This is a genomic window from Lichenihabitans sp. Uapishka_5, from assembly GCF_033947565.1.
GTDB lineage: Bacteria > Pseudomonadota > Alphaproteobacteria > Rhizobiales > Beijerinckiaceae > Lichenihabitans.
Map to the genome: position 1 here is coordinate 1 of NZ_JARPVX010000022.1, position 51,029 is coordinate 51,029.

Below are 51,029 nucleotides of genomic sequence, written 5' to 3' on the forward strand. Positions count from 1 at the left end.
CGGCGGGGCTGCGCCGGTCGGCTGACCGGCTTGACCCCAAGGGTTATGACCGGCCGCGGGGGCCGGCGCCCACGGCGAGCCGGCAGCCTGACCGGCCTGCTGCTGGCCGCCGAGCGTCCGGGCGGCCAGCATCTCGAAAGCCGAGTCCCGGTCGATCGGCGTATCGTATTTGGCCCCGAGCAGGCTCGCCTGCTGCACCGCCTGCCGTTCCTCGGCCGTGATCGGCCCGACACGGGACGACGGCACGGCGACCAGCGTCTTTGTCACCGGAGCCGGGGTGCCGTCGACCTGGAGGGTAGACACGAGCGCTTCGCCGACACCGAGCTGCGTGATGGCCTCGGCGGCATCGAAGGCCGGGTTGCGCCGGAACGTATCGGCCGCGGCCTTGACGGCCCGCTGGTCGCGCGGCGTGAAGGCTCGCAGGGCATGCTGCACCCGGTTGCCGAGTTGCCCCAGCACCGCATCGGGCACGTCGAGCGGGTTCTGGGTGATGAAATAGATGCCGACCCCCTTCGAGCGGATCAGCCGCACCACCTGCTCGATGGCCTGCATCAGGCTCGCCGGGGCGTTGTCGAACAACAGGTGGGCCTCGTCGAAGAAGAACACGAGCTTCGGCTTGGCGAGGTCGCCGACCTCGGGCAGGTCCTCGAACAGCTCGGACAACAGCCACAACAGGAAGGTGGCGTAGAGCAGCGGTCGCCGCATCAGGGCATCGGCGGCCAGGATGTTGACGGTGCCGCGCCCGTCGCGGTCGGTGCGCATGAAGTCCGCGATGGCGAGCGCCGGCTCGCCGAGAAACTGGTCGGCGCCCTGCTGCTCCAAGACGAGGAGTTGGCGCTGGATGGCGCCGACGCTGGTGGAAGCGATATTGCCATAGCGGGTGCGTAGCTCACCCGCATGGTCGGCCACGAACCCCAGCATGGCCCGCAGGTCCTTCAGATCCAGCAAAGGCAGCTTCTGTTCGTCGGCCACCCGGAACGCCACCGCCAGCACGCCCTGCTGGGTTTCGTTGAGCGACAACATACGGCCGACGAGCAACGGCCCCATCTCGGCGATCGTGGCCCGTAGCGGGTGGCCCTGCTGGCCGAACACGTCCCAGAACACCACCGGAAAGCGATCGGCTTCGAACGGCACGCCGATCGCCTCGCAGCGCTTCTGCAAGGCCGGCTTTGGCTCACCGGCTGCGGCGAGGCCCGCCAGGTCACCCTTGACGTCCGACAAGAATACCGGAACGCCGGCATTCGAGAAGCCTTCGGCGAGCTTTTGCAGTGTCACGGTCTTGCCGGTGCCGGTTGCGCCAGCAATGAGACCATGCCGGTTGGCGAGGTCGAGGCGCAGATGCTCGTAGCGCTCCGACTTGCCGATCAGGATGGTGCCGGGTTCGTTCCAAGGCTCGGCTTGCATGGGGTTCTCCGTGCGGCATGCGCGAACCCGGTATAGGGCGTCGAGGGTTTTGCGGCCACAAAGGCGCGAGCGGCCTCTTGGCAGCGCGGTCGCTTTGTCCAACTTTCCCCGAACAGCAGAAGGAGAACCAGCATGGACGATCTCGTCGAACGCGTCAGCACGGCCGCCAACATCGAGCCGGAGGCGGCCCGCAAGGCCGTCGGCCTGATCCTGCATTTCCTGATGCAGGAAGGCCCCGAGCCGCATGTCAATGCCGTGATCGACGCCATTCCGGGTGCGCGCGCGGCCTTGTCGGGTGCCGCCGTCGAGGAAGACGGCAGCACGGTGTTGAGCGGGTTGACGGGCGGTGGCGGCGGCCTGATGGGCCTCGCCGGGCAATTGAGCGGCCTCGGCCTCGGCATGGACGAGATGCAGACGGTCGGCCGCACCGTTCTGGGTTATGCGCGCGAACGGGCCGGCGAAGATGCGGTCGGCGAGATCGCCGGCGCCATCCCGGGTCTCCACCAGCTGATGTGACCCGCCCTCAATGGATGACGGCCGCCCCCGCTTCGGGGAGCGGCGACGCCGTCACGGCCGTGGTGGTGGCCAGCACCGGCGCGGCCGGCTGCGACACCGCCGTGTGGCCATCCGCGTCGATCACCGCGACGGTGTCCTGGTCTTCCTTGCGGGTCGCCCCAAGCTGGGCGCCGATGCTCTGCACGATGTCGGGCGCGTTGGCGTAATTGGCATGACCGATGAAGTCGGTGCTGTCGCGGCTGGTGTCGTAGACCTTGACGCCGAGCTGTTCGATGGCGGCCTTGTCGTCAGGCTTGGTCGGATCGAGGGCGCCGACGCGCTGGCGGTCGTTGGCGAGCGCGCTCGACAGCGACAGGGCGCGATCGTTGTGGGCCGCGAAGACCGAGATGTGGGCTTGCTCGCCGAGCCGCGCCACCTGCTGGCGGAACACGTTGAGGTCGATGTCGGGCGAAGCCAGCATCACCTCGCCCAGGTGTCCGTCGAGGTCGGGATGGCCCGCAATGGCGTTCTGGCGCAGCGCCTCCATGGCGAGCCAGGCCCCCATGGAATGAGCCAAGATATGAACCTTGCCGACGCCCGGCACGCTGGCCAGCGTATACATCAGCTTTTCCAGCGCATCGCGCGAGGCCGCGGCCGTCTCGCGATCCGACCCATAGGCGAAGAGCGAGTTCTTCGAAGCCCAGGTGAACAACACCGGCACGCCGCCGAAGCGGCCGTCATAGGCCACCTGGGTGAGGCGGAAGCGGGCTTCGTCATAGCCGTTGTTGAACCCGTGCACGAACAACAGGATGTCCCGGTTCGAGCCGATGCGGCCCGACACGTGCGAGGCGACCTCTTCCTTGAAGCCATCGTCGTCGAGGCTCCGACGGCTTGTCGCCACGAAGTCGCGCGCGCGGTTGGCGGAACCGAAGCTCGGACGCTCGACGATGCCGGGCTCGTGGCCGGGCGGCACGCTGACGGTGGCGAGCGAGAAATGCGCCTGTCCATCGGGGCTGGCCTCGTCGGACGCGTTCAGCGGCCCCTTGCGGGTCGAGGCGACGAAGATCTGAATGGGGTGCGGCGCGCCTTGCGGCGAGCCTGTCACAAAGGCGCCGACGCCCGACATGCCGTCGGCCACCGCCGACACCCCGGTTGATACGCAGCCCGAAACGCCGAAGGCCAGGACGCCCACGGCCGCGACACGGCTCAGCCAAGCCTGTGAATTGTTCAAACCCGCTTCCCCGCCCCGCAACGCCACCCGGGCGGCATGGAGTGTGACAAAGATGGTCTTAGTGGGACCGGCGACGCCGCCGGCCGACGCCGGGCGATGGCGCGACTTTCAGGCCACGCCCGCAAGGGCGGCCCCGATCGCCTCGGTGGGCCGCAGACGGCCGACCTCGATGCCGTTCCAGTTGCGCATCACGGGATCGTGGCGGGTCGCCAGGGCGGCGCGGTCGTCGGGCGTCCAGGCTATGGCGGCCTCGAGCAGATGCAGCAGAATCGCCTCGGAGGCCCGGGTGGCACCATCGTCGCATTTGAGCGCCAGGCCCCAGCCCCGTTCCGGCAAGGCCGCGCAGAACACGCCCTCGGCGCCCGTCTTGGTGAAGACCCGTTCGCCGAAATGCGCCATGAGGTCGGTATCGAGCCGCCCGGTGCCGGCCACCAGAAGCGGATAGGCCGCCACGGCGGATCGCAGTCGCGCCGCGGCGGCGGCCCGCTCGCGGGGCCAGGCCTCGCCGGAGCCGAAGCGCGCAAAGGCGCGCGCCAGGTGGCGGAGCGGCACCGCATAGGTCGGGATCGAACAGCCATCCGTGCCGGAGGTCGCCTCGTCGAGATCATGGCCGTAGGCGGCGACAAGCGCATCCTTCACGGTGCGCTGCACCCGGTGCTCCCGGCCCACATAGCCCCGGGGCTCGGCCTTGAGCCCGCAGGCGAGACACAGGAAGCCGGCATGCTTGCCGGAGCAATTGTTATGCAGCGCCGATGGCGCGCGGTCATCACGGATCAAGGCCGCCGCGGCCGTGCGGGCCGTTGGCCAATGGGCACCACATTCGAGCGCCGCTTCGTCGAGCCCGAGCTTCCGCAGGGTGCCGAGGGCCGTCTCGGTATGGATGGCCTCGCCTGAATGCGACGCGCAGGCGAGCGCCAGTTCCGCAGGCGCGAGTCCGTAGCGGTCGGCCCAGCCGTTTTCCACCAGTGGCAGCGCCTGTAGCGCCTTGACGGCCGAGCGCGGGAATACCGGCGCGTCGATGTCGCCCGCCGAGGCCACCACACGGCCGGCGCCATCGACAAGCGCGAAGGTGCCGCGGTGCCGGCTTTCGACGGTGGTGCCACGAGTGACTTCGATCAACACGGGATTGGTCATGGTGGCGCCTTCGAGGGAGAGTTTGCGCCGTGCATAACAAAAATCCGGCAGGCTCGCGCCTGCCGGATGAGTTACGCCCCGAACACCTGGACCAGCCAGGCGCCTCGCGGTGGATCAGTTCGAGCCGAACTTGTAGTTCAGGCCCGCGCGGACAATGTTGCCTTCGGTGTTCAGGCGCGACACGTAGATGCCGCGGCCGCCACCACCGGCCACCGCCGTCAGGTTGATGTCGCGGTTGCCGAGATCATAACGCAGGTATTCGACCTTGAGGGTCACGGCGCTTGACTTGAAGAAGTTCAGGAACGACGAGGTCGGCAAGGCATATTCAACGCCGCCGCCATAAGCGTAGCCGGTCTCGATGCGGTCGCGATTGCCGAAGTAACGGGCGGAGCCATTAGCATTGGAATAGGTCACGGCATCATGGACGCCGCCATAGGCAAAACCGCCCGTGCCGTAGATCATGAATTGGTTGAAGGCTAAGCCAACGCGGCCGCGCACCGTGCCCAGGAAGTCGAGGTTCGAACGATAGGTGTTGGGAATGAGCGCGCCGGCCGTGTTGACGCCGTCGACCGTGCGGGTGTGGGTGAGATCCGTATAGGCCGCATCGGCCTCGACACCGATCACGAGCGCCGCGCCACCGAGGCCGAAGCCACCGAAGCCGCCCATGCCACCGATCTGGTAGTTATAGCCGATCTGGCCGCCGCCCGTGAAACCGTCGCTGTTGCTGCTCACGAGCGCCGGGCGGGTGGTGCCGACGCCGGAGTTGGCGGCCGCGATGTTGCCGTTCAGGCCGCGGAAGCGATCCTTATTGTCGAAGGCATAGCCGGCGTTGATGCCGAAGTAAGCGCCCGACCAGGTGAACACCGGAACCGGCGGGGGCGCATAAACGGGCGGGGCTGCACGGCTGGGAAGATCGGCCGCCAAGGCGACGCCCGACATCGTTACAAGCATCGCGGCTGCGGTCAAAATCTTCTTCACGGATGCACCTAGGTGGGTTGGAAACACTCCAAGCACCGTAAAGCCGAGCCGCGATTTGAGCTATGACTTTGCCGCAACAGTCGATTTGGAACGCGTGTCACACCCACGACGCAAAAGGGCGCAGAAGCGATGCCGCTCCTGCGCCCTCATGAGAAAAAGCCGGGGCACAAGGCCCCGGCCGGTGTTGGTTCTCAGAACGAGCCGAACTTGTAGTTCAGGCCGGCGCGGACGATGTCGCCCTCGTTCTTGAAGCGGACGTTGTAGCCGCCGGTCGTGGCGTTGGCACCCGTGGCCGGAACCGACACATTGGTCTTGCCGAGGTCGTAGTGAAGGTATTCGGCCTTCAGGGTCACGGCGCTCGACTTGAAGAAGTTGAGGAACGACGAGGTCGGAAGGGCGTATTCCACACCACCGCCGTAGGCATAACCCGTTGCCATATCGTCGTTGTGACCCGAATAGGTCAAAGCGCCGTTGGTGCTGTAGAAGTTAGCGCGGTTGTTGACGCCGCCGTAAGCAAAGCCGCCGGTGCCGTAGATCAGGAACTGATTGAAGGCGTAGCCGACGCGACCGCGGACTGTGCCGAGGTAGTCGAGGCCGCTGCGGTAGTTGCTGTTGAACCCGTTCAGCGACACCGAGGTGCCACGGCTCAGATCCGTGTAGGCTGCGTCAGCTTCGACGCCGACCACGATGCCGCTGCCCGGGCCGCCGAAGCCGCCACCGAAGCCCGGCAGCTGCAGGTTGTAGCCGATCTGACCACCACCGGTGAACCCATCAGCCGTGGTCTTGAAGGCGCCGGGGCGAACGCCCGTGGCAACGCCGGTCGCGGTGCCGGAAACGCCGACGGTGTTGATGCGGGTATCAGCATCAAAAGCGTAGCCGGCGTTGATGCCGAAGTAAGCGCCGGTCCAGGTGAACACCGGCAGCGGCGGGGGAGCGTAAACCGGAGGAGCCATACGGCTCGGCAGGTCAGCCGCGAAGGCAGTGCCGCTCATCGTTGCAAGCAAAAGGCCTGCCGTCACAATCTTTTTCAACGCATGTCACCCTGATTTGGCGTCCGACTTCGACAAACCTACAGGGAGTTGCCGGCCCTGGCTATGACATCACCGCCACAGATGGCCAGCTGAAAAGGGCGAGATCGCCAGCATGCACCAGACTTCTGCAACATTTTCGCCGCAATTGACGCGATTGCACTTCACAAACACGTGAATATCGCCGGCAACTCAGGGCCGCTTAGGAACTTTTTAGGGTATCTGACTTCCTTAAGAGTTTCCTAACGCCGTTTTGTCCGGCCCTTATACGTAGCGTCCGGGTCGTAGATCCACGTAGTCTTCATTCCGCCGATGGAGTTGGCCGCCCTTGTTTCACGTCCTCATCCCCGCCCCGGTGCTGCCGGTCGTGCGCGAAGGTCTCGCGAAAGCCTGCCGGGTGTCCACGCTGGACGAGATCGAGGCGTCGGACGCGCGCTCGGACGTGCGGGGCATCGCGGGCGGGGGTCACCTCGTGGTGGACGGCGCCTTCATGGCCCGTTTCCCGAAGCTCGAGATCGTGGCCAACTTCGGCGTCGGCTATAACAACGTCGATACCGAATGGGCGCGCCAGCACGGCATCATCGTCACCAACACGCCCGACGTGCTGAACGAGGAAGTCGCCGATACGGCGCTCGGGCTGATCATCGCCACGGCGCGCCAGCTGCCCGCCGCCGAACGCCACCTGCGTGCCGGCCGCTGGAACGAGGGCGCCTTTCCGCTCACGGCCACGCTGCGCGGCCGCACGGTCGGCATCCTCGGGCTCGGCCGGATCGGCAAGGCCATCGCGACGCGGGCCGAAGCCTTTGGCATGGCCGTGGTGTATCATGGCCGCCGGCCGCAGCCCGGCGTGCCCTACGGCTACTTCCCCACCGTCAAGGCGCTCGCAGCGGCGTCCGACATCCTGGTGGTGATCGCGCCCGGCGGTCCGGAAACGCGACACCTCGTCGATGCGGACGTGCTGCAGGCCCTCGGCCCGCAAGGCATTCTGATCAACGTCGCGCGCGGCACGCTGGTTGACGAAGCGGCCTTGATCGATGCGCTCGCAAAGGGCCACATCCTGTCGGCCGGGCTCGACGTGTTCGAACACGAGCCCGCCGTGCCGCAGGCGCTGCTGGACATGGACCATGTGGTGCTGCTGCCCCACGTCGGCTCGGCCTCGACCCACACCCGCAACGCCATGGGCCAGCTGGTGGTCGACAACATCCTGTCATGGGCGGCCGGGCGTGGTCCGTTGACGCCAGTGGCCGAAACGCCCTGGACCCAAGGTGGAGCCAACGCATGACGGGCGCCCGTCTGACGGCCTCGGCCCTGGTGACAGGCCTTGCGGCGCTCATGGGCGCGTCGCCCGCCAAAGCGGCGCCCGATCCCGTCGGGGTCTGGACCTTGTCGATGCCCGGAACGCCGCGCCAGTGTCGCCTGCAGTTCCGCGCCGATGCGACCGCAACCGGCCAAGCGGTGGCGGTGCCGCCCGGTTGCCGCCACGCTTTCCCGTTGCTGGCGCATGTCCGCAGCTGGTCGGTGCCGGACGGTGTGCATCTGGCCTTGAGCGACGAGAACGGTGCCAATGTGCTGATGTTCGACGAGGCGGCGGACGGAACCCTGCAGGCTCCGGGGCCGGAAGGCGACTCCACCTACCAGCTGGCCGCGCTGGGGCCGCACCGCAAAGCGGCCGTGGCCGCCCCTGCCCCATCCGACGTGCAGGCCGCGCCGGTTTCGGCGATCGCAGCGCCCCGACCCGTCGCGGTCACGGCTGCCGCGGTTGCCGGCCATTACGCGGTGATGCGGGGCAGCCGCGACACCGGCTGCATGGTCACCCTGGACGATCCCGCTCGCGGACCTTCGGGCGTTACCAAGGCGCGGCTGGCACCGGCCTGCCGGGACCAGGGCATCATCATCTTCGATCCCGTGGGCTGGTCCCTGAAGGCCGATCACCTGATGCTGATGGCCCGCAAGGGACATACGGCCAGCTTCTCGGAAGGCGAAGGCGGCGCCTGGGTGAAGGATGCCACGGCCGGGCAGCCGCTCGGGCTGAAGCGCCTTTAGAGTTTGTCTGGTTCTGACTGAACCAGACAAACTCTAGCATTCCTTCTCGGTCGGCTGCCCAATCGGGCCAAATGGTTTCCATTTGGCCCTGACAGCCTTTAGGCGACGCCCCCCTGAAGGGGGCGCCTCAGGGTCTCAGGCCACGCAGGCCTGGAACTCGGCACGGATGCGCTCTTCCGGCAGGTTGCGGCCGATGAAGACGAGCCGGCTGTGGCGTGCTTCGCCATCGGTCCAGGGCTTCTGCACGTCGCCGTCGAGCATCATGTGGACGCCCTGGAAGACGAAGCGCTTCGGCTCGCCCTTGAAGGCCAGAATGCCCTTCGAGCGCAGGATGTTGCCACCCTCGGTCTGAACCAGGTTGTTGATCCAGGGCATGAACTTCTCGGCCACCACCTCGCCGGGATAGTCGATCGCCACCGACTGCATGTCTTCGTCGTGGTAGTGCTTCGCGCCGCCATGGCCATGGGCTTGCTGGTGTGCATGCCCGTGATCGTGCCCGTGGTGATGATCATGGTGGTCGTGGTGGTCGTGGTCGTGGTGGTCTTCCGTTTCCAGGAAGGCCGGTTCGATCTCGAGAATGCGGTCGAGGTCGAAAGCGCCGCGGTCGAGCACGTCCTCGAGCTTCACGGCGCAACGCTCGGTGCGGTGCAGCTTGGCATAAGGGTTGATGGCGCGGATGCGGGCCTCGACCTCGCGCAGTTCCTCAGGGGATACGAGGTCGGTCTTGTTCAGCACGATCACATCCGCAAAGGCGATCTGGCTCTTGGCTTCGGGCGCATCCTTCAACCGGTCGCTCAACCAGCGCGCATCCGCCACCGTCACCACGGCGTCGAGCCGCGCGTGTTCCTGCACCTCCTGGTCGACGAAGAAGGTTTGCGCCACCGGGGCCGGGTCGGCGAGGCCGGTGGTTTCGACGATGATGGCGTCGAACTTGCCCTTGCGCTTCATCAGGCCTTCGAGGATGCGGATGAGATCGCCCCGCACCGTGCAGCAGATGCAGCCGTTGTTCATCTCGAACACTTCCTCGTCGGCGCCGACCACGAGGTCATTGTCGATGCCGACGGCCCCGAACTCGTTGACGATGACGGCATATTTCTTGCCGTGCTGTTCCGTGAGGATGCGGTTCAGCAGCGTCGTCTTGCCGGCGCCGAGATAGCCGGTGAGCACCGTGACGGGAATCTTGGACATGGGTTGCGTCTCCACGAAGGCCGCCCGGGGCGGCGTGGTCGCCCGCTTATAGGGGGTGCGGCCGCCGGATCAAAGGCGCACCCCCTCATCGCACATGCCGCGACCCGCTCCAGAAGCGGTGGCGACCCCCGGCTCGCTTGGCAGCGTGCTCTCCCTGGGGCGGCGGGCGTGGCTCGTCCCGCTACAAGCTGCCGAGCTGCTTCTTCAATTCCGCCCTGAAGCCGTCGGCCAGTTCCGGTCGCGCCAGCGCGAAGGCCACATTGGCGGCCAGGAAACCGAGCTTCGAGCCGGTGTCGTAGGTCCGGCCGTCGAACCGCACGCCGTGGAAAGCCTGTTGCTTGGCCAGCTTGATCATCGCGTCGGTAAGCTGGATCTCGCCGCCCGCCCCCTTCTCGCCGTGCTCCAGGATCGGGAAGATCGAGGCGTCGAGGATGTAGCGGCCCGAGATGATCGAGGTGGACGGCGCTGTGCCCTTGGCGGGCTTCTCGACCATGCCGGTGATCTCGAAGGTGTGGCCCTCGTCAGCCCCGATCGACACGATGCCGTATTGGTGGGTTTCCTCCATCGGCACCTCCTCGACCGCGATGACGTTGCCGCCATGGGCCTCATAGGTCTCGATGCACTGGGCGAGGCAGCGGCTTCCGCGCCCCCCGGCCTGGGTCACCATGTCGGGCAGCAACACTGCAAAGGGCTCGTCGCCGACGAGCTCGCGGGCGCACCAGACCGCATGGCCGAGACCGAGCGGCGCCTGCTGGCGGGTGAAGCTCGTGGCGCCGGCCTTCGGCAGGTCGGCCATCAGGGCCTCGTATTCCTTCAGCTTGCCGCGGCCCTGCAACGTCGCCTCGAGCTCGTAGGCCATGTCGAAATGATCTTCGATCACGGCCTTGTTGCGCCCGGTCACGAAGATGAAGTGCTCGATGCCGGCCTCCCGCGCCTCGTCCACCACGTGCTGCAGCACGGGGCGGTCGACCACCGTCATCATCTCCTTGGGAACGGATTTGGTGGCCGGCAGGAACCGGGTCCCCAATCCGGCCACGGGAAAGATGGCCTTGCGGATGCGCTTCATAAGTCTTCCTTCAAAAAGGCGTCACCTTCTGGACATCCCGCACCTTGAGCGGAGCAGTCCGGCAGGGACGTGGGTACACCATCGCCCACTGACCACAAAACCTTGAAATCAGTGTATCCTGTGCAACAACACTTTGCGCGATCCGGCCTCGTGGCCGCGGCGTCGACGGCAAGGCCGCGCCACAACGGCGAGTAGGAACGGGATCTCCATGGCAGTTCTGGTGACCGGCGGTGCAGGCTACATCGGCAGCCACATGGTCCTCGCCCTGCAGGACGCCGGGGACCAAGCCGTGGTGCTGGACAATCTCAGCACCGGGTTCCGCAGCGCCGTCGGGGCTGCCGCCACGTTCATCGAGGGCGACTTCGGCGATCAGGCGTTGGTGGAGCGGATCATCGCCACGCACGGCATCACGGCGATCGCCCATTTCGCCGCCAAGATCGTGGTGCCGGAGTCGGTCGCCGATCCCCTCGGCTATTACCTCAACAACACCGCCAAGGCCCGCAACCTCATCGCAGCGGCCGTCGCGACGGGCGTCCGGCACTTCATCTTCTCCTCGACGGCCGCCGTGTACGGCGACGCGAGCGGCGGGGCCGTCGGAGAGGACGCGCCGCTCGCGCCGATGTCGCCCTATGGCCGCTCCAAGCTGATGGTGGAATGGATGCTGGCCGACACGGCGGCGGCGCATGACTTGCGTTATGTTGTGCTGCGCTACTTCAACGTCGCCGGAGCGGACCCGGCCGGTCGCGCCGGGCAATCGACGCGCGACGCCACCCACCTGATCAAGGTCGCGGTGCAGGCGGCGCTCGGCCGCCGCCCCGGCATGAGCATCTTCGGCATGGATTACGATACGCCGGACGGCACCTGCCTGCGCGACTACATCCAGGTCTCGGATCTGGCGCAGGCGCACCGCGATGCGCTCGCCTATCTCCGGGCCGGGCATGACAGCCACACCTTCAATTGCGGTTATGGCCAGGGCTATTCGGTTCGTCAGGTGGTGGATGTCGTCAAGGCCGCGTCGGGCGTGGATTTTCCGGTCACGATGGTGCCACGCCGCGCCGGCGACCCCCCCGCCATCGTGGCCGACAACAGCCGCATCAAGGCCGTGCTCGGGTGGCGACCGCGATACGACGACCTGTCGGCCATCGTCACCCAGGCACTCGACTGGGAGCGCCGCCTGCACAACCAGCGACCCTGACGGCTTGGCCTCGGTTGCGCTTTAGTCTCTCCTGCCCCATCTGTGCGGGACATTGGAATAAGGATCGGGAACATGTCGCTGGATAGCGGGTCTGCCATTGGTTTCGGTGCGGCGGGCTCGACGGCCGCGAAGGATGTGACGACCGCGAGCTTTCGCCAGGACGTCGTGACCGAGTCCATGACGCAGCCGGTTCTGGTGGACTTCTGGGCGCCCTGGTGTGGCCCCTGCAAGCAGCTCGGCCCGGTGATCGAAAAGGTGGTGGCGGCCACCGAGGGCAAGGTCAAGCTCGTCAAGATGAACATCGACGAGCACCCGCAGATCGCCGGCCAGCTCGGCATCCAGTCGATCCCGGCCGTCATCGCGTTCCAAAAGGGTCAGCCGGTCGACGGCTTCGTGGGCGCCCTGCCGGAAACGCAGATCAAAGGATTTATCGAACGGCTCGTCGGTCCGCTCGGCGATCCGCTTCAGGCGCTGATGGACGAGGCCGAGGCCGCCGAGTCCGAGGGCGACGCCGAGACCGCCATGGCGATCTATGCCGAGGTGCTGGCCAGCGACGAAACCCATGCGGGCGCACTCGCGGCCCTTGCCAAGCTGCAACTGGCGGCTGGCGAGATCGAACAGGCCAAGGCCGTGCTCAGCATGGCGACCGGTGCCGCGGCAACCGATCCGGCCATCGTGGCGATGCGGGCCGCCGTGGATCTCGCCGAGCAGAGCGCCTCCCTGGGCGACCTGCCGGATCTGCAGCGCAAGGTCGACGCGGCTCCGGACGATCATCAGGCGCGTTTCGATCTCGCCGTGGCGCTGAACGGCAAGGATAAGCGCGTCGAAGCCGTGGATGCGCTGATCGCCATCCTGCAACGCGAGCAGGGCTGGAACGACGACGCGGCCCGCAAGCAGCTGCTGCAGTTCTTTGAGGCCTGGGGGCCGATGGACAAGGCTTCGGTGGCCGGCCGCCGCAAGCTGTCGGGGCTCCTCTTCAGGTAAGCGCCATGAGCATCAACATGTCCTACGATGGTCCCGAGGACCTGCCCACCACGATCCCCGTGTTCCCCCTCGACGGCGCGCTGCTGCTGCCACGGGGCGAGATGCCGTTGAACGTCTTCGAGCCGCGCTACGTTCAGATGATCGACGACGCCCTTCGCGGCGACCGCCTGATCGGCATGGTACAGCCGGAAGGTGCCGCGGGGGGCGATGCGTCACGCCCGGGCCTTTATGGGTGCGGCTGCGTGGGTCGTTTGACGGCATTCGGCGAATCAGGCGACGGCCGCTATCTCGTCACCCTGACCGGCGTGGCGCGCTATCGCATCGCCGAGGAACTCGAGGTCGATACGCCGTATCGGCAGTGCCGCGTGGATTTCGAGCCTTTCCGCAGCGATTTCGAGCCCGGCGAGGGCGAAGACGATGTTGACCGGGACAGCGTGGTTCGCACGCTCCGCAATTTCGCGAAGGCGCATGAATTGACGGTGGATTGGCGCGGCATCGACGGCGCGTCCAACGAGGCGCTCGTCAATGCCCTGTCGATGATGAGTCCGTTCGGGGCCCGCGAAAAGCAGGCGCTGCTCGAGGCGGCCGACCTGAAATCCCGCGCCGAGGTGCTGATCGCCATCGCCGAGATCGAGCTCGCCCGACGCGAAGGCGACAGCGCGGGCCTGCAATGAGGATTTTCGAGCGATGAGTGATCCGGTTCCAGTTGCTGGGAGCCCCCCGACGGCGGCGCTCAAGGTCGATCCTCGACTGTTGGAGATCCTAGTCTGCCCGGTCACAAAGACGACGCTGCGCTATGACGCAGCCCAGCAGGAGCTGATCTCGGAGCAGGCGCGCCTTGCCTATCCGATCCGCGATGGAATCCCGATCATGCTGCCGGAAGAAGCGCGTCAGCTGTCCGATTGAGGGCTGCAACAGCGATGTTGTCGATCAGCCGGGTGGATCCTAACCAGGCCGCCACCAGCAGGCGGGCCGGCTCAACAGGGGCCGATCTCACGGGTGCCAGGGTCTCGGCCCCGCGTAGCTCGACGTAGTCCACAGGTCCGAATCCCCCCGCCAGCAAGGCGGCGCGGCAGTCTTCCAAGACGGTCGCGATCGGCACCCCCGAGGCGATCCGCTCGGCCGCAACCAACATGGCCGCATAGATCTGCGGCGCCAGCCGCCGCTCGGTCGGACTGAGCCGGACATTGCGCGACGACATGGCGAGGCCGTCGGCCTCCCGCACCGTGGGACATCCCAGGATGGCGACGTCGAGGTCGAGGTCGCGCACGAGGCGACGCACCACCTGGAGCTGCTGGAAATCCTTCTCGCCGAAAAACGCCAGATCGGCATCCGTCTGCAACAGCAGCTTCGTAACCACGGTAGCGACACCATCGAAATGACCCGGCCGCGCCGCCCCGTCGAGCCCTTGGCTCGGCCCGGCCACGGACACGGTTGTGACAAACCCCGGCGGGTAGATGGAGTCGGCATCCGGGACGTAGAGAACATCCGCGCCGGTATCGGCGAGCTTGACCGCATCCTCCCGCTCGGTGCGGGGATATTGGGCAAGATCGCTGGCGCTGTTGAACTGTTTCGGATTGACGAACAAGGTGACGATCACGCGGGTCGCCCGCCGCTGCGCCGTATGCACGAGGCTGAGGTGCCCTTCATGCAGGGCCCCCATGGTGGGCACGACGCCGATCGTTGCGCCCTCGCGACGCCATTGCGCCGTGAGGCCGCGTAGGTCCGCCAAACTTCGGACGATGCGGACGCTCATGCGCGCCTAGGCCTTGGTGCGTGGCGCATCGCCGAAGACATGCTCTTCACCGGGAAAACGCCGCGCCCGCACGTCATCCCGATAGGCCGCTATAGCGGCATCGGCCATTCGACCTAGTTCGGCATAGCGCTTGGCGAAGCGTGGTTTGAAATCGGTGAACAGGCCAAGCACGTCGTCGACCACCAGGATCTGCCCGTCGCAGGCCGGCGAGGCGCCGATGCCGATGGTGGGAATCTTCAAATCGGCCGTGATGTCGCGCGCCAGAGGGTCCGTCACCTTCTCCAGCACCACCGCGAACGCCCCTGCCTCGGCAACCGCGACCGCATCCTGGCGCACCAGGGTCGCCTGGTCGCCGCGGCCCTGCACCTTGTAGCCGCCGAACTGGTTCACGGCCTGAGGCGTCAAGCCGATATGGGCCATCACGGGCACGCCACGCAGGTTCAGGAAGCGGATCGTATCCGCCATCGCAACGCCGCCTTCGAGCTTCACGGCCCCGGCCTCCGTCTCGCCAAGAAGCCGGGCCGCGCTGCGGAACGCCTGGGCCGGGCTTTCCTCATAGGAGCCGAAGGGCAGATCCACCACCATCAGGGCGCGCGACAAACCGCGTCGGACAGCCTGACCATGCAGCACCATCATGTCGAGCGACACCGGCACGGTAGACGGCAGACCATGCAACACCATGCCGACACTGTCGCCGACCAGCACGACGTCGCAATAGGGGTCGACCAGCTTGGCCACCGGCGTCGTATAGGCGGTGAGGCACACGAGTGGCTCACCGCCCTTCCGGGCGCGGATGTCAGGTGGCGTGAGAACAGCAGCGTTCATGCTGATCCGGGGCGGGCGAGCCGCCCGCCTTCAATCGCCGGAGCCGGGATTCGGCGAGAAGTAAGCCTCGAGCTTGCCCGGCTTGCCATCAAACTCCTTGCTGTCCGCCGGCGCTTCCTTCTTGACCGAAATATTCGGCCAGCTCTTGGCATATTTGGCGTTCAACTCGAGCCAGGGCTCGAGGCCCGACTCGGTATCGGGCTTGATGGCTTCGGCGGGGCATTCGGGTTCGCACACACCGCAGTCGATACATTCGTCAGGATGGATGACGAGCATGTTCTCGCCTTCGTAGAAGCAGTCGACCGGACAAACTTCGACGCAGTCCATGTACTTGCACTTGATGCAGTTCTCGACGACGACGTAAGGCATTGTACTTCCCTCGGCGTGACCCCACGCCTGACGCGAGCGTGCTGCCTAGCTAAAATGCTCCCGGCTCGCAAGCGCAGGGGCGACACGGCTTTAGAAAACCTACAAACTGTCCTCGGTCACCCCAGGAGACCCGACATCCTCGTAGAGCAGCCTGGCCTCCTCGAAAGGCCCCCGACGCGCTCCGAGGCCCATCACCTTCAGCACCCGCACCTGACGATCAAGCGCGATCGTCAACACGTCGCCGCCCCGAACCCCCTTGGCCGGGTTCTCGACCCGCACCGTATTGACCCGCACGTGACCGTCTTCCACCAGCTTGGCGGCGCCGGTGCGCGACTTCATGACCCGGGCGAACCAGAGCCACTTGTCGAGCCGCTGACGCGGGTCGGGCAGCACGGGTTCGGCGGGGCTCGCCATGCGTCCTAGCCCCGCCCTGCGCGCGATGGCCTGCGAACCGAGCGCGGCGGCGGGTTCCCAGAGTGCGTCCCCAACCGCCGCATCGATCCTTAGTCCTTCTTGGTCTTCGACTCGAGGTCCGCCTTCAGGGCGGCCAGCTTGGCGAAGGGCGAATTCGGATCGGCTTGACGCTCCCGCGCCGGCCGTGGCTCCGCGGAACTCCAGGACGCCGGCTTGCCGCCGGCATTCGGACGCCCTTCGGGCCGACCGCCGCGCTCGCGCCGCGGATCATGCCGCCCCTTGCCGGCCTGTTGGTCGCCCTCAGGGCGCGGTCCGGGCCCGTTGCCGAACCGCTTCTCGGAGGTCGGGCCGCGCCCGCCGCCCGGCGCTGGGTCGGGCCGGCGCGGACGACCACCGTCCTGCGGACGCTCGCCGACCGGGGCCGCGACAGCTAGTGCGCCGTCCGGAGCCTCGGCAGGCCGCTGGCCGGGACCACGATTGCCGCGATGCTCGCCGCCCCGTCGCGCCTGTTGGGGCCGACCGTTGCCGCGATCCTGCCGTCGCTGCCCACCATGGTTGGCCCGATGCGGACGCCAAACCTCGATCAACACCGGCTCGCTCGGCTCGGCCTCGACCGCATCCGCCACCGGCAATGCCGCTTCGGTCTCCAACGTCGCAGCAGTCTCGGCGACCGCTTCGACATCCGCGGCCTGGTCGGGTTCAGCGGCTGCGTGGCTCGCCCCGCCAAGGTCAGGCTCCGCTTGCGCGGTCGCGTTCACCTCGGCCTGAGCGGGCTCCGCTTCGACAGCTGGTTCCGGCGTGTCTACGACATCGTGGCCCGGCGGCTCATCCACAGCCGCATCGGAATGGGCCTGCATCGGCACAGGCGCCCCATCCGGCCCATCCGGCTCGCTGATCGGATCAGGCTCATCTTCCGGCGAAGCCGGAGGCTCGTCCTCGTCCGGATGCGGAGGCTCCTCGCGCGGTGCGTCCGGAACGGTCGCGGGCGGCTCCTCGTTCGGCACCGCGGGCACCGGCTCGGCCGGGTCGCGACCCGCGTCCGTGGTTTCGACCGCCTCGGCCTCGTTGCTCGGCTCGGTTTCGACAGCCGGCTTCGGCCGCAGCGGCGCGGTCGGGGCCGCCTCGATGAGCGGCACCGTGATGGCCGGGCCGGCGCGTTTGTCCGACACATAGCCGAGCGAGCGCAGGATCGAGGCGAAGTCCTCGCCCGAGCAGCCCGCCAGCGAGGTCATCGCCACCGTGGTGATAAAGCCATCCTGGTCGGCGGTGCCGGACGGCGGTGCCCCCGCGGTGATGCCGGGACGATAGGCGATGGCGGGACGGATAAGGTCTGCCAACCGCTCTAGGATGTCGACCCGGACCGCGCGGGCGCCGCACACCCGGAAGCCGGCTGCGCGGTAAAGCCCTTTCGGCACGGCCGAGTCGGCCGGGAAAGACGTCCGGCCCGAAGCCGCCATATAGGGCACCTCGTCGAGCCCCTTGGCGGTTTCGACGCCACCATGCTGCAAGGCCCAAAGCTGCGACGCCAGCGCCCGGGGCGCCGGCTTCAGCAACAGCGGCATGTAGATGTGATAGGCGCCGAACCGGATCCCAAGCTTGCGCAGGATGCCGCGAGCCGCCTGATCGAGGGTTTTGACCTCTTCGGCCACGCGGGCGCGCTCGAGCACGCCGAGCGACTCGGCCAATTGGAACGCAAGGCCGCGGGCCGCGCCTTCCAGGCCCTCGCCGGTCTCGAGGTCGATCAGGACGCCGAGCAGCTTCTTGATGTGCTGGGTGAGCCAAAGATCGAGACGCCGCTGCACCTGCTCAAGCGCCGGGCCCGTCAGGTGCTCGTCGGCCAGGAGCCGAGCCCGGGGTGCCAGCAGCTTGTCGCCGGCCGTCAGCTTGGCCACCGGGTCGCCGAGCCAGCGGAACGTGCCGTCGTTGGCAAGCGCGATCGACTCGTCGACGGACTCGCCGAAGCGGCCGGCCCGTGCCTCGATCTCGCTCGCCAAGGCCTTGGCGGCGGCGGCATTCAGCGTTCTGGCTGCTTCACCCGAAGCCTGGGGATCAGCCGTGAAGCGGAACCCCTGCAGCGAGCCGACGTGTTGGCCTTCGACGCGCACGTCGCCGGAGGCCGTGATTTCCGCTTCCATAATCGCGTTCTCTCTAAGCCGGCGCATCAGCACACTCGTGCGCCGGTCTATGAATCGCAGGGTGAGACGCTCGTGGAGGGCGTCCGACAGCTTGTCCTCTACCTGACGCGTGACGCCCTGCCAATGCTCGGGATCGCGCAACCAGTCGGGCCGGTTGGCGATGAAGGCGAGCGTGCGGGTCTGGGCCACGCGGTGCGACAGCGTGTCGATGTCGCCGTCGGTTCGGTCAAGGTGGTCCAGGTGGGTGGCGAACCAGGAGTCCGGGATGCGCCCAGCCCGCACCACGAAGCCATAAAGCGAGTGGACGAGTTCCGCATGGGCAGCCGGCGACACCTTACGGTAGTCCGGCACCTGGCAGACCTCCCACAGCCGCGCCACGTCGGCGCGCGTCTTCGATTGGCGTTGCACGTCGACGTCGCGCGCCAGCACGTCCAGCACCATCACGTCCTCGGCCAACGGCGCCCGGGTCAGACCTGCCTCTTCGGGAATGCGTTCCAGCGAAGCCTGCAGGCCTCGGATCGACGAGAAGTCGAGGTCGCTGTTGCGCCATTGCAGGATGCCGACGGGATCGAAACGGTGTTCCTCGATGGCCTCGACCAGTTCCTCGTCCATCGGCGGGCAGCGGCCCGTGGTGCCGAACGTGCCGTCACGCAGATGGCGTCCGGCACGGCCGGCGATCTGGCCGAACTCGGCCGGGTTGAGGCGGCGGAACTGCCAGCCGTCGAATTTGCGGTCGCCCGCAAAGGCGATGTGCTCGAGATCGAGGTTGAGCCCCATGCCGATGGCGTCGGTGGCGATCAGGTAGTCGACGTCGCCGTTCTGGTAGAGCTCCACCTGTGCGTTGCGGGTGCGGGGCGACAAGGCTCCCATCACCACGGCGGCACCCCCGCGCTGGCGCCGGATCAGTTCCGCGATCGCGTAAACTTCCTCGGCCGAGAAGGCCACGATGGCCGAGCGACGCGGCATCCGGCTGAGCTTCCGCTCGCCCGCGAAGGTCAGCTTCGACAAGCGCGGCCGCTCAATGATCGTGGCCTGGGGCAGCAGGCGGCGGATGGACTTTTCCATCGTGCCGGCGCCGATCAGCAAGGTTTCCTCGCGGCCCCGGCGGTGCAGCAGCCTGTCAGTGAAGGTATGGCCGCGATCGAGATTGGCGGCGATCTGGATCTCGTCGATGGCCACGAAAGCCACGTCGAGATCGCGCGGCATGGCCTCGACCGTGGCGACCCAGAAGCGAGGGTGCGGCGGCTTGATTTTTTCCTCGCCGGTGATCAGCGCCACCTGGTTGACGCCGACCTTCTCGATCAACCGGTTATAAACTTCGCGCGCCAGCAGGCGCAGCGGCAGGCCGATGATGCCGGACGAATGCGCCACCATGCGCTCGATGGCGAAATGGGTCTTGCCGGTGTTGGTGGGCCCGAGCACGGCCGTGACGTTGGCTGAGCGGGCGCGCGCCCTGTCGCGCTGAACGCGATCGGGTGGCTGCGGGAGCGTATCGAAATCGAGCATGCCGGGCGGAAGACCGTCGCGGACAGAGGTCGGGACAGCGGTCGCACGACCACCATCCCGTTATGTGAGCACGGGGCGGCGGGTTTCAACCCGGGCCCACCGGTTCCGATTGGTCGAGCGCGCCTGCCGCGCCGTTCTACCGCAGCACGCGATAAAGCTTGGCCTTCGGCCCGGCGGCCACGAATGCGAGGCCGGGATCAGCAAAGGACGCGGCCGAGAAGGTCCAGACGTAATCGAACCTGGACCGCGGCAGCGCCTCGAGGAAGGCGTCAGCGGTTCGCCCGATCGGGCAGCTCTCGGATCGTTCGTAACTGGAATTGACCTCGTTGAAGCCGAAGTCCTTGTTGTAGACGGGTCGCATGAGGGTGGTGCCGGGCTGGTTCCACACCGTGTTAACGAAGACATGCCGGTCCATGATGGCGAGGCTGGGGAGTTCGTCATAACCGCCGAGCGGCCAGGGATCGCACAGGCTGCCTGTTCCGAACACGGCGATCCGGCTTCCTTCAGGCACGGTGCGCAGCACGGCGAGATCCGCCAGCGCTTCGCGTCCGCGCTCATGCCATCCGACGGCGCAAAGCACGAGGCGGGACAGAAAGAGCGCGAGGCCGCAGGCGAAGCAGATCGCCTGGACCTGGCTTCGGCGGGGCGCGAAGCTGAGGAAGAACACCATGAAGGCGACCGGCAACAACCGTTCATCCGCATAGGACGACCCAGCCATATTGCGCGGCAGGATCAGGAACAGCGCTCCCAGGGCGCTTGCGCCGGCGAGCAGGCGGGGCTCGATGCCGTCACGCTCAGTCATCACCAAGAAAGTGGCAAGACCGACCAGGAGCGCGAGGGACGCGAGGTCGAACGGCTGCCATTCGGATGCAAGCACGAACGCGAGCCAGCGCTCCTTGAACGGCCAATCGAAGAACCGCCCCATGCCGCTGGCGATGCCGGCTGGACCGGTATGCAGCACGATGGGGATGACCGGCACGGCCAAAGGCAGGCAGGCAAGGCCGGAGCGCCAAAGCGTCGGGAACGGCGCGTGCGAACGGCGCCACCCTGTCACGACTTCGGCGGCGCCGACCAGCACCACCAGCACACCCCAACCGGCCAGATGGGCGAGCCACACCACGCAGGCGGAGGGGGCGAACACAACCCAGCGACGGGCCGCGGACAGGTCCGGCAAGGCGATCCACCCCGCCGTGACGATGCACGCGAGGGCGACGGCCAAGTGGTAGTTCGTGAAGCCGAACAGGAACGAGTAGGTGTAGACGAAGGGCAGCGCGAGAAAGAAGGTGGGCACGATGCGCCCCCAGGCGGCCCTGCTGAGCGCCGCAAGCGCGCCAATCATCAGGGGCGGCAGTAGGGCCGTCGCGATGATCGGCCCGTGCCATGTGCCGAACACACGAATGAATGGGTAGACGAGCAGATCCATGCCGAGATTGGCCACGAGGGTCCAATGGACCTCGTAATAACCCGCAAGGCGAGACGCCGTCGCACCGTCCGCATAGAGCGCCGCATAGCGCGCCATGTGGTTGAACAGGTCGGGCATCATCGGCAGCGGCGTGAAAAGGAACGGCAGCACCGAAATAAGCGCGCAGAACCCCGCCACTGCGCCGAGGCGTTTCGGCGTCAGGGTCGAGCCGCTTCCCTCCCCGCCCATGACCCGCCCTACCGCTTCACCCATGCGAGCTTAGAGGCGCAACGCGCTTTCAGGCGATCGCGCCATGGCAGTGCTTGTACTTCTTGCCGGACCCACACGGGCAGAGCTCGTTGCGGCTGACACGACCCCAGCTGGCCGGATCGTCGGGGTCGCGGGCCAGCGTCTCGCCCTGCTGGTCCACCATCGTGCCACCACCGAAGCCCGGCACCGGCGCGCCAGCATTGCGGCCGCCGAGCCGCAACCCCGCTTCGGCCACAGCGGCATCGTCGTCGCCGGTCAGGGGATCCATGTGCGAGGCGAACATCGGCGGCAGCTGCTGGGACGGCGGGTCGTAGGCCACCTCGACCCGCATGGCCTGTGCGGTCGCGCTTTCGCGCAGGCGGCCGATCAACCCGTTGAACAGGTCGAAAGCCTCCGACTTATATTCATTGAGCGGGTCGCGCTGGGCGACGCCACGCCAGCCGATCACCTGCCGCAGGTGGTCCAGCACCACGATGTGCTCGCGCCACAGATGGTCGAGCACCTGCAGAACGATCTGCTTCTCGACATAGCGCATCAGGTCGGGGCCGTTGCTCTCGACCCGGGCCGCATAGGCGGCATCGGCCGCGGTCGTCAGGCGCTCGCGCAGCTCCTCGTCGCCGATGCCCTCTTCCTTGGCCCAGTCTTCGACCGGAGCCTCGAGGTTGAGGGTTTCCTGCATGGCGGCCTTCAGGCCCGCCACGTCCCAGCTTTCCGGGTAGGAATCGGGCGGAATGAACTTGGTCACCAGGTCGTCGACGGTACCGGACCGCATTTCGCCGATGATCTCTTCGAGCGACTCCTGGGCCATCATGTCCCGGCGCTGCTCGAACACGACCTTGCGCTGGTCGTTCATCACGTCGTCGTACTTCAGCACGTTCTTGCGCATGTCGAAGTTGCGCGCTTCGACCTTCTGCTGCGCCTTCAACAAGGCCTTGTTGATCCAGGGATGGATGATGGCCTCGTCTTCCTTGAGGCCGAGCCGCGTCAGCACGGCGTCCATGCGCTCCGAGCCGAAGATGCGCATCAGGTCGTCCTGCAACGACAGGAAGAACTTCGAGCGGCCGGGGTCGCCCTGGCGCCCGGCGCGGCCGCGCAGCTGGTTGTCGATGCGCCGGCTTTCGTGCCGCTCCGTGCCGACGATGTAGAGGCCGCCCGCCGCGAGCGCCTTGGTCTTGAAATCCGCCACCTCGGCCCGGATGGCGGCTTCCTTCGCGTCGCGCTCGGGGCCCGGCTCCATGGCGCCGAGCTCCTGGGCCACCCGCATGTCGGCGCTGCCGCCAAGCTGGATGTCCGTGCCACGGCCCGCCATATTGGTGGCGATCGTGATGGCGCCCGGCACGCCGGCCTCGGCCACGATGCCGGCCTCCTGTTCGTGGAAACGGGCGTTCAGGATGGCGAAGAGCTTCGACGGCACGCCGGTGCGGGCCGCCGCGTAAAGCTTGTCGAGCGCATTCGGCTCCGTGAAGTCGATACGGGTGTAGCCCTGGCTCGCCAACAGGTCGCCGAGTTGCTCGGACTTCTCGATCGAGGTGGTGCCGACCAGCATCGGCTGCATCTTGGCGCTGGCGGCCGTGATCTCGCGGCCGATCGCCATCAGCTTCTCGCGCGCCGTGCGATAAACCTCGTCGTCCTCGTCGAGCCGCTGCACATTGCGGTTGGTCGGGATCTCGACCACGTCGAGCTTGTAGATTTCGGCGAATTCGTTTGCCTCGGTGGCGGCTGTGCCGGTCATGCCGGCGAGCTTCTTGTAAAGGCGGAAGTAGTTCTGGAAGGTGATGGAGGCGAGCGTCACGTTCTCGGGCTGGACGGTGACGTGCTCCTTGGCTTCGAGCGCTTGGTGCAGCCCTTCCGAATAGCGCCGGCCCGGCATCATGCGGCCCGAGAACTCGTCGATGATGACGACCTCGTCGTTGCGGACGATGTAGTCCTTGTCGCGGCTGAACAGCTTGTGAGCCTTCAGGCCCTGCTGGACGTGGTGCACCAGCGTGGCGTTGCTGGATTCGTAAAGCGATCCCTCGGTCAGGATGCCGGCCTCACGCAGCAAGGCCTCGATGTGCTCGTTGCCGGCCTCGGTCAGGTTGGCGGTGCGCTGCTTTTCATCGACCTCGTAATCCTCGGCCACGAGGCCCGGCAGGATGGCGTCGATCGAATTGTAAAGGTCCGACTTGTCATCCGACGGCCCCGAGATGATGAGCGGCGTGCGGGCCTCGTCCACCAGGATCGAGTCCACCTCGTCGACGATCGCGAAGGCGTGGCCGCGCTGGGCCATGCTGGCGAGGTCGTACTTCATGTTGTCGCGAAGGTAGTCGAAGCCGTATTCGTTGTTGGTGCCGTAGGTGATGTCGGCCGCATAGGCCTGCCGGCGCTGGTCGTCGTCGAGCCCGTGCACGATGATGCCGGTCGTCAAGCCGAGGAAGCCGTAGACACGGGCCATCCACTCGGCGTCGCGGCGCGCCAGATAATCGTTCACGGTCACGACATGCACGCCGTTGCCCGCGAGCGCGTTGAGATAGACCGCCAGGGTCGCCACCAGCGTCTTGCCTTCGCCGGTGCGCATTTCCGCGATGCCGTCTTCGTTCAGCACCATGCCGCCGATCAGCTGCACATCGAAATGGCGCTGCCCGAGCACGCGCTTGGCAGCCTCGCGCACCGTCGCAAAGGCCGGCACCAGCAGATCGTTGACGGCCTTGCCGTCCTTCAGCTCGGCCCGGAACGCCTGCGTGCGGGCCGCCAGGGCCTCGTCGCTCAGCGCCGCCATCTCGGGCTCGAGCGCATTGATGGCCGCGACCTTGGGCGCGTACGTCTTCAGGCGCCGGTCGTTGGCGCTGCCAAAAATCTTCTTGGCGATCGAGCCGAGCATCCGCAACAAACCCCTTTGTTCGCGCGGCTGAGATGCCTGCCGCGAACCGCAAACCAAACAGGCGCCTCGGCGAACCGCCCGGCCAGCTTCTACGCGCAAAGGGACGAAAACACGGCCACGCTGGGTCGCGTCGGCCCGGACATCATCCCCAGGTCGTGACCCAGGAAACCGAGCCGGTCCCGCGCGAGAAACCGGTGGCAAAGAACCAGGAAGACAGATAAGAGGCACCCCAATTCTTGTCAATGCGAGGCATGGCAAGGCAAGTTCCGGTCCGGGCGCCACAAAAAAGGCGGCAACGGGCTGCGTGTCGCACCTCGACCTCAGACCCTTTTCGATTGGATTCGCGCATGACCTCCAATGCTCAAGCGGCCTTCCGGCTCCTGGCCGCCACGGCGCTGGTCGGGCTTGCGAGCCCGCAACCCGCCTGGGCCGCCAAGGTGCTGGCGACCGTCAATGGCCAGACCATCAGCGACGACGACGTGAAGACGGCGCTCGACGACCTCGGCCCCAACCTTCCGGCGCAGTTGAAGGGCCCGCAGCGCGACGCTTATGCGCTCGATTACCTGATCGACCTCCGGCTGGTGGCCGCCCAGGCGTCAAAGGACAAGCTCGCCGAGACGCCCGAATTCGCCCAGAAGATGGCCTATTACCACGACAAGATCCTGATGGAGACGATGCTCGGCAACGTCGCCAAGACGGCCGCCACCGATCAGGCCGAACACAAGGTCTATGACGACGCTGCGAAAGCCAAGAAGCCCGAAGAGGAGATCCACGCGCGCCACATCCTGGTGCCGACCGAGGCCGAAGCCAAGGCCGCGTTCGACCGGGTCAACAAGGGCGAGGATTTCGCCAAGGTGGCCGACGAAGTGTCGAAGGACCCGGGCTCCCAGGGCGGCGACCTCGGCTGGTTCACCCGGGACAAGATGGTTCCGGAATTCGCCGAGGCGGCCTTCAAGCTCGAGCCCGGGCAGGTGTCGCAGCCGGTGAAGAGCGAGTTCGGCTGGCACGTCATCAAGCTCGAAGGCAAGCGCGAGAAGAGCTTCCCGGCCTTCGACCAGGTGAAGGATCAGGTGTCCCGCTACGTGGTCCAGAAGGCGCAGTCGGATCTGGTCATGGACCTGCGCAAGGACGCCAAGATCGAGCGCACCGCCGCAGCCCCGCCGCCGGTCCCGGCCGATGGCGTCGATGCGGGCGCACCCGCCGATGCGGCCCCGGCCGCCGCCCCGGCCACGCCGGCTCCGGCTCCGGCCGACGCCCCGAAGCCCTGACAACGGTCGGCGGTCTCCGCTTCAAGCAAGCCACATCGTCATTCCGGGGCGGCGCAGCCGAGCCCGGAACCGGTGTGCTCCAGGCCGGGGTATCGAGGCTCCCGGTTCCGGATCTCCGTTCTGCTCCGTCCGGAATGACGGAAGCGACCCTCGCTAGGTGACCCCGATGGCGCCCGCCGTTCCCGTTTCGCCCCTCGCCCCGACCGCGATGCCGGCCATGCCGCCCGTGGCGGGCGTCCGTTTCGCGAGCGGCGCCGCAGGTATCAAGTATAAGGGGCGCACCGACGTCACCCTGGTGTTGTTCGACGAAGGCACAGCGGTGGCAGGCGTCTTCACCACCTCGAAATGCCCCTCGGCGCCGGTCGACTGGTGCCGCGCCAATCTGGCCGCCGGTCGTGCCCGGGCCCTGGTGGTCAATTCCGGCAATGCCAATGCCTTCACGGGCCGCAAGGGCATCGAGGCCACGGCGTTGACCGCGCAGCTCGCCAGCCAAGCCACCGGGGCGACGCAAGCCGAGATCTTTCTCGCCTCGACGGGCGTCATCGGCGAACCCCTGCCGGCCGAACGCTTCGGCGGCGTGCTGGGCGACCTCGCGCGTTCGGCCGAGGCCGATGGCGTCGCGGAGGCGGCCCGCGCCATCATGACGACCGACACCTATCCGAAGGTCGCCACCGCCACGACCGACCTCGGCGGCACACCCGTGACCCTGAACGGCATCGCCAAGGGCGCCGGCATGATCGCGCCCGACATGGCCACCATGTTGAGCTTCGTCTTCACCGACGCCCCGATCGCGGCGCCCGTGCTGCAGGCGCTGTTGTCGCGGAGCGTCAAAACCTCGTTCAATGCCATCACGGTCGACAGCGACACCTCCACCTCCGATACGCTGATGATCTTCGCCACCGGCGCCGCTGCGGCGAGGGGAGCGCCGACCATCGACAGCGTGGAGGATCCGCGCCTCACCGGCTTCGCGCAGGCGCTCGACGACCTGCTGCTCGACCTCGCCCATCAGGTGGTGAAGGATGGCGAAGGCGCCCGCAAGTTCATCGCCGTGACGGTGAACGGGGCCGAAACAAACGCCGCCGCCAAGCGTATCGCGCTGTCGATCGCCAATTCGCCGCTGGTGAAGACGGCGGTCGGCGGCGAGGACGCCAATTGGGGCCGCATCGTCATGGCGGTCGGCAAGGCGGGCGAGCGGGCCGAGCGCGATCGGCTGGCGATCTTCTTCGGCGACACGCGGGTCGCGCTCGATGGCGAACGTGACCCCGCCTACAGCGAGGCCACCACCTCGGCCTATATGCGCAACGACGCGATCGCGATCCGGGTCGAGATCGGGCTCGGCGACGGCAAGGCCACGGTGTGGACCTGCGACCTCACCAAGGCCTATGTGGAGATCAACGGCGACTACCGGTCGTGAGCGACGCCGGCATCCCGCTGTCCCATCCACGCCGCGGTCGGCGCTAGGATGGCGGCGGGTCGCATGCCGGCCGGCCGCGCCATCCCGTTCCTGCTCGCCATCGCGCTGTTCGGGGCCGGCTCCGGGCTGCTCTACACCATGCTGGCCGAGGCATCCTCCTATTGGGCGGGGGCCATCTACGGCGGCTGCATCGCGCTGTGCATCTCCGGCTTCGAGCGCGGACTGATCCTCGGCGGTTTCCAGACCAAGCTGCGACGCTGGCCGACGCCGATCTTCATCCCCGTGATGGAGGCCATGACGGTGCTTCTGGCGCTGGTCGGCTTCGTCATCGGCGGCACGGCCTGCTGGCAGCTGGGCCTGTCGCCCGGCTCCTGGGTCAGGGCCGCCATCCCGACACCGGTACAACTGCTCTACGCACTGCTGATCGGCGCCGTGCTGGTGACGTTGACGCGCGTGCGCGACCTGCTCGGGCACGAGGTGTTCACCAGCCTGCTGCTCGGGCGCTACCACAAGCCCGTGGAAGAGCGCCGCATCTTCCTGTTCCTCGATGTCGTGGGATCGACGGCCTTTGCGCGCCAGCACGGCGACCTGCGGGCTCAGGCCTATCTGGGCGCCATCTTCGCCGCCATCGCGGCACCCGTGCTGCGCCACAAGGGCGCCATCGACGATTACGTCGGCGACATGGTGATGATCACCTGGCCGGAAGCGCGGGGGCTGGCCGAGGCGCGTTGTGCCGCCTGCGTGTTCGCCATCCTGGATGCGATCGAGGCCGAGCGCGACACCTGGATCCGGCGCTTCGGCCAGGTGCCGCGCTTTCACGCGGCCCTGCACGGGGGGTCCATCGTGACCGCCGAGGTCGGCGTCGACCGGCACAAGATCAGCTATTTCGGCGATGTGGTGAACACCACCGCCCGCATCGAATCGCTGTGCCGCCCGATCGGCAGTGCGGCTTTGATCTCGTCCGACCTCCTCCACCGCCTGCCGGCCCTGCCGCCCGGCGTCGCGGCGACGTGGCGCGGCGATCACCTGGTGAAGGGGCACGAACAGCCTTTCGGCGTCTTCAGCCTCGAGCGCGCCCCTGCGACAGCCTTAACCAATGGTGAATGTTTGCTGCCGAATCAGCAGCTTGGCCCCACGCATGAGCCTTAAATGCCACAGCGTCGCGCCGTTCGCGGCGGAGCACCGGAAACCACTTCGATCAACCGGGCCTTCGATGTAGTTTTCTGAACAAGCGCGTAAGCGGATTCAGGACGGCGTATGACCAAGCTCACTCTCATCGCAGCAACGGCCCTTGCCGGCACGATGGCCCTTTCGACCGCGATGGCGGCCGACCTTCCGAGCCGTGTCGCTCCGCCGCCGCCGCCGATCCTGCCGACCCTCGCGGGTTGGGAAGGCCTGTATGTCGGCACCACCTACGGCTACAGCTTCACTGAGGCCCGCACCCGCCAAACGACGTCGCGCAGCCGCGATATCGACGGCCAGATCGGCGGCGCCCTGATCGGCTATAACTTCCAGGCCAACCGCTTCGTGATCGGCGGCGAGGCCAGCATCGACCTCAACGTCGTGCGCGGTACCGTGCCGGGCCAGGCCGGGCTGAACGCGAGCCGCGTCGACACGCTCGACGATGTGCGCCTGCGCGCCATCGTGGGCTACGACATGGGCTGGTGGATGCCCTTCGTGGCCGGCGGCGCCGTGATCAACGAAACGTACGTGTCGACCCCGAACCCCGCCAACTACTTCGGCGAAGACAAGCGCTCGGTGGGCTGGACGGCCGGCGCCGGCGTGCAGGCCAAGATCGACCCGAGCCAGTACCTGCGCTTCCTGCCCTACAACATTGGCGCCATCTTCGGGCCGCTGATCTTCCGCGTGGAATACATCCACGACGAGCTGCCGAGCCAGACCTTCACGCTTGGCGGGGGTGGCCCCGGCGTGCAGCAGTTCCGGACCGAGACCAGCTCCAACATCGTCCGCGCTTCGGCCATCTACCGCTTCGGTGACACGCCGCCGCGCCCCTACGGCGACGCGCTCGGCAACGTCAACTGGGCCGGCGGTTACGGCGGTATCATCGGGGCCTATGATTCCGTGTCCACCCACGACAAGCGCAACGGCGCCACGTCGCACGGTAGCGCGGAAGGCGGCTTCGGCGGCATCTATGCCGGCACCAACTTCATGTTCTACAACAACAAGGTGATGCTCGGCCTCGACGGCAGCACCATGATCGGCGATGCCACCGGCCACGGCAGCGTCCCCGGCACGACCAACCGCACCGACTTCCGCGAATACGTCCGCGCCGATGTCCGCGGCCGCGTCGGCTACGCATTCGGCAACATCCTGCCGTTCCTCGCGGCGGGTGTCGACTTCACCCGCAACGAGCAGCGCGACCTGACGACGGGCTCGCAGGTCGGCCGCGTTCCGGTGGATGCCATTACGGCGGGCGGCGGTGTCGACTACCGCATCTCGCAGCGCATCTCGGTGCGTGCCGAATACATCCACGACTTCTCGTTCAGCAACTCGACCATCCACCTGAACGGCCTCAACACGAAGCAGGACTACGACGCGAACCTCGGCCGCGTCGGCCTCGCCTACCACTTCGAGTAAGCTGGTCGGGGCCGCGGCCCCACCCTCGATCGTCGATCAGAAGAGGCTTATCCGAAAGGATAGGCCTCTTCTGCTATGTAGGGACCGCCGCCAACCGAGTCGCGCGCCGAATACAGCACGAAGCGCTCGGCCGTGAAGCGCCGGCTGAGGAAGCCGCGATGGCCGAGGTAATCCGCCACCGCGATCCCCGGCACACCCCGCAGTCGCGCCAAGGTCACGTGCGGAACGAAACGGCGCGGTTCGGCCGGCAGGCCGAGGCGGCGCATCAGCCGTTCCTGCTCGGCCTGCAGATCGAGGAGCGCCGGGCTTGGTTGCACCTTGGCCACGATGGAGCGGGGCTTGTCGCCGCCAAAGGCGCCGAGCCCTTCAAGCACCACCGGAAAGGCCTCGCACCGAATCTCGTCGAGTCCTTGCGCCACCTCGCGGGCGGTCGGCAGGTCGATGTCGCCGATAAACCGCAGCGTGATGTGGTAATTCTCCGGGTCGATCCACCGGGCGCCCGCCAGCCCGCCACGCATCAACGTCAGTTCCGCCGCGAGGCTCGGCGGGATCTCGAGACCCGTGAAAAGGCGTGGCATGGCAAGGCACCCTTCTGGCTGTCGGCTTACGCGGGCCAGCCCGTCTCGGGCGCCGCGTCCTCGTCGACCACATCCGCATAAGCGTGCATCCGCCCGTGCCGGTCGCACACCGACCAGCCGCCCTGCCCGTCCGGCTCGGCCGTGCTGGCGGCCAACACCGCCTTGCCGTGGCCGCCGGGGATATCGAGCACATAGGTCGGTTGGCAGAGCCCCGACACCCGGCCCCGCAACTCCCCCACCAGGGCCCGTCCGTCGGTCACCGTGGTGCGGAACTGCGCCGTGCCCGGGGCCAGGTCGCCATGATGCAGGTAATAAGGCTTGATGCGCGTTTCCACGAAGGCACGCATCAGCGCCTCCAGGGTGGCGGGATCGTCGTTGACGCCGCGCAGCAACACGCTCTGGCTCAGCATGGGAATGCCGGCATCGACGAGGCGGCCGCAGGCGGCGCGGGCGTCTGGCGTGAACTCGCGCGGATGATTGGCGTGCAGCGCCACGAAGACGGCGCCGGGAAAGCGCTTCAGCGCCGCCACCAGGGCGGGCCCGATGCGTTCCGGCGCCACAGCGGGCACGCGGCTATGCAGGCGCACCACCTTGACATGCGCCATGGTGCCGAGCCGTTCCAGCACGGCGCCGAGGCGTCGCGGCGACAACACCAGCGGGTCGCCGCCAGTGAGGATCACCTCCCAGATCTCGGCATGCGCCGCGACATAGGCCAGAGCCCGATCGACCGCCTCGGCATCGAGCGTCCCTTCGCCGTCCGGCCCGACCACCTCCCGACGGAAGCAGAACCGGCAATACACCGGGCACACGTGCAGCAACTTGAGCAACACGCGGTCCGGGTAGCGGTGCACGATGCCGGGCACGGGGCTGTGGACCTCGTCACCGATCGGGTCGAGGCGTTCTTCGGGTCGCGTATGAAGTTCGGCCGTCGTGGGCACGAACTGCCGGGCCAGGGGATCGCCGGCATCGTTGGGCTCCATCAGGGCCGCGACCGCCGGCGTGATGGCCACCGCATAGCGCTCCGCCACGCGGGTCAGGGCCGGCAGGGCCGCGGCCTCGATCAGGCCGGCTTCCAGCAGGGCAGCGGGGCTGCGCAGCGTCACGGGAAAGCCTCCGGATCGACCACCGGCACCCACATGACCTGATCGACCCGCGCGGCGCCGACCGCCAGCATGGCGAGACGGTCGAAGCCGAGCGCGATGCCGCTCGCGGCCGGCATGGCCGCAAGCGCCGTCAGGAAATCCTCATCGAACGGATAGCGTTCGCCGTATCGCGCCTCGCGCAGGTCCATCTCGGCCGTGAAGCGGCGGCGCTGCTCGGCGGCATCGGTCAGCTCGCCAAAGCCGTTGGCGAGTTCGACCCCGCACACATAAAGCTCGAAGCGTTCGGCCACGCGCGCGTCATCGGCACACGGGCGGGCCAGGGCCGCCTCGACGCTCGGATAGCGGTCGAGGATCGTCGATCGGCCGAGGCCGAGGTGGGGCTCCACCCGCTCGGCCAGAATGCGCGCAAAAATGTCGGACCAGTCGTCATCTCCCGCGACGCGGATGCCCGCCCGACCAGCGGCCGCGGCCAGGGCAGCCCGATCGCCGTGCGGCCCGTCGAGGGTGGCCAGCAGGTCGATGCCGGCATGGCGGGTGAAGGCATCGGCCACGGAAAGCCGCTCCGGCGGCAGCGTGGCATCGGCGCTCCGCCCGCGAAACCGCCATAGCGGCTGCCCCGTGACGGCCGCGGCGGTCGCCAGCAGCGCCGTGCAATCGTGCATCAGATCGTCATAGGGCTGCCCCGCCCGGTACCATTCCAGCATGGTGAACTCGGGGTGGTGCAAGGCCGAGCGCTCGGCGTTGCGGAACACCTTGGCCAGGGTAAAGAGGCGCGGCTCGCCGGCGGCCAGCAGCTTCTTCATCGCGAATTCCGGCGACGTGTGCAGGTAGAGCGGATGGGTGCCGCCGCCCGGCCGCACCAGGTCCGTGGCAAAGGCCGCCAGATGGGCCTCGTTGCCGGGCGACACCTGCAGCGTGGCCGTATCGACCTCGACGAAGCCTTGGGTGTCGAAATGCTCACGCACGGCCCGCAGGACGGCGTTGCGGGCCAGCAAGCGCGGCCGTCGATCCTCGTGCACGTGCGGGGCCCAGAACGGGGATGCGGCAGCCAAGGCGGGGTCCTCGTTTCAGTGGACCGTCCCACTGGCGGCGAAGCGAAAAATCGCTATGGTGCCGGCCACCTCGGGAGGCGGCACCGGTGGTTTCCTAACGCCTTCCCCAGCCAAGGACAAATTTCGTGAAAGTGATTGCCAGCTCGCTCCGCAAGGGCAACGTGGTGGAGAAGGACAACCAGCTCTTCATCGTGCTCAGCGCGGAAAGCTTCCACCCCGGCAAGGGCACCCCCACCACCCAGATCGACATGCGGCGCATGAGCGACGGCGTGAAGGTGACGGACCGCTACAAGACCACCGAGCAGGTGGAGCGAGCCTTCGTGGAAGACCAGGAGTTCTCCTACCTTTACGAAGACGGCGACGGCATGACGTTCATGAACATCGAGAACTACGACCAGATCGTGGTGCCGCAGGAAGTCGTGGGCGACACCAAGCCCTACCTGCAGGAAGGCATGAAGGTGCTGCTCAGCGTGTTCAACAGCACGCCCGTGGCGATCCAGATCCCGGCCCGGGTGACGCTCGAGGTGGTGGAGACCGAGCCGGCCATGAAGGGCCAGACGGCCTCTTCGTCCTACAAGCCCGCCAAGCTGTCGAATGGCGTCAAGACCAGCGTGCCGCCCCATATCGCGACCGGCACCCGGGTGGTGATCCAGACCGAGGACGGGTCCTATGTCGAGCGCGCCAAGGACTGAGCCGAGCGCTTACGGTTGATCGAGAAAGCCCGGCCGCTGCGATGCGGCCGGGCTTTTTTGTGCGGTGACCACCGGTGAAGGGGTCTGGAGGGGAAAGCGTTCCTGATCACGCCGCCCGGCGCGAGCCGCGAGCGTCTTCCACCAGGGCACCCGTACCGACGATCCGGCCCCGCGCGCCCTTGAGGCCGCCGGCCGTCAGTTCGAGGCCAAGAAAGCGAGCGCGCTCCACGGGGCCCGGAAGGTCGAACCCTTCCGTCAAGGCAGGGTCGAAGCCGAAGCGGGCGTAATAGGGCGCGTCGCCGACCAGGATGACGCCCTTGTGGCCAAGCTTGCGGGCGCGTCGCAGGGCGTGGTCCATCAAGGCGCGGCCGATGCCGGCCGAGCGCAGGCGGCCATCGACCGCGATCGGGCCCAGCATAAGGCCCGCCCGATCGCCGATCTCGACATCCCAAAGCCGCACCGTGCCGACCAAAACGCCGTCCGCCACGGCCACGAAGCTCAGACCCGACGCGGCGCGACGGCCTTCGCGCAGCCGCTCGCAGGTCTTGCCAAGCCGGGACGGTCCAAAGGCCGTGTCCAGCAACACTTCGCGGGCCGCGGTATCGCCGCCACGCTCGTCACGGATGCGGAACGGCGAAGCGATCAGGCGGAAAGCGCGAAACCAGTCCGCTTTGGCAGTCGACAGGGCAGAAGACGGGGTCGCGTCCATCACCGTGATCCAGGCAAAAGGGAAGAACGGGCGCACACCTGTGAAGGGCGCGCCGCAAGGGTCGCAGGCAGGTGATCGGTTCGCTGCCGATACGGGAAATCGGTACCGCGTCGACGATCGTCGGCCGAGGCACGAGGGACAGCCGCCACATCCCGCGCTCGACGGATGGGTCAGGTCGACCCATCGAAGCCGCTCATCCCCTTCTTCCACCGCAGTGGAAGAAGGGGCTGTCAGGCTCAGATCACGTAGGACTTCAGCGGCGGAAAGCCGTTGAAGCCGACGGCCGAATAGGTCGTCGTATAGGCGCCGGTGCCCTCGATCAGCACCTTGGCGCCGATCTCGAGGCTGACGGGAAGGAGGTAGGGGTCCTTCTCGTAGAGCACGTCGACGCTATCGCAGGTCGGCCCGGCCAGCACGCACGGTTCGGTGGCATCGCCGTCAAAGGCCGTGCGGATCGGATAGCGGATCATCTCGTCCATGGTTTCGGCGAGCCCATTGAACTTGCCGATATCGAGGTAGACCCAGCGCATCGTGTCGGCCTGGCTCTTCTTCGAGATCAGCACCACCTCCGCCTCGATGATTCCGGCGTTGCCCACCATGCCGCGGCCCGGCTCGATGATGGTTTCAGGGATACGGTTGCCGAAGTGCTTGCGCAGCGAGTCGAAGATCGCCTCGCCGTAGCGGCGCACGGCCGGCACGTCCTTCAGGTACTTGGTCGGGAAGCCCCCACCGAGGTTCACCATCTGCAGCACGATGCCGCGCTCGGCCAGATCCTTGAAGACGGTCGAGGCCGCCGCGAGCGCGCCGTCCCACATCAGCGGGTTTTTCTGCTGCGAGCCGACGTGGAACGACAGGCCATAGGCCGCGAGGCCAAGCCGATGCGCGTGCTCGAGCACGCTCGTCGCCATCTCGGGCACGCAGCCGAACTTGCGCGACAGCGGCCATTCGGCGCCGTCCCCATCGCAGAGCATGCGGCAGAACACCTTGGAGCCGGGCGCCACGCGGGCGACCTTCTCGACTTCGGCCTCGCAATCCACCGCGAAAAGCCGGATGCCGAGCTCGAAAGCCCGAGCGATGTCGCGCTCTTTCTTGATCGTGTTGCCGAAGGAGATGCGATCGGCGCCGGCGCCGGTGGCCAGCACCTGCTGGATCTCGACCACGGATGCGCAATCGAAGCAGGAGCCCATGCGGGCCAGCAGGTCGAGCACTTCCGGGGCCGGATTGGCCTTCACGGCATAGAACACGCGCGTGTCGGGCAACGCCTTGGCGAAGGACGCATAATTGTCACGCACGATGTCGAGGTCGAGCACCATGCAGGGGCCGTCTTCACGACGGGAGCGGAGGAAATCACGGATACGATCGGTCATGGCGGCATCCCTTCCGCACGGTTGAACCCGTGCTGGAGCGTCGAAAACAGGGAGGCGGCAACATGCGGCCGTTCCCCGCGCGATGGAGACGCGAGGTCGCTTCCGCTTTGCCAACCATGATCGGTCCAGCCGACAGGGCGTGGTGAAGCCACGTTCCCGGCCAGGAGCCGATCAGATGCTGCGCCGTTGGCTCCTCATTCCGACGAGCGGCACAAGCCGCCTGCGGTCTGGATAGCCATCGATTGGAAAGGAAAACCCCTCCGCACGCCCGGCAAGATAGACAAGCCTCTTCGGTGTTGGCCTTTGGAGGGCCAACGGAGACGAAAAAGCCCGGTCCGTCGTTGCTTTAAGTCGCGTCCCCCATTGCGATGGGGTTCGCCGGTTCGCTCCGGCTATCGATCTCGTTGGCGGTTCACCGGCCTCTTGTCCGGTTTCCCACCGATCGACCACGACCACAGGCACGTGCGATTTGGGCAAGACCGGAGATAGGATCAACGCCCGTCATGTGCAAGTGTTTTCTTGGCTGGTCATCGCCCCTCTGGAGAGGGGCGTAACCTCATGACTTTGTTCAAGGAATTGGCGGTTCCCGGGAGCCCGCTCCTTGAGGATTTCCGGTGAAGGCCGAAAGCCTGGGACCAGCCCCGGAACATCACTCCCTCCGGCCGTCATTGCGAGGCGGCACAGCCGCCGCGGCAATCCAGTCGACGCCGCGGTTCTGGATTGCTTCGCTGCGCTCGAAATGACGACCTGCGGGGATCGGGGCGGATCGGTTTAGAGGGCGGCAGCCCCGCCCTGCGGCTCGGCATCCAGATTCCTGCCCCGCGTTTCCGGCAGGAAGAACGCCGCCACGGTGCCGACCAGGCTGAAGGCCGCGAGATAATAGGCCGGCGCCAGCTTGTCCCCCGTGGCTGCGATCAGCTTGTTGACGAGGTAGTTAGTGCTGCCGCCGAAGATCGACACCGACAGCGCATAAACGATCGACAGCCCGGTGCTGCGCAAGGCGCGCGGCAGCGATTCCGGGATGCCGACAATGATAGCGGCCGCATTGATCGACGACAAGGCCGAGAACAGGAAGGTGACGAGGTAGACATTCACGGCGGTGGGTCGATGCACCAGCCAGGCAAAGGCCGGCACGGCCGCCAGCAGGATGACGGCGCGTGGCCAGATCATCACCGGCCGCCGTCCGACCCGGTCGGCCAGCCAGCCGCCCAGCAGCGGGAACAGGATCGAGGCGAGGCCGAGCGCAATCGGCACCGCGGTCGAGACCGTCTCGGTCAGGCCGAGCGTCGCCTGGGCGTAGACCGGCATGTTGGTGCCCACCGCATTCGACACCGTCGAGGCCGCGATGACCAGGAACATCAGGCCGAGCAGCCGGCCATGCTGGCCCAACAGGCGGCGCAGCACCGCGGCCGTCGAAGCGGAGGCGTGGGGATCCTCGCCGGCACCGGCGGTTTCCGGCAAATGGCTGCGGATCACCAGCCCCACCGGCACCACAGTCAGGCCCAGCAGCACCATGACGCGCCACCCCCAAGCCGCCATGGCGCCCTCGCCGGCCACGAAAGCCAGCCCGGACGCCAGCACACCGGCCAGCAACGCGGCGCAGCCCTGGCTGGCGATCTGCCAACTGGCCACGAAGCCTCGCCGGTCCTGCGGGGCCGCCTCCAACAGATAGGCCGTGGAGGGACCGACCTCGCCGCCGAGCGCCAGCCCCTGGATCAGCCGTCCCACGATCACGATGGCCTGGGCCGGCCAGCCGAGCGTCGCGGTGCCGGGCGTCACGGCCAGCATCAGCATGCCGAGCGCCATCAGGCCGATGGTGAGCAACATCGCGGGCTTGCGCCCGGCCCGGTCGGCCAGGGCGCCGATGACCACGCCGCCGATCGGCCGCATGACATAGCCAAGGCCGAACAGCGCAAGCGAGGCCAACAGGCTGCTGGTCGCGTCCTTGGCCGGGAAGAAGGCTTCACCGATCGGCTTGGCGAAAAACGCGTAGATGGTGAAGTCGTAGAATTCGAGCGCATTGCCCAGCACCACGGCCGCGACCGCCTTGGCTTCGAGCTTGGGCCTGCCCGAAGGACGCGCGGCGGTGTGCAAGGGCATGCGGGTTCCGGATGACAGGGGAGCCGAGGACGGAGGCGGCGCTCGGTCTCAGTGCAGGATCTGGCCCAGAAACAGCTTGGTGCGCTCGTGCTGCGGGTTGGCGAAGAACTCCGCCGGCGCGTTCATCTCGACGATCTCGCCCGCATCCATGAAGATGACGCGGTCGGCCACCTGCCGGGCGAAACCCATTTCATGGGTGACGCACAACATGGTCATACCCTCGTTGGCGAGCGACACCATCGTGTCGAGCACCTCCTTGACCATCTCGGGGTCGAGTGCCGAGGTCGGCTCGTCGAAGAGCATTACCTTCGGGTTCATGCAGAGCGAGCGGGCGATGGCGACGCGCTGCTGCTGCCCCCCCGACAATTGCCCCGGGTATTTGTGGGCCTGCTCGGGGATGCGGACGCGTTTCAGAAAGGTCATCGCCAGATCTTCGGCGTCCTTCTTGGGCATCTTGCGGACCCAGATCGGCGCCAGGGTGCAGTTTTCCAGGATGGTGAGGTGGGGAAACAGGTTGAAGTGCTGGAACACCATGCCGACCTCGCGCCGCACCTCCTCAATGCGCTTCAGGTCGGTGGTAAGCTCGGTGCCGTTGACGATGATGCGACCTTTCTGGTGTTCCTCGAGCCGGTTGATGCAACGGATCATCGTCGACTTGCCGGAGCCGGACGGCCCGCAGATGACGATGCGCTCGCCCTGGCGCACCGAAAGGTTGAGATTCCGCAGGACGTGGAACTCGCCGTACCATTTGTGCACGCCTTCGAGGCGGATGGCGGGCTCAGCGTTGAGACGCGAGTTCGGGACGGCGGACATCGGGCGAACTCCGGGTGGATGGAAGCAGGTCTCCCCACATCCATCAGGGTGAAAGAACGAGCACGGGCCCGTGCTCTAATGCTTGCGGCCGCGGTTGAGGCGGTGCTCGGTGGCGAGCGAATAGCGGGACATGCCGAAGCAGAAGACCCAATAGAAGATCGCCGCGAACAGGTATCCGGTCGGCGAAATCGAGGGGCCGGCCCAGTTCGGGTCGAGCCGTGCGCTTTCGACGGTGCGCAGAAAGTCCGCGATGCCGACGATGGCCACCAGCGTCGTGTCCTTGAACAGGCCGATGAAGGTCGAGACGATGCCCGGGATGACGGTGGTGAGCGCCTGCGGCAGCACCACGAGGCGCATGGTCGGCCAATAGCCGAGGCCGAGCGCGTGGGCGCCCTCGTACTGGCCCTTCGGCATCGCCTGCAGGCCGGCCCGCACGATCTCGGCCATATAGGCGGCCGCAAACATCATGGTGCCGATCAGCGGCCGCAGCAGCCGGTCGGGCGTCAGCCAGTCCGGCACGAAGAGCGGCAGCATGAAATTGGCCATGAACAACACGATGATGAACGGCACGCCGCGCACGAACTCGATGAAGGTGATGCAGGCCGCCTTCACCATCGGCATGTCGGAACGGCGGCCGAGCGCCAACAGCACGCCCAGGGGAAGCGAGAAGACGATCCCCACCACCGACATCAGCAAGGTGATGAGCACGCCGCCCCAAAGGCTGGTGTCGATCACCGGCAGGCCGAGCCAGGCGGCGCCCCGCAGCAGGAAGAAGGCCAGCACCGGATAAGCGAGGAAGAACAGCACCGCCGCGACATTGCGGCGGGGAGCCCCGGTCCACAGCAGCCAGCTGATCAACACGGCGCCGACGACCTCCACGACATCGACGCGCCAGCGTTGATCGATCGGATAGGCGCCATACCGGAGATAGTTGAATTTTTCCGCGATGAAGGGCCAGCAGGCCCCATCCGGATTGGCGCGGCAGAGGGGGCTGTCGCCATGCCAGACGGCCTTCAGCAACGCGAAGTCCACGATGCCGGGAACGATCCAGGCCACCAGAGCCGCAAACAACAAGGTCAGCGCGGTCGAGCCCGGCGAGGAGAACAGGTTCTGCCGCATCCAGCCGAGAGGGCCGCGAGTGGCGCTCGGGGGCGGCAGCGCGGGCGCGCGTTCGCTCTGCAGGTAGGCGGTGTCGCCGAGGGTGACGTCGCTCATGGAGTTCTACCGTTCGACCAGCGCGTTGCGCTTGTTGAAGAGGTTCATGGCAAAGGAGGTGACGAGCGAGATCGTCAGATAGACCGCCATGGTGATGGCCATCACCTGCACGGCGGCGCCCGTCTGGTTCAGCACGGTGCCGGAAAACACCTGCACGAGATCCGGGTAGCCGATGAACACCGCCAGCGACGAGTTCTTGGCGAGGTTGAGATATTCGCTCGTCAACGGCGGAATGATGACCCGCATGGCCTGCGGCACCACCACGAGACAGGTGGTGCGCCCATGCGGCAGGCCAAGCGCGTGGGCAGCCTCCGACTGGCCGCGGTGCACCGACTGGATGCCGGCCCGCACGATCTCGGCGATGAAGGAGGCGGTATAAACCGACAGGCCGAACAATAGCGCCGCCAGTTCGGGATAAATCTGCCGGCCGCCCTGGAAATTGAAGCCCTTCAGGACCGGCACGTTGAAGGTGATCGGCCGACCCATGACAAGGTAGGCCAGCAGCGGCAGGCCGAATGTCAGCGCCAGCCCGACAGTCAGGATCGGGAACTGCTTGCCGGTCTGAGTCTGCCGCAGCCGCGCCCAGCGCGCCATCGCGACGCTGAGCAGCAGACCGGCCACGAGCGCCAGCGCCACCAGCCCGGAGCCGGCACCGAACACCGGATCCGGCATGATGATGCCGCGATTGTTGAGAAAGATGCTGCCTGGAAGCGCGATCGACTGCTTCGGATTAGGAAGCGGCTTCAACACCGCATTGTAGATGAACAACAGAACCAGCAGCGGCGGGATGTTGCGCAGCACCTCGACGTAGACCGAGGCGAGACTGACGACGATCCAGTTGTGCGACAACCGTGCGATGCCGACCGCAAAGCCGATGACGGTGGCCAGGACGATGCCAAGCGCCGCCACCAACAGGGTGTTGCAGAGCCCGACCCAGAAGGCCTGCCCGTAGGTGGATTGGTTCGTATAGGGGATCAGCGTCTGGTTGATGTCGAAACCCGACACCTGGTTCCAGAAGTCGAAGGTCAGCGGGATGCCCCGCTGCCGCATGTTCGATACCGCTTCGCCCCCGGCGCTGATCACCAGGAACAACACGGCGATAACCAACAGCGCCTGATACGCGAAGGCGCGCAGCTTGGGGTCGTTCAGCGCCGAGCTTCGCGCCGGTCGTGCGGTTTCGGCCAGATCGGTCATGCGGTTGTCAGGCTTTCGGCTGCCGGAAGCGTCGGCCGGACGCTCGAAAGCGCCCGGCCAGAGGGATCAGCGCCGCGGATCAGCGGATCGGCGGGCCATATTGCAGGCCACCCTTGTTCCACAACGCGTTCTGGCCACGCTTGATCTTCAGCGCAGACCCGTCGCCGACGTTCTTGTCGAAGATCTCGCCGTAGTTCCCGACCATCTTGACGATGTTGTAGGCCCATTTGTTGTCGAGCCCGAGCCCCTTGCCCTGGTCGCCTTCGACGCCGAGCATGCGGCGGATGTTGGGGTCCTGGGACTTCAGCATGTCGTCGGCGTTCTTCGAGGTAACGCCCGCTTCTTCTGCGTTCAGCATGGCGTAGAACGACCAGCGCACCACGTTAAACCACTGGTCGTCGCCCTGCCGCACCGCGGAGGCCAGCGGCTCCTTCGAGATGATGTCGGGCAGCACCATATAGTCGTCGGGGTTGGTCAGGCGGATGCGCTCGGCATAAAGGCCCGACGAATCGGTCGTGAAGGCGTCGCAGCGGCCCGACTCGAAGGCCTTCAGAGCCACGTCCTCGTCCTGGAAGGCGACGCTGTCATACTTGATGTTGTTGGAGCGGAAATAATCGGCGAGGTTGAGTTCGGTCGTGGTGCCCTGCTGCACGCAGATCGAGGCGCCGTCGAGTTCCTTGGCCGACGATACGTTCTGCTTCTTACGCACCATGAAGCCCTGGCCGTCGTAGAAGTCGGTGGCGGCGAACAGGAAGCCCTGGTTGGAATCGCGCGACGTGGTCCAGGTGGTGTTGCGGATCAACACATCGACCTCGCCCGACTGCAGGGCCGGGAACCGATCCTTGGCGTTGAGTGGAATGAACTTGACCTTGGTCGGGTCGCCCAGCACCGCGGCCGCGATGGCGCGGCAATAATCGACGTCGAGGCCCGTCCAGCCGCCGCTCGAATCCGGAATGCCGAAGCCCGCCAGGGCCGTGTTGGCGCCGCAGATCAGCTGACCGCGGCTCTTCACCGTGTCGAGCGTGCCGGCTTGTGCCCCCGTGGCGCCGACGCACGCCGCCAAACCCAACAAACCTGCCGCAAATTTAAGCATGCGCACCGACGCTCCCTGATCCGACAGGCTTTCGGCCCGCCGAGGCGGCAGGCCCGCCCCCGTGGCAACATACGAAGCAGTTTCCATACCAGGGTCAAGGCCCTGCGGGATCGTGTCCCCTGCTCGCGGCGGCAGAGCCGGGCTCGGGTAAGGGAACCGGACAAGCTGCCGCCTTGGCTTGGTGCTTGACGCGCCAGGACGGGCGGCCGACACGGGGCCGCCGCAAGCGAGGCGGCGACTCGAACGGACGCCGCCATGAAGACGCTGAGCGAAGGCACCCGGGCCGCCCTGCGGTCACGCACCCGGCTGGTGCATGCGGGGCGTGAACCCTTCGAACAGCATGGCTTCGTCAACACGCCCATCTATCGCGGCTCGACGGTGTTGTTTGAAACCACGGATGCCCTGCATGGGCGATCCGAGTCCCGTTTCACCTACGGCACCAAGGGAACCCCCACCACGGAAGCGCTCGAGCGCGCCTGGACCGAGATCGCGGGCGCGGCCGGCACCGTGCTGACGCCGTCGGGGCTGGCCGCCGTGACGGTGGCGTTCCTGGCCGTAACGCGGGCCGGGAGCCACATTCTGGTGACGGATGCGGCCTATCAGCCGATCCGCAAGTTCTGCGACGACGTGCTGCGTCGCATGGGCGTTGAGACCACCTATTACGACCCGGGACTTTCGCCCGACGGCGTCGCGGCGCTGCTGCGTCCCGAAACCGCCATGGTGTTCGTCGAGGCGCCGGGCTCGCAGAGCCTCGACATGCAGGACGTGCCCGGCATCGTGGCGATGGCCCATGCCCGCGACGTGCCCGTCGTGATGGACAACACCTGGGCAACCTCGCTGTTGTTTCCGGCCCACCGGCATGGCGTCGACATCGTGATCGAGGCCGGCACCAAATATCTGTCGGGCCATTCGGACCTGCTGCTGGGGCTGACCAGCGCCAATGCCCGGTATTGGCCCGCCTTGCGGGATACCTTCGACGCCTTTGCGATGTGCGCCGGCCCGGAGGACGTGTTCCTCGGTTTGCGCGGGCTGCGCAGCATGGAGCTGCGCCTGCGCGAAGCCGAGCGGCAAGGGCTCGCGATGGCGCGATGGCTGCAAGCACGGCCGGAGGTCGCCCGCGTGCTGCACCCGGCGCTGCCCGAGTTCCCCGGCCACGCGATCTGGCAACGCGACTTCGCGGGATCGAGCGGCCTATTTTCGGTGATCCTCATGCCCGCCGCCGACGCTGCCGTGGCGGCGATGCTGGACGGGCTGGAATTGTTCGGCCTCGGCTATAGCTGGGGCGGCTTCGAGAGCCTGGTGGTGCCGTTCGACTGCCGCTCCTACCGCACCGCCAGCGCCTGGGCGCCGGGCGGCCCGGCGCTGCGCTTCTCGATCGGGCTCGAAAACGTCGAGGACCTGCAGGACGACCTCGACCGCGGCTTTGCGCGGCTTCGGGGCGAAGCCGCCTGAAGGATCAGGCCGGCTGGGGCGAGGCCGCCTGAGGTCAGGCCGGTTTGGCGCCGGCGCGGCGGCGCGACTTGGCGATCAGCACCAGATTGCGCAGGTAGATGACGTTGGCGAAGACCTGGCCCAGGATGATGATCGCATCGCGGCGCTCCAAACCGTAGACCAGCGTCATCAGCCCGCCGACGAGCGACAGCACCCAGAAGGCGACGGGAACGACGCTCTTGCCTTCGCGCTCGCTGGCGATCCACTGCACCATGAAGCGGCCGGTGAAGACCAGTTGGGCCAAAAGCCCGAAGGCGAACCAGAAGTCGAATTTCTGGACGAACACCTCGTAAAGGAACTGGCCCGTCTGATTGGTCCAGTCATACAGCACGGGGCGGACTCCCGACGAGTTCGGGGATCTTCTTGCGGCGGCGGATGAGCCAGCTCGCCCCCGCAAGGTCCGAGATGCCAACCCACAGCCGATCGAAGAAGCCATAGTTGGACACGCCGCTCAGCCGCGGCCGGTCCACCACGTCGATCAGCGAGATCGCATAGCCGTCGCGACGCACCAGCGCCGGCAGGAAGCGATGCAGCCCGTCGAAGAACGGCAGATCGAGGTAGACCTGCCGGGGAAAGCATTTCAGGCCGCAGTTGGTATCACGCGTGCCATCGTCCAAAAAGGCTTCACGCACCACATTGGCGACCTTGGATTGCAGGCGCTTGAAGGCGGTGTCCTGCCGGCCGAGACGCTGCGCCGCCACGAGGCCGCAATGCGGGCCAGCGTCGCGCAGTTCGGCCACCATGCGAGGGATCGCGACGGGATCGTTCTGGCCGTCGCCATCGAGGGTAGCAATTATGGACGCGCGCGCCGCCTTGACGCCGTTGCGCACCGCCGCGGACTTGCCGCAGGAGCGCACGTGGGTCAGGTGGCGCAGCCAGGGCCGGGTCGCCTCGAGGCGTTCGAGCTCGGCGCCTGTGGCATCGCTCGATCCGTCGTCGACATAGATCACCTCAAAAGGTCCGCCCGCCCGCATGGCGGCCTCGATCTCGTCGACCAGCGGCGCGATGTTGCCGGCTTCGTTGCGGACCGGCACCACCACGGTGACGCCGGGGATTTCGGATTCGGACATCGTCATGCTGCCTGCCCCGTGCCGCAAGCCCGCAGCCGCAAGGCCGACCAGATCACGCCGCGTCCCTTCAGCCGCACCACACCGTCGCGGCGCGTGAAGGCGATCGACCGATTGGCGAAGACACCCGCGATGGCAAGCGTGGTCACCACGCCGAGCGTTGCGCCCGCCACGATGTCGCTGGCGTAATGAGCCGCCAGCACCACCCTGGCCAGAGCCACCAGCATAGCCAGGCCGAAGGCCGGCACGCGCAAGCGCGGCGCAATGAGCCCGAGCGCCGCCGCGAGCGCAAAGATGGAGGTGGAATGGCCCGACGGGAAGCTCGCGAGGCTCGCCTTGATGGAGAACAGGTCGAAATGGAACGCGTCGAGGCTGCCGATCGCCTTGGGACGCGCGCGCCCGACCACGTGCTTGATGATCTGCACCGCGATGCCCGACAGCGCCACGGCCGCGAAAACAAAGAAAGCCCGTTCGCCAAGCAGCCGCAGCAGCGACCGCCGCTTGTGGGACCGATACCGGCGAAGCGTCAGGAAGGCCGCCGCAGCGATCAGGCCCGACAGGCCCAGCATATAGCCCGACAGCCCGATGTCGCTGAACACCTGGGCGATGGCGCGAAGGTCGGGCGGCGTTTGCAGGGCGAGCCGCGCCACGGGAACATCGACCAGCAGCGCGCAAAGCACGCACACCACCGTCGCCAGGGCGCAGATCATCGCGATCGTGGGCACAGGACGCAACCGTGGCGGACCCTCGGCCAGCACGGATCCTGGCGACCCAGCGTCGAGGGGGACGGAAGCAGGTGGCCGCGTCGTCATGGCTGGCTTCTCTGCCTCACATAGATGCCGATGTCGAGATGCTTGCCGCCGTTGATGGCTGTGCCGGCCACCCGGCTTGCCAGGTGGACGCCCGCGAGGTCGCCGAGCGCCGCCCGGAAGGCCGCTTCCGTGCGGGCCTCCACGAAGGCACCCCGGCAATCCCCACCCTGCAGAAAACGCGCGGCGCCCGCGGCATCAGTGAGCTGCAGGCTCGTGCCCGTCAGGAACACGAGGCTCGGCTCATGATCGCCGACGCTCGCATAGGTCATGCCGGCGCACTCGGCCGGCGTAGCCTCGCGCCCGGCCAGGGCCGTGTGGCGTGACACGGCCAGTAGCGGTGATGCGGCCGGCGTGAGCAGGAAGCCGAGAACAAACAGGTTGACCACAAAGGCGGCCCCCACGGCCGCCATGGCGGCTGGCGCGAAGGCCCCGCGCCGGACCTGCACCCAAGCGGTACCGGCAAGCGCGGCTGCGGCCACGGTGGCCAGCAGCCCGAGCACCAGCGCGCCCGGCGACAAGGCGTCCCACAAGAATCCGTGCCCGAATGCGAGCACCACCGCGAGGCCGAGGGGCAACAGCCCAAACAGGATAGCCAGCACCACGGCCCCCACCCGCCCAGGCTTGCCCGGCGCCCGCAGCGCGCCGGGCGCTTCCAGCACCAGGGCCGCCAGGATCGCCACGGCCGGATAGGTCGGCATGACGTAATGGGGCAGCTTGGTGGTGACGATCTCGAACAACAGCCAGGTCGGCACGATCCAGGCCAGCAGAAAGAACACGGCCGGTTCGCCGCGGCGGCGCCAGGCGCCGGGCGCCGCCAGCGCCGCGAAAGGCGCCATCGGCCAGGCCGTAGCCCAGAAGGCCAGCAGATAGGTGCCGGGCGGCGCCCCGTGCGATTCCTGCGCCCCGCCGACCTTGCCCAGCATGTCGTGGCCCACCGAATCAGCCAGGAAGGCGCCATGCGTTCGTACGAGGATCAGCCCCAGCCAGGGCAGCACCAGAAGCAGCACCCAGGCGAGGCCGAGACCGGGCCGCAAGGCGCAGAGCCAGCGGCCCGAACGGTCACGCAGCACCAGCGCCACGACCGTAAAGGCCGGCACCATGGGGGTGATCGGCCCCTTGACCAGGATACCGAGGCCGATCGCGGTCCAGAACACGGCCGGCAGCCACGGCGCGACGGCGGGTGCTCCGCGATCGCGGCTGCCGAGATAGATGCGCAGCAGCGCTCCCATGGCCCAGACCACGGTGGCGCACAACACGGCATCGGTCTTGGCCAGATGCGACTCGACCGTCAGGATCACGGTCGCGGCAAACAACAGCGCGCCCAGGAAAGCGGCCCTGCGTGTCGTCACCGCAAGCCCGACCCAATAGGCACCGAGCACGGCCAGGATGGCGCCGAACAGCGACGGCAGCCGGTAAAGCCAGATGGTCCGCCGCGCGTCCGCGACCCCGAGTGCCTGGCCGAGCGAGACCGCCCCGGCCTGCAGCCAGTAGATGCCGACCGGCTTCTTGTTGCGGGCCTCGTCCTGGTAGCGGATGTCGACGAAGTCGCCGGTTTCCAGCATCTGCTTGCTGGCCTGTGCGAAGCGGGGCTCGTCGCGATCCATCGGCGGCAGGCTGGCCAAGCCCGGCAGGTAAAGCGCCAGGGTGGCCAACACCAGCAACAAGGCGGCCCAGCGCCGGCGAGGTGCCGCGGGATCTGCAAGAACGGAGGAGATGGTCACATCATGTCTTCTGGCTGAAGGGCCGAACGGGATCGAACCGCCGGACCCCGAAGCCGCGGCCTCCAAGGGCCGACGACCGATTGGCGACTCCGGCAGGATTCGAACCTGCGACCTGCCGCTTAGAAGGCGGCTGCTCTATCCAACTGAGCTACGGAGCCCGGTTTCGCCCAGGATCAATGCGTCCAGGCGCCCGTGCGGGTGGACTTGAAGTTGTCCGAATAGGAAAGGCCCCGGCGCACCGGATCGGGCTTCGGCTCCTCGACCCGATAGGCGATGCCGAGCTTCTCCACGAAGGCCACGGCGTCTTCCCTGCTGTCGAAAGGAATCTTGATCTGGGACGACGTTTCGTTGGAGCTGGTCCAGCCCATCAGCGGCTCGATCTCACGCGCCACGGTGCGCTCGTATTCGAGCATCCAGGTCTTGGTGCGCCCACTTCCCGACGACGTAGCGCCTTTGGCCGGCTTGTAGATGCGTGCAAGCATATCGTCGGCTACCCTGACCCCGTTCCGTCTGGCCCCGGCGGCCTTCGCCGATTGTGCCTGAAATTCGTCGTGTTGCAAATCGGTGCGTGGTCGGGGCAGCAGGATTCGAACCTGCGACCTATAGTTCCCAAAACTATCGCGCTACCAGGCTGCGCTATACCCCGTACACTCAGGATTCCGGCTTCTTACGCCTTTTGGGTGGCGAAGACTTCGGCTCCTGTGTTGTCACTGTGTTTTTATATGTGCGACGCTTGCCCCCGGCAAGTGGCGAATGCTTCTCCATCTCCTCCTGCAATCCCGCCGTGCCGCCCTTCGCGTACTGACGGTGGACGACCTCAGAACTGTGCCCCGCGATCGTCATGCGATCCTCTTCGCTCATCCCCGAGTCGCGCGCAAGGTGCTGGAATGTGTGTCGCAGGTCGTGTAGCCGAAGCTTCGGCAGGCCGGCCCTCTTGCGGATGCCGCGCCACCCCTTCTGAACGTTCACGTACCGCTGCCCGGTGTCCGGGTTGACGAAGACGTGATGCCCATCCGGGGCCCGCGGCACCGCGCCGATCGCCTCGAAGACGACCGATGACAGCGGGATGGTGCGTCCGACGCCGGTCTTGACGCGTTCCGGTCGCAGCCGGATGCGACGTCCGTCGAGGTCGACCTCACCCCACTCGAGGCCCAGCGCCTCCTCGTGCCGCATGCCGGTGCCCGCGACGAGCAGCACGAAGCGGCGCCAGAACGGGTCGCGATGCGTCGCTGCGGCGGAGAGGACGCGATCAAGCTCGTCGCGTTCGATCGACCGCGGTCGATCGGTCACGTCCGCGAGGTCCTCCTTGGGCACAAGCCGCACGGCGTTGGGATCGGGCTTGCCCTCGAAGTCGCTCGACCCCGTGACGTAGCGCACGAGCGACGCCAACGCGGTCAGTTGACGCCTGATCTGGATGTCCGGTGTCCGCCTCTTGGCCTCCCGCACGTAGGCCGTCAGGTTCTCGGTCGTCAGGTGGGCGATCCGGTCGAAGCCCCGGCGCTCGAACCACGTGACCGGGCCCGCGAGCATTTGCGCGTAATGCGAGGCCGTCGACGCTTTGATGGGCTTCGCCCGCCGTTGCGCCCCGTCGATGAACGCGACCACGGCTCCTCGCAAGGAAGTGGAATGCGCCGCCTTCGAGCGCGCGTTGACCTCGGCACGAAGCTCGTCACCTCGCGCCTCGGCGGCCTGCCTGTTCTTCGGGGTCGACGGGATCTCGGTCGATAGGCGGTGCTCCAGACCGTCAGCGTCACGGAATAGCACGTACCAGTAGATGCTATCTTTCCGCTTGTAGATTGGCATGCTGCTCCCTCCACATTCCCAATGACACCCGCACCCAGTGTCGGATCACGCCTCGCGGGGGAGCCGCCGACGCCATAGCGGCGCCGTCCGGGCCGACCCCCTCCCCTACGTCGTGGAGAGCCGCGAGGCGCCGCTCGAACTGCCGGGACGCGACGGAGTCTGCCTGAATCGACGCGGGCGTCACGGACGGAACGCTCCGTGCGATCCCGATCCCCTCCCCCTTCGGCGGCCACTTGCCCAGGACCCAGGCCCGCAGCGTCGGCACGTGGACGATCCAATGACCGTCTGGTCCCTTCTCGGCCGAGGGAACCAAGCCTTCGACAAGGCGCCGCTCGACCGTCTTGCGCGAGATCAGGTGCTCGAGTTGCGGCAGCAAGTCCTTCAGCCTCGCGAACTCCGTAAGGCCGAGATCCTGCCGAACGGTCATGCTTCCTCCGGGGCCCACGTCGCGGACGAGCATCGGATTCCGTTCTTCCCACGTCTCGAGCCCTCGTCGGTTGACATTGACGCCTGGGTGATTGCGGAAACGTTGCCGGCTCTGGGAAGGCCAAGATCAGGTTAAGAGACCATCACCAAAGTGCGCGATTCAAACGATCTCACTGAGACCGTGTTCGAGCCCGATGCTCGTTTAATTGAAATATATCTTTTGATTTTAATTTCAATAGCAGCGATCAGTTCAATCCGGGGAATGTCACCGGCTTCGAGCAACCTCTACGCATAAGCTCGGCATCGACGCGGGACAGTGGAGCAGGAGCGGCTCGTGACAGATCAGGCATCAGGCCGACATCACGGAACAACGATTGATCGAAGTGGTAGATTCATGGGTTCTGCTTACGCGCGGCCTCCCGATCGACTCAGCCGCCAGATCCGCAAAGGCCGCCAACGGCATCGCGACCTGTCCTGATCAAGATGAGCCGTACGCCTGATCGGTCCGCAGAGGACCGGCTGCGATGATCTGACTACGGACCTTCGCTCGCCTCGGAGGCGAACGGCATGCACCCCCAATAACGTCAGCACGACGCATCACTCGAGCGCCTTCCCAAGCGAACGTCCCGCTCGCATGAGGCGACGGTAGCACCCTAGCTGGCGCTCGCCGGTTCCGCGTCGGCCCCGTTCCGCCGAACGGCGACAAATGGTACCTGGTTCAAGCGGAAGCCCTTCGAAGCCCGCGACGCGTCAGGCTTTCCGGCTTCAATGCGCCAACGTCCGTTGCGCGCCAACAACGCAGGTCGGGCAACGGTTGCACGTGATCAATGCGACCGCGACGAGATGGTCGGGGACCCGGACCCGTTCCAGCGATCGAGTTCGGCGCGGATGGCCACTTCGCAGACGAGGTAGACCCGTGCGTTGTGCTGGTAGGACGCCCTCCACAGACCGACGAGGCAGTTGACCTTCACCACCGCCTCCCTGAGATCGGACGCGCGCGTGAGACAGATCAGGACGTGCACGTTCCTGCAGTGCTCCTGGCATCCCCACCCCCTCTCGTCTCCCGCGTCATGAAGGGCGTCGAGATGCTCCTGCGCGACCTCGAACCTCCGCACGAGCCCGAGCAGAGACGTGGGGTCCGACGTGTCGGCCTCGGACGGGTCGAATAGGTTGGCGCAGATGAAGGCGTCGATCTCGAACTCGGTCTCCGCATGCGGCTGCGCCCTCCAGAACCTAGAGGTCCCTCGCGGCCGGTCGAAGGCCTTCCGGCCCTCGACGATGCTGCGCGCGACCGGTCCCATGGGCAATCGCCGGGATCGAAGGGCCCTGGCCAGGATCGCGTCGCGTTTCGCCCGGTCACTGGCCGTGTCAAGGTTCGCCATCGTGAGCGACACGCAGAGATGGTCGCTGCGGAGGAGGAGCTCGTCAGCCGCCTCACCCTGCGCCCCACCGTACAACGTCTCGTACCCCTCCCGAAGCGCACCCACGGCGTCGATCATCTGCGCGAGCGCGGTAACGTTCTTCTTGGCCCCGTCGGCGTACATGGCGAGCATCTCCGCCGGGATGACGGCTAGTTCGGCGGTTATTGATGTGGGTTCCTCAATCATCCTAATGCTCAACCTCCTTCTCGGCCATCTTGTCGCGTCGTCTCGCCCGACGGATTTCCCAATTCGGTAAGCCTCGCAGCTGGCTCCCCGAACGTTGTGCAATGGCCTGCGATTCACATCAATCCTGCCGAGATCGGAGCATCCGCTTTGAATTAGGTCAACAAGCGTTCAGCCAGAGATGAAGGTTCTTCCGCTTCAGGAATGAGAATACGACTCCGATGAGCATGCCTACGACTGGACACCTGACGAGATGGGCGCCGCCGAACTAACGACTTACTTCCGCGGGCTTGCCCGGCATTCCGCGATGCTTCCAAGACCGAGTCCGCGAGCACTCCGACGGAAAACAAAACAATAATGGCGGAATGCCCGAACATTCGAGGAACTCCGACGCTCTCCGGCGGTGCTCCATCAGATAATTTTGGAGTTCCGCCGATGAAAGTCACCGCTCCTACAAGTCCGCAGTTGCGTTCCGTCGCTCCGCCGCGCCTGCTCAACTAAATGAGTGCGGGTCCGGGGTACGCGTTCGACGAGATCCGGCTCGCGTGACAGCGACCTTATGGCTCGATGCTAGGCCGTGTGGACGGAATGTGCGTAGTTCAGAGACAGTGGATTCCCACGGAGCC

General features: G+C 66.8%; 45 protein-coding genes and 2 tRNA genes. 13 read left to right on the forward strand and 34 right to left on the reverse strand.

The window, feature by feature from the left end; all coding sequences use genetic code 11:
- Positions 1-1,404 (reverse strand): helicase HerA-like domain-containing protein (locus P7D22_RS10445; RefSeq protein ID WP_319934169.1); only part of this gene is annotated, 1,404 nt, incomplete at its 3' end.
- 132 nt (positions 1,405-1,536) lie between these two features.
- On the opposite strand from P7D22_RS10445, the gene P7D22_RS10450 reads away from it, so the two are divergent.
- Positions 1,537-1,920: a DUF2267 domain-containing protein gene (locus P7D22_RS10450; protein ID WP_319934170.1), complete on the forward strand. Its 384-nt coding sequence runs from the start codon at positions 1,537-1,539 to the stop codon at positions 1,918-1,920.
- A gap of 7 nt (positions 1,921-1,927) precedes the next feature.
- On the opposite strand, the gene P7D22_RS10455 is transcribed toward P7D22_RS10450, so the two are convergent.
- From P7D22_RS10455 to P7D22_RS10470, 4 genes are all read right to left on the reverse strand, one after another.
- Positions 1,928-3,130 (reverse strand): alpha/beta hydrolase, encoded by a 1,203-nt coding sequence (locus tag P7D22_RS10455; RefSeq protein ID WP_319934171.1) that lies wholly within the window; start codon positions 3,128-3,130, stop codon positions 1,928-1,930.
- Between the two features lie 108 nt (positions 3,131-3,238).
- Positions 3,239-4,264 carry an asparaginase gene (locus P7D22_RS10460; RefSeq protein ID WP_319934172.1) on the reverse strand — a complete coding sequence of 342 codons (1,026 nt, stop codon included), beginning with the start codon at positions 4,262-4,264 and terminating at the stop codon, positions 3,239-3,241.
- A 114-nt stretch (positions 4,265-4,378) separates the two neighbouring features.
- The gene (locus P7D22_RS10465) at positions 4,379-5,242 is read right to left on the reverse strand and encodes an outer membrane protein (RefSeq protein ID WP_319934173.1); all 864 of its coding nucleotides are present in this window, start codon (positions 5,240-5,242) and stop codon (positions 4,379-4,381) included.
- A 191-nt stretch (positions 5,243-5,433) separates the two neighbouring features.
- The gene (locus P7D22_RS10470; protein WP_319934174.1) at positions 5,434-6,234 is read right to left on the reverse strand and encodes an outer membrane protein; all 801 of its coding nucleotides are present in this window, start codon (positions 6,232-6,234) and stop codon (positions 5,434-5,436) included.
- Positions 6,235-6,598: 364 nt separating this feature from the next.
- Between P7D22_RS10470 and P7D22_RS10475 the strand changes: the two genes are divergently transcribed.
- Positions 6,599-7,552 (forward strand): 2-hydroxyacid dehydrogenase, encoded by a 954-nt coding sequence (locus tag P7D22_RS10475; RefSeq protein ID WP_319934175.1) that lies wholly within the window; start codon positions 6,599-6,601, stop codon positions 7,550-7,552.
- Positions 7,549-8,313 (forward strand): AprI/Inh family metalloprotease inhibitor, encoded by a 765-nt coding sequence (locus P7D22_RS10480; protein ID WP_319934176.1) that lies wholly within the window; start codon positions 7,549-7,551, stop codon positions 8,311-8,313. Before P7D22_RS10475 ends, P7D22_RS10480 begins: the two co-directional genes overlap by 4 nt.
- Positions 8,314-8,448: 135 nt before the next feature.
- Here the strand turns inward: P7D22_RS10480 and P7D22_RS10485 are convergent, their stop codons facing one another.
- The gene (locus P7D22_RS10485) at positions 8,449-9,501 is read right to left on the reverse strand and encodes a CobW family GTP-binding protein (RefSeq protein ID WP_319934177.1); all 1,053 of its coding nucleotides are present in this window, start codon (positions 9,499-9,501) and stop codon (positions 8,449-8,451) included.
- Between the two features lie 181 nt (positions 9,502-9,682).
- The gene (locus P7D22_RS10490) at positions 9,683-10,567 is read right to left on the reverse strand and encodes a UTP--glucose-1-phosphate uridylyltransferase (protein WP_319934178.1); all 885 of its coding nucleotides are present in this window, start codon (positions 10,565-10,567) and stop codon (positions 9,683-9,685) included.
- Between the two features lie 208 nt (positions 10,568-10,775).
- Between P7D22_RS10490 and galE the strand changes: the two genes are divergently transcribed.
- From galE to P7D22_RS10510, 4 genes are all read left to right on the forward strand, one after another.
- The gene (galE, locus tag P7D22_RS10495; protein WP_319934179.1) at positions 10,776-11,762 is read left to right on the forward strand and encodes a UDP-glucose 4-epimerase GalE; all 987 of its coding nucleotides are present in this window, start codon (positions 10,776-10,778) and stop codon (positions 11,760-11,762) included.
- A gap of 72 nt (positions 11,763-11,834) precedes the next feature.
- On the forward strand, positions 11,835-12,746 hold the full coding sequence (gene trxA, locus P7D22_RS10500) for a thioredoxin (RefSeq protein ID WP_319934180.1): 912 nt from the start codon (positions 11,835-11,837) through the stop codon (positions 12,744-12,746).
- Positions 12,747-12,751: 5 nt separating this feature from the next.
- Positions 12,752-13,420 (forward strand): LON peptidase substrate-binding domain-containing protein, encoded by a 669-nt coding sequence (locus P7D22_RS10505; RefSeq protein ID WP_319934181.1) that lies wholly within the window; start codon positions 12,752-12,754, stop codon positions 13,418-13,420.
- 13 nt (positions 13,421-13,433) lie between these two features.
- Entirely contained in the window at positions 13,434-13,652 is a 219-nt protein-coding gene (locus P7D22_RS10510) for a Trm112 family protein (protein WP_319934182.1), read from the forward strand.
- Here P7D22_RS10510 and panC read toward each other — a convergent pair.
- The 7 genes from panC to secA all read right to left on the reverse strand — a co-directional run bounded on the left by panC (position 13,615) and on the right by secA (position 24,283).
- Positions 13,615-14,502, reverse strand: coding sequence for a pantoate--beta-alanine ligase (panC, locus tag P7D22_RS10515; RefSeq protein ID WP_319934183.1), 888 nt, complete (start codon positions 14,500-14,502; stop codon positions 13,615-13,617). The genes P7D22_RS10510 and panC overlap by 38 nt on opposite strands.
- A gap of 6 nt (positions 14,503-14,508) precedes the next feature.
- Positions 14,509-15,327, reverse strand: a complete 819-nt coding sequence (gene panB, locus P7D22_RS10520; RefSeq protein ID WP_319934184.1) for a 3-methyl-2-oxobutanoate hydroxymethyltransferase — start codon at positions 15,325-15,327, stop codon at positions 14,509-14,511.
- 30 nt (positions 15,328-15,357) lie between these two features.
- Entirely contained in the window at positions 15,358-15,696 is a 339-nt protein-coding gene (fdxA, locus tag P7D22_RS10525) for a ferredoxin FdxA (protein ID WP_319934185.1), read from the reverse strand.
- Positions 15,697-15,795: 99 nt separating this feature from the next.
- The gene (locus tag P7D22_RS10530) at positions 15,796-16,110 is read right to left on the reverse strand and encodes an RNA-binding S4 domain-containing protein (protein ID WP_319934186.1); all 315 of its coding nucleotides are present in this window, start codon (positions 16,108-16,110) and stop codon (positions 15,796-15,798) included.
- An 89-nt stretch (positions 16,111-16,199) separates the two neighbouring features.
- Positions 16,200-19,751 carry a helicase-related protein gene (locus P7D22_RS10535; RefSeq protein WP_319934187.1) on the reverse strand — a complete coding sequence of 1,184 codons (3,552 nt, stop codon included), beginning with the start codon at positions 19,749-19,751 and terminating at the stop codon, positions 16,200-16,202.
- A 136-nt stretch (positions 19,752-19,887) separates the two neighbouring features.
- Entirely contained in the window at positions 19,888-21,426 is a 1,539-nt protein-coding gene (locus tag P7D22_RS10540) for a hypothetical protein (RefSeq protein ID WP_319934188.1), read from the reverse strand.
- A gap of 25 nt (positions 21,427-21,451) precedes the next feature.
- Positions 21,452-24,283 (reverse strand): preprotein translocase subunit SecA, encoded by a 2,832-nt coding sequence (gene secA, locus P7D22_RS10545; protein WP_319934189.1) that lies wholly within the window; start codon positions 24,281-24,283, stop codon positions 21,452-21,454.
- A gap of 347 nt (positions 24,284-24,630) precedes the next feature.
- On the opposite strand from secA, the gene P7D22_RS10550 reads away from it, so the two are divergent.
- The 4 genes from P7D22_RS10550 (at position 24,631) to P7D22_RS10565 (ending at position 29,563) form a co-directional block, all read left to right on the forward strand.
- On the forward strand, positions 24,631-25,551 hold the full coding sequence (locus P7D22_RS10550; protein ID WP_319934190.1) for a peptidylprolyl isomerase: 921 nt from the start codon (positions 24,631-24,633) through the stop codon (positions 25,549-25,551).
- A gap of 166 nt (positions 25,552-25,717) precedes the next feature.
- Positions 25,718-26,965, forward strand: a complete 1,248-nt coding sequence (argJ, locus tag P7D22_RS10555) for a bifunctional glutamate N-acetyltransferase/amino-acid acetyltransferase ArgJ (protein ID WP_319934191.1) — start codon at positions 25,718-25,720, stop codon at positions 26,963-26,965.
- A gap of 63 nt (positions 26,966-27,028) precedes the next feature.
- Positions 27,029-28,114, forward strand: coding sequence for an adenylate/guanylate cyclase domain-containing protein (locus P7D22_RS10560; RefSeq protein ID WP_319934192.1), 1,086 nt, complete (start codon positions 27,029-27,031; stop codon positions 28,112-28,114).
- A 108-nt stretch (positions 28,115-28,222) separates the two neighbouring features.
- The gene (locus tag P7D22_RS10565) at positions 28,223-29,563 is read left to right on the forward strand and encodes an outer membrane protein (RefSeq protein WP_319934193.1); all 1,341 of its coding nucleotides are present in this window, start codon (positions 28,223-28,225) and stop codon (positions 29,561-29,563) included.
- Positions 29,564-29,610: 47 nt separating this feature from the next.
- Here the strand turns inward: P7D22_RS10565 and thpR are convergent, their stop codons facing one another.
- From thpR to epmA, 3 genes are read right to left on the reverse strand one after another with little or no spacing between them, the layout of a single operon-like run.
- On the reverse strand, positions 29,611-30,141 hold the full coding sequence (thpR, locus tag P7D22_RS10570) for an RNA 2',3'-cyclic phosphodiesterase (RefSeq protein WP_319934194.1): 531 nt from the start codon (positions 30,139-30,141) through the stop codon (positions 29,611-29,613).
- Positions 30,142-30,167: 26 nt separating this feature from the next.
- On the reverse strand, positions 30,168-31,244 hold the full coding sequence (locus tag P7D22_RS10575; RefSeq protein ID WP_319934195.1) for a lysine-2,3-aminomutase-like protein: 1,077 nt from the start codon (positions 31,242-31,244) through the stop codon (positions 30,168-30,170).
- Positions 31,241-32,296 (reverse strand): EF-P lysine aminoacylase EpmA, encoded by a 1,056-nt coding sequence (gene epmA / locus P7D22_RS10580; protein ID WP_319934196.1) that lies wholly within the window; start codon positions 32,294-32,296, stop codon positions 31,241-31,243. The genes P7D22_RS10575 and epmA overlap by 4 nt, the downstream gene beginning before the upstream one ends.
- Before the next feature lie 125 nt (positions 32,297-32,421).
- Between epmA and efp the strand changes: the two genes are divergently transcribed.
- Positions 32,422-32,988, forward strand: coding sequence for an elongation factor P (gene efp, locus P7D22_RS10585; protein ID WP_319934197.1), 567 nt, complete (start codon positions 32,422-32,424; stop codon positions 32,986-32,988).
- Positions 32,989-33,094: 106 nt separating this feature from the next.
- Here efp and P7D22_RS10590 read toward each other — a convergent pair whose 3' ends face one another.
- The 7 genes from P7D22_RS10590 to P7D22_RS10620 all read right to left on the reverse strand — a co-directional run bounded on the left by P7D22_RS10590 (position 33,095) and on the right by P7D22_RS10620 (position 41,479).
- A complete protein-coding gene (locus P7D22_RS10590) occupies positions 33,095-33,697 on the reverse strand; it encodes a GNAT family N-acetyltransferase (RefSeq protein WP_319934198.1) in 603 nt (200 codons plus the stop codon).
- Positions 33,698-33,933: 236 nt separating this feature from the next.
- Positions 33,934-35,064: a type III PLP-dependent enzyme gene (locus tag P7D22_RS10595; protein ID WP_319934199.1), complete on the reverse strand. Its 1,131-nt coding sequence runs from the start codon at positions 35,062-35,064 to the stop codon at positions 33,934-33,936.
- 771 nt (positions 35,065-35,835) lie between these two features.
- Positions 35,836-37,164 carry an MFS transporter gene (locus tag P7D22_RS10600; RefSeq protein ID WP_442916074.1) on the reverse strand — a complete coding sequence of 443 codons (1,329 nt, stop codon included), beginning with the start codon at positions 37,162-37,164 and terminating at the stop codon, positions 35,836-35,838.
- A gap of 48 nt (positions 37,165-37,212) precedes the next feature.
- The gene (locus P7D22_RS10605) at positions 37,213-37,977 is read right to left on the reverse strand and encodes an amino acid ABC transporter ATP-binding protein (RefSeq protein WP_319934200.1); all 765 of its coding nucleotides are present in this window, start codon (positions 37,975-37,977) and stop codon (positions 37,213-37,215) included.
- 75 nt (positions 37,978-38,052) lie between these two features.
- Positions 38,053-39,192, reverse strand: a complete 1,140-nt coding sequence (locus P7D22_RS10610; RefSeq protein ID WP_319934201.1) for an amino acid ABC transporter permease — start codon at positions 39,190-39,192, stop codon at positions 38,053-38,055.
- A 6-nt stretch (positions 39,193-39,198) separates the two neighbouring features.
- Positions 39,199-40,386: an amino acid ABC transporter permease gene (locus tag P7D22_RS10615; RefSeq protein ID WP_319934202.1), complete on the reverse strand. Its 1,188-nt coding sequence runs from the start codon at positions 40,384-40,386 to the stop codon at positions 39,199-39,201.
- A 79-nt stretch (positions 40,387-40,465) separates the two neighbouring features.
- Positions 40,466-41,479 carry an amino acid ABC transporter substrate-binding protein gene (locus P7D22_RS10620; protein WP_319934213.1) on the reverse strand — a complete coding sequence of 338 codons (1,014 nt, stop codon included), beginning with the start codon at positions 41,477-41,479 and terminating at the stop codon, positions 40,466-40,468.
- A 255-nt stretch (positions 41,480-41,734) separates the two neighbouring features.
- Between P7D22_RS10620 and metC the strand changes: the two genes are divergently transcribed.
- Positions 41,735-42,931, forward strand: coding sequence for a cystathionine beta-lyase (gene metC, locus P7D22_RS10625; protein ID WP_319934203.1), 1,197 nt, complete (start codon positions 41,735-41,737; stop codon positions 42,929-42,931).
- A 34-nt stretch (positions 42,932-42,965) separates the two neighbouring features.
- Here metC and P7D22_RS10630 read toward each other — a convergent pair whose 3' ends face one another.
- From P7D22_RS10630 to P7D22_RS10675, 10 genes are all read right to left on the reverse strand, one after another.
- Positions 42,966-43,301, reverse strand: coding sequence for a lipid-A-disaccharide synthase N-terminal domain-containing protein (locus tag P7D22_RS10630; RefSeq protein WP_319934204.1), 336 nt, complete (start codon positions 43,299-43,301; stop codon positions 42,966-42,968).
- Positions 43,291-44,040 carry a glycosyltransferase family 2 protein gene (locus P7D22_RS10635; protein WP_319934205.1) on the reverse strand — a complete coding sequence of 250 codons (750 nt, stop codon included), beginning with the start codon at positions 44,038-44,040 and terminating at the stop codon, positions 43,291-43,293. The genes P7D22_RS10630 and P7D22_RS10635 overlap by 11 nt, the downstream gene beginning before the upstream one ends.
- 2 nt (positions 44,041-44,042) lie before the next feature.
- Complete coding sequence (locus P7D22_RS10640) at positions 44,043-44,762, reverse strand: phosphatase PAP2 family protein (protein ID WP_319934206.1); 720 nt, start codon at positions 44,760-44,762, stop codon at positions 44,043-44,045.
- An 83-nt stretch (positions 44,763-44,845) separates the two neighbouring features.
- Positions 44,846-46,570, reverse strand: coding sequence for an ArnT family glycosyltransferase (locus P7D22_RS10645; protein WP_319934207.1), 1,725 nt, complete (start codon positions 46,568-46,570; stop codon positions 44,846-44,848).
- Positions 46,571-46,651: 81 nt separating this feature from the next.
- Positions 46,652-46,728, reverse strand: a tRNA-Arg gene (locus P7D22_RS10650).
- Between the two features lie 15 nt (positions 46,729-46,743).
- On the reverse strand, positions 46,744-47,052 hold the full coding sequence (locus P7D22_RS10655; protein ID WP_319934208.1) for an ETC complex I subunit: 309 nt from the start codon (positions 47,050-47,052) through the stop codon (positions 46,744-46,746).
- Positions 47,053-47,139: 87 nt separating this feature from the next.
- A tRNA-Pro gene (locus P7D22_RS10660) sits at positions 47,140-47,216 on the reverse strand.
- Between the two features lie 5 nt (positions 47,217-47,221).
- Positions 47,222-48,175, reverse strand: a complete 954-nt coding sequence (locus tag P7D22_RS10665) for a tyrosine-type recombinase/integrase (RefSeq protein WP_319934209.1) — start codon at positions 48,173-48,175, stop codon at positions 47,222-47,224.
- Between the two features lie 172 nt (positions 48,176-48,347).
- On the reverse strand, positions 48,348-48,800 hold the full coding sequence (locus tag P7D22_RS10670) for a hypothetical protein (protein ID WP_319934210.1): 453 nt from the start codon (positions 48,798-48,800) through the stop codon (positions 48,348-48,350).
- An 823-nt stretch (positions 48,801-49,623) separates the two neighbouring features.
- Positions 49,624-50,406, reverse strand: a complete 783-nt coding sequence (locus P7D22_RS10675) for a hypothetical protein (RefSeq protein ID WP_319934211.1) — start codon at positions 50,404-50,406, stop codon at positions 49,624-49,626.
- Between the last annotated feature and the right edge of the window lie 623 nt (positions 50,407-51,029).

Bases quoted from the DNA above. Each gene is read 5' to 3' on its own strand.
- P7D22_RS10450 (WP_319934170.1), top strand. From the start codon at position 1,537: ATGGACGATCTCGTCGAACGCGTCAGCACGGCCGCCAACATCGAGCCG.
- P7D22_RS10460 (WP_319934172.1), bottom strand. From the start codon at position 4,264: ATGACCAATCCCGTGTTGATCGAAGTCACTCGTGGCACCACCGTCGAA.
- P7D22_RS10470 (WP_319934174.1), bottom strand. From the start codon at position 6,234: ATGAGCGGCACTGCCTTCGCGGCTGACCTGCCGAGCCGTATGGCTCCT.
- P7D22_RS10480 (WP_319934176.1), top strand. From the start codon at position 7,549: ATGACGGGCGCCCGTCTGACGGCCTCGGCCCTGGTGACAGGCCTTGCG.
- P7D22_RS10485 (WP_319934177.1), bottom strand. From the start codon at position 9,501: ATGTCCAAGATTCCCGTCACGGTGCTCACCGGCTATCTCGGCGCCGGC.
- P7D22_RS10490 (WP_319934178.1), bottom strand. From the start codon at position 10,567: ATGAAGCGCATCCGCAAGGCCATCTTTCCCGTGGCCGGATTGGGGACC.
- galE (WP_319934179.1), top strand. From the start codon at position 10,776: ATGGCAGTTCTGGTGACCGGCGGTGCAGGCTACATCGGCAGCCACATG.
- trxA (WP_319934180.1), top strand. From the start codon at position 11,835: ATGTCGCTGGATAGCGGGTCTGCCATTGGTTTCGGTGCGGCGGGCTCG.
- P7D22_RS10505 (WP_319934181.1), top strand. From the start codon at position 12,752: ATGAGCATCAACATGTCCTACGATGGTCCCGAGGACCTGCCCACCACG.
- P7D22_RS10510 (WP_319934182.1), top strand. From the start codon at position 13,434: ATGAGTGATCCGGTTCCAGTTGCTGGGAGCCCCCCGACGGCGGCGCTC.
- panC (WP_319934183.1), bottom strand. From the start codon at position 14,502: ATGAGCGTCCGCATCGTCCGAAGTTTGGCGGACCTACGCGGCCTCACG.
- panB (WP_319934184.1), bottom strand. From the start codon at position 15,327: ATGAACGCTGCTGTTCTCACGCCACCTGACATCCGCGCCCGGAAGGGC.
- fdxA (WP_319934185.1), bottom strand. From the start codon at position 15,696: ATGCCTTACGTCGTCGTCGAGAACTGCATCAAGTGCAAGTACATGGAC.
- P7D22_RS10530 (WP_319934186.1), bottom strand. From the start codon at position 16,110: ATGGCGAGCCCCGCCGAACCCGTGCTGCCCGACCCGCGTCAGCGGCTC.
- P7D22_RS10535 (WP_319934187.1), bottom strand. From the start codon at position 19,751: ATGCTCGATTTCGATACGCTCCCGCAGCCACCCGATCGCGTTCAGCGC.
- P7D22_RS10540 (WP_319934188.1), bottom strand. From the start codon at position 21,426: ATGGGTGAAGCGGTAGGGCGGGTCATGGGCGGGGAGGGAAGCGGCTCG.
- secA (WP_319934189.1), bottom strand. From the start codon at position 24,283: ATGCTCGGCTCGATCGCCAAGAAGATTTTTGGCAGCGCCAACGACCGG.
- P7D22_RS10550 (WP_319934190.1), top strand. From the start codon at position 24,631: ATGACCTCCAATGCTCAAGCGGCCTTCCGGCTCCTGGCCGCCACGGCG.
- argJ (WP_319934191.1), top strand. From the start codon at position 25,718: ATGGCGCCCGCCGTTCCCGTTTCGCCCCTCGCCCCGACCGCGATGCCG.
- P7D22_RS10560 (WP_319934192.1), top strand. From the start codon at position 27,029: ATGCCGGCCGGCCGCGCCATCCCGTTCCTGCTCGCCATCGCGCTGTTC.
- P7D22_RS10565 (WP_319934193.1), top strand. From the start codon at position 28,223: ATGACCAAGCTCACTCTCATCGCAGCAACGGCCCTTGCCGGCACGATG.
- thpR (WP_319934194.1), bottom strand. From the start codon at position 30,141: ATGCCACGCCTTTTCACGGGTCTCGAGATCCCGCCGAGCCTCGCGGCG.
- P7D22_RS10590 (WP_319934198.1), bottom strand. From the start codon at position 33,697: ATGGACGCGACCCCGTCTTCTGCCCTGTCGACTGCCAAAGCGGACTGG.
- P7D22_RS10595 (WP_319934199.1), bottom strand. From the start codon at position 35,064: ATGACCGATCGTATCCGTGATTTCCTCCGCTCCCGTCGTGAAGACGGC.
- P7D22_RS10600 (WP_442916074.1), bottom strand. From the start codon at position 37,164: ATGCCCTTGCACACCGCCGCGCGTCCTTCGGGCAGGCCCAAGCTCGAA.
- P7D22_RS10605 (WP_319934200.1), bottom strand. From the start codon at position 37,977: ATGTCCGCCGTCCCGAACTCGCGTCTCAACGCTGAGCCCGCCATCCGC.
- P7D22_RS10610 (WP_319934201.1), bottom strand. From the start codon at position 39,192: ATGAGCGACGTCACCCTCGGCGACACCGCCTACCTGCAGAGCGAACGC.
- P7D22_RS10615 (WP_319934202.1), bottom strand. From the start codon at position 40,386: ATGACCGATCTGGCCGAAACCGCACGACCGGCGCGAAGCTCGGCGCTG.
- P7D22_RS10620 (WP_319934213.1), bottom strand. From the start codon at position 41,479: ATGCTTAAATTTGCGGCAGGTTTGTTGGGTTTGGCGGCGTGCGTCGGC.
- metC (WP_319934203.1), top strand. From the start codon at position 41,735: ATGAAGACGCTGAGCGAAGGCACCCGGGCCGCCCTGCGGTCACGCACC.
- P7D22_RS10635 (WP_319934205.1), bottom strand. From the start codon at position 44,040: ATGTCCGAATCCGAAATCCCCGGCGTCACCGTGGTGGTGCCGGTCCGC.
- P7D22_RS10655 (WP_319934208.1), bottom strand. From the start codon at position 47,052: ATGCTTGCACGCATCTACAAGCCGGCCAAAGGCGCTACGTCGTCGGGA.
- P7D22_RS10670 (WP_319934210.1), bottom strand. From the start codon at position 48,800: ATGACCGTTCGGCAGGATCTCGGCCTTACGGAGTTCGCGAGGCTGAAG.
- P7D22_RS10675 (WP_319934211.1), bottom strand. From the start codon at position 50,406: ATGATTGAGGAACCCACATCAATAACCGCCGAACTAGCCGTCATCCCG.